Origin of the sequence: Caballeronia sp. LZ019, assembly GCF_031450825.1 — a bacterium.
Taxonomy (GTDB): Bacteria; Pseudomonadota; Gammaproteobacteria; order Burkholderiales; family Burkholderiaceae; genus Caballeronia.
In genome coordinates this window covers 974,062-1,029,964 of record NZ_JARTVZ010000005.1, presented here as the reverse complement: position 1 = coordinate 1,029,964, position 55,903 = coordinate 974,062, and the positions used below count along the sequence as shown (strand labels likewise).

53 protein-coding genes, 6 tRNA genes, 3 rRNA genes and 1 pseudogene (2 of these 63 running past the window's edge) are annotated in these 55,903 nt (G+C 62.7%); 39 read left to right on the top strand and 24 right to left on the bottom strand.

Annotated elements, in window-relative coordinates; all coding sequences use genetic code 11:
- Positions 1-869: the 3' portion of a glucarate dehydratase gene (gudD, locus tag P9255_RS18265; protein ID WP_309790205.1), read on the top strand. The gene continues 481 nt to the left of window position 1, outside the view; only the last 869 of its 1,350 coding nucleotides appear in the window; its start codon lies beyond the left edge, outside the window; its stop codon occupies positions 867-869.
- Positions 870-887: 18 nt separating this feature from the next.
- Here gudD and P9255_RS18260 read toward each other — a convergent pair whose 3' ends face one another.
- Positions 888-1,715, bottom strand: a complete 828-nt coding sequence (locus P9255_RS18260; protein WP_309763840.1) for a DUF72 domain-containing protein — start codon at positions 1,713-1,715, stop codon at positions 888-890.
- 63 nt (positions 1,716-1,778) lie between these two features.
- Positions 1,779-2,135: a hypothetical protein gene (locus tag P9255_RS18255; protein WP_309790204.1), complete on the bottom strand. Its 357-nt coding sequence runs from the start codon at positions 2,133-2,135 to the stop codon at positions 1,779-1,781.
- Between the two features lie 303 nt (positions 2,136-2,438).
- On the opposite strand from P9255_RS18255, the gene arsC reads away from it, so the two are divergent.
- Positions 2,439-2,861: an arsenate reductase (glutaredoxin) gene (gene arsC / locus P9255_RS18250; RefSeq protein WP_309763842.1), complete on the top strand. Its 423-nt coding sequence runs from the start codon at positions 2,439-2,441 to the stop codon at positions 2,859-2,861.
- Positions 2,862-2,976: 115 nt separating this feature from the next.
- Positions 2,977-3,276 carry a hypothetical protein gene (locus P9255_RS18245; RefSeq protein WP_309763843.1) on the top strand — a complete coding sequence of 100 codons (300 nt, stop codon included), beginning with the start codon at positions 2,977-2,979 and terminating at the stop codon, positions 3,274-3,276.
- Positions 3,277-3,428: 152 nt separating this feature from the next.
- Here P9255_RS18245 and P9255_RS18240 read toward each other — a convergent pair whose 3' ends face one another.
- On the bottom strand, positions 3,429-3,926 hold the full coding sequence (locus P9255_RS18240) for an MgtC/SapB family protein (protein ID WP_309763844.1): 498 nt from the start codon (positions 3,924-3,926) through the stop codon (positions 3,429-3,431).
- Positions 3,927-4,102: 176 nt separating this feature from the next.
- Between P9255_RS18240 and P9255_RS18235 the strand changes: the two genes are divergently transcribed.
- Positions 4,103-4,501, top strand: coding sequence for a RidA family protein (locus P9255_RS18235; RefSeq protein ID WP_309790203.1), 399 nt, complete (start codon positions 4,103-4,105; stop codon positions 4,499-4,501).
- Position 4,502: 1 nt separating this feature from the next.
- On the opposite strand, the gene P9255_RS18230 is transcribed toward P9255_RS18235, so the two are convergent.
- Positions 4,503-5,102, bottom strand: a complete 600-nt coding sequence (locus tag P9255_RS18230) for an alpha-ketoglutarate-dependent dioxygenase AlkB (protein ID WP_309765387.1) — start codon at positions 5,100-5,102, stop codon at positions 4,503-4,505.
- A gap of 147 nt (positions 5,103-5,249) precedes the next feature.
- On the opposite strand from P9255_RS18230, the gene P9255_RS18225 reads away from it, so the two are divergent.
- Positions 5,250-5,642 carry a response regulator gene (locus P9255_RS18225; RefSeq protein ID WP_309763846.1) on the top strand — a complete coding sequence of 131 codons (393 nt, stop codon included), beginning with the start codon at positions 5,250-5,252 and terminating at the stop codon, positions 5,640-5,642.
- A gap of 15 nt (positions 5,643-5,657) precedes the next feature.
- Here P9255_RS18225 and P9255_RS18220 read toward each other — a convergent pair whose 3' ends face one another.
- Entirely contained in the window at positions 5,658-6,464 is an 807-nt protein-coding gene (locus P9255_RS18220) for an endonuclease/exonuclease/phosphatase family protein (protein WP_309763847.1), read from the bottom strand.
- 32 nt (positions 6,465-6,496) lie between these two features.
- On the bottom strand, positions 6,497-7,027 hold the full coding sequence (locus P9255_RS18215) for a hypothetical protein (RefSeq protein ID WP_309790202.1): 531 nt from the start codon (positions 7,025-7,027) through the stop codon (positions 6,497-6,499).
- A gap of 270 nt (positions 7,028-7,297) precedes the next feature.
- On the opposite strand from P9255_RS18215, the gene P9255_RS18210 reads away from it, so the two are divergent.
- From P9255_RS18210 to P9255_RS18190, 5 genes are all read left to right on the top strand, one after another.
- Positions 7,298-8,275, top strand: coding sequence for an AAA family ATPase (locus P9255_RS18210; protein WP_309763849.1), 978 nt, complete (start codon positions 7,298-7,300; stop codon positions 8,273-8,275).
- Positions 8,276-8,459: 184 nt separating this feature from the next.
- Positions 8,460-9,560, top strand: coding sequence for an NAD(P)/FAD-dependent oxidoreductase (locus tag P9255_RS18205; RefSeq protein WP_309763850.1), 1,101 nt, complete (start codon positions 8,460-8,462; stop codon positions 9,558-9,560).
- Positions 9,561-9,690: 130 nt separating this feature from the next.
- Positions 9,691-10,005 carry a high-potential iron-sulfur protein gene (locus P9255_RS18200; protein ID WP_309763851.1) on the top strand — a complete coding sequence of 105 codons (315 nt, stop codon included), beginning with the start codon at positions 9,691-9,693 and terminating at the stop codon, positions 10,003-10,005.
- Between the two features lie 253 nt (positions 10,006-10,258).
- Positions 10,259-11,548 (top strand): MFS transporter, encoded by a 1,290-nt coding sequence (locus tag P9255_RS18195; protein ID WP_309790201.1) that lies wholly within the window; start codon positions 10,259-10,261, stop codon positions 11,546-11,548.
- Positions 11,549-11,559: 11 nt separating this feature from the next.
- Entirely contained in the window at positions 11,560-11,871 is a 312-nt protein-coding gene (locus P9255_RS18190; RefSeq protein WP_309763853.1) for a cupin domain-containing protein, read from the top strand.
- 7 nt (positions 11,872-11,878) lie between these two features.
- On the opposite strand, the gene P9255_RS18185 is transcribed toward P9255_RS18190, so the two are convergent.
- Positions 11,879-12,148 carry a hypothetical protein gene (locus P9255_RS18185; protein ID WP_309763854.1) on the bottom strand — a complete coding sequence of 90 codons (270 nt, stop codon included), beginning with the start codon at positions 12,146-12,148 and terminating at the stop codon, positions 11,879-11,881.
- A 64-nt stretch (positions 12,149-12,212) separates the two neighbouring features.
- Positions 12,213-12,971, bottom strand: a complete 759-nt coding sequence (locus P9255_RS18180; RefSeq protein ID WP_309765388.1) for a Mut7-C RNAse domain-containing protein — start codon at positions 12,969-12,971, stop codon at positions 12,213-12,215.
- On the opposite strand from P9255_RS18180, the gene P9255_RS18175 reads away from it, so the two are divergent.
- The 4 genes and pseudogenes from P9255_RS18175 (at position 12,970) to P9255_RS18160 (ending at position 15,683) form a co-directional block, all read left to right on the top strand.
- The gene (locus P9255_RS18175) at positions 12,970-13,935 is read left to right on the top strand and encodes an NAD(P)-dependent oxidoreductase (RefSeq protein WP_309765389.1); all 966 of its coding nucleotides are present in this window, start codon (positions 12,970-12,972) and stop codon (positions 13,933-13,935) included. The genes P9255_RS18180 and P9255_RS18175 overlap by 2 nt on opposite strands.
- Positions 13,936-14,005: 70 nt before the next feature.
- Positions 14,006-14,639 (top strand): annotated as a pseudogene (locus P9255_RS18170) (LysE family translocator).
- A gap of 227 nt (positions 14,640-14,866) precedes the next feature.
- On the top strand, positions 14,867-15,310 hold the full coding sequence (locus tag P9255_RS18165; RefSeq protein WP_404980370.1) for a hypothetical protein: 444 nt from the start codon (positions 14,867-14,869) through the stop codon (positions 15,308-15,310).
- 7 nt (positions 15,311-15,317) lie between these two features.
- Positions 15,318-15,683 (top strand): response regulator, encoded by a 366-nt coding sequence (locus P9255_RS18160; RefSeq protein ID WP_309763856.1) that lies wholly within the window; start codon positions 15,318-15,320, stop codon positions 15,681-15,683.
- A 180-nt stretch (positions 15,684-15,863) separates the two neighbouring features.
- On the opposite strand, the gene argC is transcribed toward P9255_RS18160, so the two are convergent.
- From argC to P9255_RS18145, 3 genes are all read right to left on the bottom strand, one after another.
- Positions 15,864-16,817, bottom strand: coding sequence for an N-acetyl-gamma-glutamyl-phosphate reductase (gene argC / locus P9255_RS18155; protein WP_309790200.1), 954 nt, complete (start codon positions 16,815-16,817; stop codon positions 15,864-15,866).
- Between the two features lie 129 nt (positions 16,818-16,946).
- Positions 16,947-17,513, bottom strand: coding sequence for a flavodoxin family protein (locus P9255_RS18150; RefSeq protein WP_309763858.1), 567 nt, complete (start codon positions 17,511-17,513; stop codon positions 16,947-16,949).
- A 162-nt stretch (positions 17,514-17,675) separates the two neighbouring features.
- Positions 17,676-18,245, bottom strand: a complete 570-nt coding sequence (locus P9255_RS18145; RefSeq protein ID WP_404980369.1) for a YbhB/YbcL family Raf kinase inhibitor-like protein — start codon at positions 18,243-18,245, stop codon at positions 17,676-17,678.
- Between the two features lie 301 nt (positions 18,246-18,546).
- Here P9255_RS18145 and P9255_RS18140 point away from each other — a divergent pair, with 301 nt between their 5' ends.
- Positions 18,547-19,260, top strand: coding sequence for a response regulator (locus P9255_RS18140; protein ID WP_309790198.1), 714 nt, complete (start codon positions 18,547-18,549; stop codon positions 19,258-19,260).
- Between the two features lie 83 nt (positions 19,261-19,343).
- On the opposite strand, the gene P9255_RS18135 is transcribed toward P9255_RS18140, so the two are convergent.
- Positions 19,344-20,030, bottom strand: a complete 687-nt coding sequence (locus P9255_RS18135; RefSeq protein ID WP_309763861.1) for an orotate phosphoribosyltransferase — start codon at positions 20,028-20,030, stop codon at positions 19,344-19,346.
- Between the two features lie 387 nt (positions 20,031-20,417).
- Here P9255_RS18135 and P9255_RS18130 point away from each other — a divergent pair, with 387 nt between their 5' ends.
- From P9255_RS18130 to P9255_RS18120, 3 genes are all read left to right on the top strand, one after another.
- The gene (locus tag P9255_RS18130; protein ID WP_309790197.1) at positions 20,418-23,231 is read left to right on the top strand and encodes an autotransporter outer membrane beta-barrel domain-containing protein; all 2,814 of its coding nucleotides are present in this window, start codon (positions 20,418-20,420) and stop codon (positions 23,229-23,231) included.
- A gap of 259 nt (positions 23,232-23,490) precedes the next feature.
- Positions 23,491-25,770, top strand: coding sequence for an NADP-dependent malic enzyme (locus P9255_RS18125; RefSeq protein ID WP_309763863.1), 2,280 nt, complete (start codon positions 23,491-23,493; stop codon positions 25,768-25,770).
- A gap of 322 nt (positions 25,771-26,092) precedes the next feature.
- Positions 26,093-26,269: a hypothetical protein gene (locus P9255_RS18120; RefSeq protein WP_309763864.1), complete on the top strand. Its 177-nt coding sequence runs from the start codon at positions 26,093-26,095 to the stop codon at positions 26,267-26,269.
- A gap of 62 nt (positions 26,270-26,331) precedes the next feature.
- Here the strand turns inward: P9255_RS18120 and P9255_RS18115 are convergent, their stop codons facing one another.
- A complete protein-coding gene (locus P9255_RS18115) occupies positions 26,332-29,904 on the bottom strand; it encodes an indolepyruvate ferredoxin oxidoreductase family protein (RefSeq protein ID WP_309790196.1) in 3,573 nt (1,190 codons plus the stop codon).
- 272 nt (positions 29,905-30,176) lie between these two features.
- Between P9255_RS18115 and P9255_RS18110 the strand changes: the two genes are divergently transcribed.
- The gene (locus tag P9255_RS18110) at positions 30,177-30,380 is read left to right on the top strand and encodes a hypothetical protein (RefSeq protein WP_309763866.1); all 204 of its coding nucleotides are present in this window, start codon (positions 30,177-30,179) and stop codon (positions 30,378-30,380) included.
- Between the two features lie 92 nt (positions 30,381-30,472).
- Here the strand turns inward: P9255_RS18110 and hppD are convergent, their stop codons facing one another.
- A complete protein-coding gene (gene hppD, locus P9255_RS18105; protein ID WP_309790195.1) occupies positions 30,473-31,576 on the bottom strand; it encodes a 4-hydroxyphenylpyruvate dioxygenase in 1,104 nt (367 codons plus the stop codon).
- Between the two features lie 142 nt (positions 31,577-31,718).
- On the opposite strand from hppD, the gene P9255_RS18100 reads away from it, so the two are divergent.
- Positions 31,719-32,222, top strand: a complete 504-nt coding sequence (locus P9255_RS18100) for an Lrp/AsnC family transcriptional regulator (protein WP_309763868.1) — start codon at positions 31,719-31,721, stop codon at positions 32,220-32,222.
- A 78-nt stretch (positions 32,223-32,300) separates the two neighbouring features.
- Here the strand turns inward: P9255_RS18100 and P9255_RS18095 are convergent, their stop codons facing one another.
- From P9255_RS18095 to P9255_RS18055, 9 genes are all read right to left on the bottom strand, one after another.
- The gene (locus P9255_RS18095) at positions 32,301-32,969 is read right to left on the bottom strand and encodes a GNAT family N-acetyltransferase (RefSeq protein ID WP_309763869.1); all 669 of its coding nucleotides are present in this window, start codon (positions 32,967-32,969) and stop codon (positions 32,301-32,303) included.
- Between the two features lie 200 nt (positions 32,970-33,169).
- Entirely contained in the window at positions 33,170-33,778 is a 609-nt protein-coding gene (locus tag P9255_RS18090; RefSeq protein ID WP_309763870.1) for a TetR/AcrR family transcriptional regulator, read from the bottom strand.
- Positions 33,779-33,816: 38 nt separating this feature from the next.
- Positions 33,817-34,617 carry a DUF1835 domain-containing protein gene (locus P9255_RS18085; RefSeq protein ID WP_309790194.1) on the bottom strand — a complete coding sequence of 267 codons (801 nt, stop codon included), beginning with the start codon at positions 34,615-34,617 and terminating at the stop codon, positions 33,817-33,819.
- A gap of 93 nt (positions 34,618-34,710) precedes the next feature.
- Complete coding sequence (gene paaE / locus P9255_RS18080; protein ID WP_309763872.1) at positions 34,711-35,799, bottom strand: 1,2-phenylacetyl-CoA epoxidase subunit PaaE; 1,089 nt, start codon at positions 35,797-35,799, stop codon at positions 34,711-34,713.
- A 21-nt stretch (positions 35,800-35,820) separates the two neighbouring features.
- A complete protein-coding gene (paaD, locus tag P9255_RS18075; RefSeq protein WP_404980368.1) occupies positions 35,821-36,348 on the bottom strand; it encodes a 1,2-phenylacetyl-CoA epoxidase subunit PaaD in 528 nt (175 codons plus the stop codon).
- Positions 36,345-37,142 (bottom strand): 1,2-phenylacetyl-CoA epoxidase subunit PaaC, encoded by a 798-nt coding sequence (gene paaC / locus P9255_RS18070; RefSeq protein WP_309763873.1) that lies wholly within the window; start codon positions 37,140-37,142, stop codon positions 36,345-36,347. The genes paaD and paaC overlap by 4 nt, the downstream gene beginning before the upstream one ends.
- Before the next feature lie 9 nt (positions 37,143-37,151).
- A complete protein-coding gene (gene paaB / locus P9255_RS18065) occupies positions 37,152-37,436 on the bottom strand; it encodes a 1,2-phenylacetyl-CoA epoxidase subunit PaaB (protein WP_309763874.1) in 285 nt (94 codons plus the stop codon).
- A gap of 16 nt (positions 37,437-37,452) precedes the next feature.
- The gene (gene paaA, locus P9255_RS18060) at positions 37,453-38,454 is read right to left on the bottom strand and encodes a 1,2-phenylacetyl-CoA epoxidase subunit PaaA (RefSeq protein WP_309790193.1); all 1,002 of its coding nucleotides are present in this window, start codon (positions 38,452-38,454) and stop codon (positions 37,453-37,455) included.
- Positions 38,455-38,622: 168 nt separating this feature from the next.
- Positions 38,623-40,101: an MFS transporter gene (locus tag P9255_RS18055; RefSeq protein WP_309763876.1), complete on the bottom strand. Its 1,479-nt coding sequence runs from the start codon at positions 40,099-40,101 to the stop codon at positions 38,623-38,625.
- Positions 40,102-40,282: 181 nt separating this feature from the next.
- On the opposite strand from P9255_RS18055, the gene P9255_RS18050 reads away from it, so the two are divergent.
- On the top strand, positions 40,283-41,566 hold the full coding sequence (locus P9255_RS18050; protein WP_309763877.1) for a TIGR03862 family flavoprotein: 1,284 nt from the start codon (positions 40,283-40,285) through the stop codon (positions 41,564-41,566).
- Positions 41,567-41,616: 50 nt separating this feature from the next.
- Here P9255_RS18050 and P9255_RS18045 read toward each other — a convergent pair whose 3' ends face one another.
- Entirely contained in the window at positions 41,617-42,762 is a 1,146-nt protein-coding gene (locus tag P9255_RS18045) for a class I SAM-dependent methyltransferase (protein ID WP_309790772.1), read from the bottom strand.
- 149 nt (positions 42,763-42,911) lie between these two features.
- Here P9255_RS18045 and P9255_RS18040 point away from each other — a divergent pair, with 149 nt between their 5' ends.
- The 18 genes from P9255_RS18040 to rpoB form a co-directional block, all read left to right on the top strand.
- Positions 42,912-44,198 carry an SGNH/GDSL hydrolase family protein gene (locus tag P9255_RS18040; RefSeq protein WP_309790192.1) on the top strand — a complete coding sequence of 429 codons (1,287 nt, stop codon included), beginning with the start codon at positions 42,912-42,914 and terminating at the stop codon, positions 44,196-44,198.
- Between the two features lie 463 nt (positions 44,199-44,661).
- Positions 44,662-46,193: ribosomal RNA gene (locus tag P9255_RS18035) — 16S ribosomal RNA — on the top strand.
- 61 nt (positions 46,194-46,254) lie between these two features.
- Positions 46,255-46,331: transfer RNA gene (locus tag P9255_RS18030), tRNA-Ile, on the top strand.
- 44 nt (positions 46,332-46,375) lie between these two features.
- Positions 46,376-46,451 (top strand) — tRNA-Ala (locus P9255_RS18025).
- Positions 46,452-46,736: 285 nt separating this feature from the next.
- A 23S ribosomal RNA gene (locus P9255_RS18020) occupies positions 46,737-49,619 on the top strand.
- 166 nt (positions 49,620-49,785) lie between these two features.
- Positions 49,786-49,898, top strand: a 5S ribosomal RNA gene (rrf, locus tag P9255_RS18015).
- The 16S, 23S and 5S rRNA genes sit together here with 5 tRNA genes alongside, the layout of an rRNA operon.
- Before the next feature lie 143 nt (positions 49,899-50,041).
- A tRNA-Tyr gene (locus P9255_RS18010) sits at positions 50,042-50,127 on the top strand.
- A 30-nt stretch (positions 50,128-50,157) separates the two neighbouring features.
- A tRNA-Gly gene (locus P9255_RS18005) sits at positions 50,158-50,231 on the top strand.
- Positions 50,232-50,247: 16 nt separating this feature from the next.
- Positions 50,248-50,322: transfer RNA gene (locus tag P9255_RS18000), tRNA-Thr, on the top strand.
- A 69-nt stretch (positions 50,323-50,391) separates the two neighbouring features.
- Positions 50,392-51,582, top strand: a complete 1,191-nt coding sequence (gene tuf, locus P9255_RS17995; RefSeq protein ID WP_309763880.1) for an elongation factor Tu — start codon at positions 50,392-50,394, stop codon at positions 51,580-51,582.
- A 67-nt stretch (positions 51,583-51,649) separates the two neighbouring features.
- Positions 51,650-51,725, top strand: a tRNA-Trp gene (locus P9255_RS17990).
- 34 nt (positions 51,726-51,759) lie between these two features.
- Complete coding sequence (gene secE / locus P9255_RS17985) at positions 51,760-52,140, top strand: preprotein translocase subunit SecE (protein WP_309790191.1); 381 nt, start codon at positions 51,760-51,762, stop codon at positions 52,138-52,140.
- Position 52,141: 1 nt separating this feature from the next.
- Positions 52,142-52,699, top strand: a complete 558-nt coding sequence (gene nusG / locus P9255_RS17980; protein WP_035970531.1) for a transcription termination/antitermination protein NusG — start codon at positions 52,142-52,144, stop codon at positions 52,697-52,699.
- A gap of 148 nt (positions 52,700-52,847) precedes the next feature.
- The gene (gene rplK, locus P9255_RS17975; RefSeq protein WP_061163555.1) at positions 52,848-53,279 is read left to right on the top strand and encodes a 50S ribosomal protein L11; all 432 of its coding nucleotides are present in this window, start codon (positions 52,848-52,850) and stop codon (positions 53,277-53,279) included.
- Positions 53,280-53,975, top strand: a complete 696-nt coding sequence (rplA, locus tag P9255_RS17970; RefSeq protein ID WP_309763882.1) for a 50S ribosomal protein L1 — start codon at positions 53,280-53,282, stop codon at positions 53,973-53,975. It begins immediately after the preceding gene.
- Positions 53,976-54,278: 303 nt separating this feature from the next.
- On the top strand, positions 54,279-54,773 hold the full coding sequence (rplJ, locus tag P9255_RS17965; RefSeq protein WP_040050478.1) for a 50S ribosomal protein L10: 495 nt from the start codon (positions 54,279-54,281) through the stop codon (positions 54,771-54,773).
- An 83-nt stretch (positions 54,774-54,856) separates the two neighbouring features.
- A complete protein-coding gene (rplL, locus tag P9255_RS17960) occupies positions 54,857-55,231 on the top strand; it encodes a 50S ribosomal protein L7/L12 (RefSeq protein WP_035970538.1) in 375 nt (124 codons plus the stop codon).
- A gap of 367 nt (positions 55,232-55,598) precedes the next feature.
- On the top strand, positions 55,599-55,903 hold the start of the coding sequence (rpoB, locus tag P9255_RS17955) for a DNA-directed RNA polymerase subunit beta (RefSeq protein ID WP_309763883.1). Its footprint extends 3,802 nt past the window's final position; only the first 305 of its 4,107 coding nucleotides appear in the window; its start codon is at positions 55,599-55,601; its stop codon lies beyond the right edge, outside the window.

Below are 55,903 nucleotides of genomic sequence, written 5' to 3'. Positions count from 1 at the left end.
GCAACAAGACGGAACTGCCGTATGCGTCCGGCGCCGATGGCCGCGACGACTGGGAACGCCTGCGCACCGAAGTCGCGCTGACGCCGGAAGCGGTCGTGCGCCTCGCGGAAGCCGCGCAAGCGCGTTACGGCTTCAACGACTTCAAGCTCAAGGGCGGCGTGCTCGCGGGCGATGCCGAGATCGAAGCGGTCACGGCGCTGGCCGAGCGCTTCCCGGAGGCGCGCGTGACGCTCGATCCGAACGGCGCATGGTCGCTTGCGGAAGCGATTCGCCTGTGCCGCGACAAGCACGACGTCCTGGCTTACGCGGAAGATCCGTGCGGTGCGGAGAACGGCTATTCGGGCCGCGAAGTGATGGCCGAATTCCGCCGCGCGACCGGCCTGCCGACCGCAACGAACATGATCGCGACCGACTGGCGTCAGATGGGCCACGCCATCCAGTTGCAATCGGTCGATATTCCGCTCGCCGATCCGCATTTCTGGACGATGCAAGGCTCGGTGCGCGTCGCGCAGATGTGCAACGACTGGGGCCTCACGTGGGGATCGCATTCGAACAATCACTTCGATGTGTCGCTCGCGATGTTCACGCATGTCGCGGCAGCCGCGCCGGGCAAGATCACCGCGATCGATACGCACTGGATCTGGCAGGACGGCCAGCGCCTGACGCGCGATCCGCTGCAGATCGTCGGCGGCAAGGTGAAGGTGCCGGCGACGCCGGGACTCGGCGTGGAACTGGATATGGACGAGATCGAGAAGGCGCACGCGCTTTATCTCGAGCACGGCCTCGGCGCGCGCGACGACGGCATCGCGATGCAGTATCTGATTCCCAACTGGAAGTTCGACAACAAGCGGCCTTGCCTCGTGCGCTGAAGCCGAAGCGCGAGTTGCTTACGACTCGCGCTTCAATCTTTCGATGAGCGCCATCGCGGCGGCGGGATTGGCGGGCTTATGCCCGCTGATCACGTACAGATAAACGTCACGCGCGGATGCCTTCGCAGCCGGTTTGCCTACTGTCTGCAAGTCGTCGGGCGCACCGCCTGCCGCCCATTGCTTTGCGCGCTTCGCCCAGCCGTCGAGCGCGGCCTTCGTATAGCCGTTCGCCGGCTTGTCGGTCGTGCCCATGATGCGCGCGTAGACGAAGGGCGCGGTCACATCCGCGATTTGCGGATACTTCGAATCGCCCGCCACCACCGCCGCCACGCCGTATTTCCGAAGCAGCGCGACGAACGCCGGATCGACGAAACTCGCGTGCCGCGCTTCGACGGCATGACGAATCGCGCGCCCTTGCACTTCTTGCGGCAGCAGCTTCAGGAAGTTCTCGAAGTCTTCGGCATCGAACTGCTTGGTCGGCGCGAATTGCCAGTTGATCGGGCCGAGCTTGTCCTTCAGTTCCAGCACGCCGCTCGCGAAGAAGCGTTCGATGGATTCGCCCGCTTCCGCAAGCACCCGCCGATGCGTCGAATAGCGCGATGCCTTCAGCGAGAACACGAAGTCGTCGGGCGTTTCGTCGTGCCACTTGGCGAACGTCGCGGGTTTTTGCGAGCCGTAGAACGTGCCGTTCACTTCGATGCTCGTGAGGGCGCGGCTCGCGTATTCGAGTTCGCGCTTCTGCGCGAGTCCTTCGGGATAGAACGTGCCCCGCCACGGCTCGAAGTTCCATCCTCCCACGCCGATGCGAATGCTCGACGTGCCGGTCGTTTTCTTTTTGGTCGCCATGAGGCGTCTCCTGTCCGAACCCGTCACGAGTGTAACGAACACGAAGACCGCGCGTGCGCCGCGCTACATCCTCCCGGCGAAGCAAGGGCGCGTCCGGCGCGCCCTCGGGTGCCGAAGCCGAATCAATTGCCGAAGAAAATATCGCACTGCGGACCGCGCACGCAGGGCCTGGACATCGCGCTGCCGCCCATCGTCATCGAGCCGGCGCCGCCGCGCGTTGAACGGTACGCCGCCATACGATGCATCGCCGGTGCTTTCCATGTTCGCGCCCTGCTGCATCGCGCCGGGCTGGGTCCATGTATCCGGCGTGGCCTGCCCTGGCACTTGCGCGGTCCGATAATAGCTTTGCTGCGCCGATGCGACGCCCGCAGCGGCGAGTAACGTGACGGCAAGCGCCGCCCTGACCAGATTCGATTTCATGTCGTCGACTCCTTGATTGGGATGCCCGATGACCGGTGCTGCTTCATCGCGCATCCGTACGTATCCGATGAGCCGCCGGAAGCGCGCAGTGCGGACGTTCGTGCATCGCTTCTTCCCTTCGCGTTGCGCGCGTTTGCGGCATTTCCGTTATAGGCGGCGCGTTTCGCAATGAACAGGAAATACGCTTCACCGTCGGCGATCCGGTCGGCGATATGACACGATACGGTCAACGATGACATGCGCCGCCCGCAATAGAATGCAAGTCATGCACGAACCCACGAATCACGGACTCAGGAGAGCGCGATGACCGTCACCATCTACCACAACCCCCAATGCGGCACGTCGCGCAACACGCTCGCGCTCATCCGCAACGCGGGTATCGAACCGAATGTCGTCGAATATCTGACGCATCCGCCGAGCCGCGAGACGCTCACTGCGCTGATCGCGCGCGCCGGGCTTTCCGTGCGCGACGCGCTGCGCGAAAAGGGCACGCCGTACGCGGAACTCGGTCTCGGCGATCCCGCGCTCACCGACGATCAGCTCATCGACGCGATGCTCGCCCATCCGATCCTCATCAATCGCCCGTTCGTCGATACGCCGATCGGCGCGCGGCTGTGCCGTCCATCGGAACAGGTGATCGATATCCTTCCGTCGCCGCAGAAAGGACCGTTCACGAAGGAAGACGGCGAAGTGGTCATCGACGAGCAGGGCAAGCGCGTGCGCTGACGCACATGGCCGTTACTCGACGTTACCTTTCTCGCATTGCCGTTGCACCTGTGTCCGACCTCGCCTTCTAGACTGCACCTGACTCACACGGCACGCGGTGCAGGAGATAAGCGAGATGAAGAACAAACTTCTTGGTACGGTCGTCGGGCTCGCCGGACTGGCGGCGCTTGCGGTATCGGCATCGGCTTCGGCGCATGTCGATGTGGCGGTCGGCGTCGGCGTGCCGGCTTATTACGGCCCGGCGCAACCGGTGTACGTGCAGCCGGCGCCGGTCGCTTATGGCTATGGCTACAGATACGGCGACGGCTGGCGCGAGCAGCGCTGGCGCGAACATGAATGGCGCGAGCGCCGTGAGCGCCACTGGCGGCATGAAATGCGTCGCGAGGAGCGCTGGCGCGACCGGCACGGCTGGTAACGGAACCGGCTTCATCTACGCGGCGGGCTTTCCCGGCCCGCCGCGTTTTCGTTCGCGCTGCGCCGACGCGTCGCACGCAATCGCCCGCAGTCGCGCGGATGCGATCGCTTGAATGGGCCAGCGGCAAACGCGATGCCCGCGCCGCGCGGCGATCAGTCCTCGTCGACGCTGCCGCCCGCTTCGCGTTCGCCGGGCGGCTTGCGCATCCATCGCCGAAGCAGGCTTTTCTCGACGACGCGGCCCACGATCAGCAGCACGATCAGCATGACGGTAGCGATGATCGCGAGGCTCCAGACGCCGAGCCCGCACAGGATGCCGACCGCCGCCGTGACCCAGATCGAAGCGGCCGTCGTGAGCCCGCGGATGCGATTCTCCGTCTGATTCTGAATGATGACGCCCGCGCCCAGAAAGCCGATCCCCGTCACGATGCCCTGCACGACGCGCGACACGTCAGCGTCGTCGTAAAGCGTGCGCGTGGAGAAGCCCATTGCGCACATCGTTGCGATGCAGGCGCCGAGCGAGACCAGCCCGAGCGTCTTCATGCCGGTCGGCTTGCCGTGCAGATCGCGGTCGATACCGATGATGCAGCCCACGAGCACCGCGCAAAGCATTCGCAGGACGGCATCGATGAGGACGGGGTAGGGCAGCATCGCGGGCTCCGTTGTCGGTTTTCTTGTCGCGCGGAGAGGGGCGCGGATCGGTATTGCAACTGTAAGTCCGTCGATCTTCGCATTGAAGCGATGCAAACGACAGTGGCGCGCACCGCGCGAATTTTGTCGCGCTAACGTGCTGTGCTCCGCACTACGTACAAGCGAGTGAAAACGACATGACTCACCAGGCGAAGTTCTCGATGGTCAACGCGGCCCCGACGCCCGTCGGCCCGTTCTCGCATGCGGCCGAAGCCGACGGCTGGGTGTTCCTGACCGGCCAGATGCCGACGCATCCCGACGACGACAACGCGCCGCTGCCCGATGGCATCGCAGCACAGACGCGACGCGTGATGGACAACCTCATCATCGTGCTGACGGGTTTGGGCCTCACGCTCGACCACGTCGTGAGCGTGCGGATCTTCCTGACCGAATTCAAGCGCGATTACGACGCGATGAATGCCGTGTATCGCTCGTACTTCGCGCCGAAGCCGCTGCCGGCGCGCACGTGCATCGGCGTGACGGCGCTCGCACGCGATGCGCTCGTGGAAATCGACTTCGTTGCAAGGCGCCCGTAGATCAGCGACGCGCCTTCGACGCATCCACCCATCGGAACGTGAGATTGATGCGCTCGCCGCGCGCGCCCGGCTCCTTCGGCACGCGATGCACCCATTCGAGCTGCGTGCGTCCGCGCATGACCAGAAGACTGCCGTGAGTGAGGGAGAGCGTGTGCGTGGTGTGCGTGCGGACATGGCGAAATTCGAACGTCCGCGCCGTGCCGAGGCTCACGGATGCGATCACCGGCTCCGGCCCGAGTTCGCGTTCCTTGTCGGCGTGCCAGCCCATGCTGTCCTGTCCGCTGCGATAGCGATTGATCAGCACGCTGTTGAAGCGCGCCCCGGCGGCTTCTTGCGCCGCATCGCGCAGTTGCGCGACGGCGGGCGTCCACGGCTGCGGCACGTTGCGTATGCCCGAGTAGACATAGACCGCATCCGGCTCGCCTTGCCATGCGGTGAGTCGGGGCAGCGGCACGCGGCCGCCCGGCGTGTTCATGGTGTCCTGCTGCCAGCGCACTTCATCGATCAGCGCGCCCATCAGGTCGCAGCCGGCGTCCGCGGCGATCCAGTCCGGATGCCACGCGATATCGGGCTTGGGGATGTCGTCGAAGAGATCGAACATGGCGATGCGCGCCGATGCGTCCAAAAGGTTCACGATAGCAGAGCCATCGCGCGGCGGCGTTGCGCTTTGATTGCGTTATCGCACGTTTGGGCGCGCGCGGAGCGTGTGCTACAGTCGGCGCGATCATCTTGAAAATAAGGGAGGCGCATGACGACCACCGCCGAAGCACACGGCGGCGCGGAAAGCCGCCGCATCCTGCTTGTCGACGATAGCGCCGACGCCGCATTCGCCATGTCGATGCTGCTCGAAGCTCTCGGTCATGAAGTGCGCACGGAGCACGACGGCCCGTGCGCGCTGAAGTCCATCGACGATTTCCGGCCCGACGTAGTGGTGCTGGACATCGGCCTGCCGGGAATGAGCGGCTTCGACGTCGCGCGCGAGATGCGCAAACGCGATGCGACTCGCGGCGCGCTGCTGCTCGCGCTCACGGGTTACGGCAGTGCCGCTGACCGCAAGGACGCGCTCAACGCCGGTTTCGATCATCACCTCACGAAGCCGGTGTCCATCGGCGATCTTCAGGCGCTGCTCGCGCGCACGTAAGCGCGCGAGCAAGTCTCATTCGATCCGCAGCCTCGCCATGTAGGGCAGGTGATCGGAGAGCCACGCGGTGTCCTGCGTCGGCACGAGCCATTCGAGCGGCCTCAGTCCGCGTACGAACATCTTGTCGAGCGCGAGCGCCGGCGAGAACGCCGGGAACGTGCGGCCCGATTCGCCGAGCATAGTCGCCACTTCGTGCATGCCCAGTTCGCCGAAGAGCGGCACCGAGTCGTTGCGCCAGTCGTTGAAATCGCCCGCCAGCACGAGCGGCCCGTCGGGCGCTTCCTTCGCGATCCAGTGCGCGATCCAGTTCATCTGACGCAGCCGCGCCGCACGCGTCAGTGCGAGATGCGCGCACAGCAGCGTGATGGCGTGACCTGCGAACGTCGCGCGCGCCACGAGCAGCCCGCGCTTTTCGAAGCGATGCGCGGAGATGTCCCATCGTCCGGACAGATCGAGCGGATGCGGTGAAAGGATGGCGTTGCCGTGCCGCCATGACGGCTTGAACACGTTCGGCCCGAGCGCGATCTGCAGTTCGAGCGCGGTGGCGATTTCAGTGGCCTGGCAATGCCAGACATCGTCGAGCGGAGCGGAGAGCGGCTTGCCGAAGCCGCTTGCGAGCACCGGCTGCGGCATGCGCCGCGCCATCGCTTCCTGAAGGAAATAGACGTCGGCGTTGGTGGTCTGAACCCACCGCTGCATCGCGGTCCACGCGCGCAAGCCGAGCGGCGAGCGGCCCTTGTGCAGATTCCAGCTCACCGCCGTGAAATCCGGCGTGATGGCATTCGCGGACGGTGCTGGCGGAAGATGTTCTGGGTTTCGCATGCGTTCGTTGTCTTGTACGCGCCGGCAGCCGGTCACTCGGCCGGCGCGGATGGTGCGAGGCTGGCGCGCACCCGGTACGCCAGCGACGGATTGCTGTCGATGATCTGCCACTGCGCCCATTCTCCCGGCTTCAGCACGAGACCGGGATGCGAGCCGCTCACCTGGCGCGGCGTCGGCGGCAGCTTGCAGCCGGACGCCGATGTGCGCGATGCATCCTCGTCGATCATCTCCTGCGCATCGATGGCGAGCGTGATGTCGTCGGCGCTCGCGTGCGTCGGCGACACGGTGACGGTGCGTTGCAGGTCGATATCGCCGGCCGGCTTGTCGGCGCAACCGACGCGGTTCTGCACGACATTGTGATGCGTGTCCGTGCGGGCCTGACCGACGTTCGTCGTCGCGGAGAACGAGTCGATCTGCTGGCCGTCGCGCACGACTTGCAGTTCCCAGTCGACCGGCTGCGGCGCGTTCTGCGCCAAGACGCCGTGATTCGCGGCAAGGCAGGCGCTCACGACGAGCGCGGATCGGAGCCGATGCAACAGTGCGGTGCGGTTTCTTTTCGTCATTGAAAGCTTCTCCGGCGCGCGGGCTTGATCGGATGGCGGCCCGGCCGCACCCGCGCTGGCGTGCGACGGCCGCCGAATCGGCGTTGCTCGGCCGTGTCGGGAGCACGTTCCGAACCCGCCCGCCGCATCGATCCGACGATGATACTAGCCCACGGCATCATCGGCTGACACGACCGATATTGGCAGCAGACGCCCCCGACTGCTCGCTTGCGCATGGTTGTGTCATCGATACACTGAATCCGTCGATCAATCAAAACGACGGGGTGTGACATGACGACGGCCGTGGTCAAACAAGAACTGGCGGTGGCATCGTTCAGCAAGGTCTACAGTCTCGACGACGTGGAAAGCGCGCTCAACGACCTGTCCGACGGCGCAAGCGAAGCCCTGCGCGCCACCTACGAAAAGATGCTCAAGGTCGGCAATTTGCGCTTCTGCGTGAAGCCGAACCGCATGCCGTCCATCGACGATCTCGCGGCCTCGCTGCCGAACTTCGACGAACCGCTCGACGACATCCGCAAGCAGATCGCGCTGTGCCTCGAAACCGACGACCGCCTCGAACTGTTGCCGATGCTGCTCCTCGGCGAACCGGGCATCGGCAAGACGCACTTCGCGAAACAACTCGCGCGGCTGCTCGGCACGTCCAGCCATTACGTCGCGATGAGTTCCCTCACGGCCGGCTGGATTCTGTCGGGCGCGTCGTCGCAATGGCGCAATGCGAAGCCGGGAAAAGTGTTCGACGCGCTCGTGAACGGCAGTTACGCGAACCCCGTCATCACCGTCGATGAAATCGACAAGGCAACCGGCGACGCGCAATACGATCCGCTCGGCGCGCTCTATGCGCTGCTCGAGCACGACACGGCGCAGTCGTTCATCGACGAATTCGCGGAAGTGCCGATCAACGCGGGCAACGTCGTGTGGATCGCGACCGCCAACGACGCCCGCGCGATCCCCGAGCCGCTTCTCAACCGCATGAACGTGTACGAGATTCCCGCGCCGGACCGCGACGGCGCGCGGCGTATCGCCCAGGCGATCTACGCGGAGATTCGCGAAGCGCACGCGTGGGGCGCGCGCTTTCCCGAAACGCTTGCCGACGCCCCGCTCGATGCGCTCACGCAGGCATCGCCGCGTGGCATGCGGCGCGCGATGCTCAACGCGTTCGGCAACGCGCGTATCGACGGGAGGCATCGCGTCGAGGCGCGCGATATTCAGCTCGATCGGCAGTCGCGCCGGAAGTCGATGGGGTTTTGACGAGGCGAAATTGGCGAAACTGCCGAAAAGCGGCCGAAAACCTGCCATTTTGGACATCTGGCGGGCCGATTCTCGACTTTTTCCGAATTGCACCGGAAAACGACGTCAACCGCGCGGTTTTGTTGTGCGACGCGCAATAGTCGCGCACGTAGAATAGTTAGATCGAGTTGGCGCGGAAAGAGACATGGATCGGATCGAATGCGTGGTCATCGGGGCGGGCGTGGTCGGGCTCGCCATTGCGCGGGCGCTGGCCTTGCGCGGGCGCGAAGTCATCGTGCTGGAAGCGGGCGAGGCCATCGGCGTCGGCACGAGTTCGCGCAACAGCGAAGTGATTCACGCGGGCATCTACTATCCGCGCGGTTCGCAAAAAGCCGAGCTGTGCGTGCGCGGACGCGAGATGCTGTACGAATTCTGCGCCGCGCATGGCGTGCCGCATCGGCAATGCGGGAAGCTGCTCGTCGCGACCGCGCGCAACCAGATTCCGCAGCTCGCGGCCATCGAACAGAAGGGCATCGAGAATCGCGTCGAAGGGCTCGCGCGCATCAGCGGCGCACAGGCGATGGAAATGGAACCGCAACTGCGATGCGTCGAAGCGGTGTATTCGCCGCGCACGGGCATTGTCGACAGCCATCAGTTCATGCTCGCGCTTCAGGGCGATGCGGAGAACCACGGCGCGAGCGTCGTGTTCCATACGCCGGTGGTCGGCATCGATGCGCGCGAAGGCTGCTTTATCGTCGAGACGGGCGGGGAAGCGCCCGCGCGGTTCCGGGCGTCGTATCTCATCAACAGCGCCGGGCTGCACGCGAACGATATCGCGCGGCGCATTCGCGGCCTCGACGACCGTCACGTGCCGCCGCTCTACTTCGCGAAGGGCAATTACTTCAGCGTGAGCGGGCGCGCGCCGTTCGAGCGGCTCATCTATCCGATGCCGAACGAGGCGGGCCTCGGCGTGCACCTGACGATCGATATGGGCGGTCAGGCGAAGTTCGGCCCCGACGTGGAATGGGTGACGTCGCTGAACTACGATGTCGATCCGCGCCGCGCCGATTCCTTCTATGCGGCGATCCGCGCGTACTGGCCCGGCCTGCCCGACGACGCGCTGCAGCCGGCCTATGCCGGCATCCGGCCGAAGCTCTCCGGCCCCGGCCAGGCTGCCGCCGATTTCATGATCCAGGGCAAATCGGCGCATGGCGTGCCGGGGCTCGTGAATCTCTTCGGCATGGAATCGCCAGGGTTGACGGCATCGCTTGCCATCGGCGAGCGCGTCGCGGACATGGCGCGGTAGTTTCGGCAGAGCGGCCGTCACCGCTTATTCCGAGGATTCGTCGTCATGCTGTCGCTCGTGTGTTGATATGCTCGGGTCGTCGCCGTCGTCAGAACGGCGCTTCCCCCAATACAACATGGAGCGAGTCACCATGAAGACATCCCGTCGCACGTTTCTGATCACCAGCGTGGGCGTTGCATCGACGTTCGCGCTCGGCTCACGCGCCGCTTTCGCCGACGCGCCGAAGGTGGAAGAAAGCGATCCTACCGCTCAGGCGCTCGGCTACAAGCTGGACGCGAGCAAGGTCGACAAGGCCAAGTTCCCGAAGTACGCCGCGGGCCAGGACTGCGGCAACTGCCAGTTCTACCAGGGCAAAGCCGCCGATCCGTTCGCGCCGTGCCCGATGTTCGCGAACAAGCTCGTCGCATCGAAGGGCTGGTGCAGCGCCTACGCCAAGAGGGCCTAACGCGGCAAAAGCGTATCCATCGAAGCGCGCCCGGCTGAAAAGCCCGGCGCGCTTTTTCGTTTCGCCGCTTCTTTCGCTTTTCCTCATCGCTTGATAACCCAACGCGCGGTCTTTACACTCGCCAAGGCTAAAAATAACCTCGCGCTTCGCTTTCGATGCCTCGATTCGTCGACTCGCGGATAAGGCGGCGGCGCGGCACACTACATCGTCGGACCCATGAGTCCGGCGCACATCCAACGACAGAGGGGTACGCATGGCAGGCAGACCATTGAACGCGCGCGCCGTAGTGGCCGCCGTGATCGGCAACGCGCTGGAGTGGTACGACTTCACCGTTTTCGGGTTCATGACCGTCGTGATCGCGCGGCTGTTCTTCCCGAGCGAGAGCGACTACTCGTCGATTCTCCTGACCACCGCGACCTTCGGCGTCGCGTTCGTGATGCGGCCGATCGGCGGCATCGTGCTCGGGCTGTATGCGGATCGCGCCGGGCGCAAGGCCGCGCTGATGCTCGTCATCGGGATGATGACGCTCGGCATCCTGCTGCTCGCCATTGCGCCGCCTTATTCGGCGATCGGGATCGGCGGACCGCTCATCATCGTGGCGGCGCGGCTCATTCAGGGCTTTTCCGCAGGCGGCGAGTTCGGCAGTTCGACGGCGCTCCTGATCGAAGCCGCGCCGTTCTCGAAGCGCGGCTTCTACGGCAGCTTCCAGATGGCGAGCCAGGCCGCCGCGCTGCTGCTCGGCGCGGTGGTCGGCGCAGCGGTGTCGCGCGGAATGTCGCCGCAGGCGCTCGAATCGTGGGGCTGGCGCGTGCCGTTCATCCTCGGGCTCGTGATCGGGCCGGTCGGCCTGTACATCCGGCGCAACATGACGGACACGGAAGCCTTCCTGCACGCGCGGAAGACCGCGCAGCCCGCGACGCTCGGCGAAGTGTTTCGCGGGCACAGCCGGGAAATCCTGTGCGGGCTCGGCTCCGTCGTCGCGCTGACGGTCACGGTCTACGTGCTGATCGCCTACCTGCCGACGTTCGCGGTCAAGCAACTGAAGCTGCCGTTCGGGCAGTCGTTCACGGCGTTGATCGTGGGCAATCTGCTGCTGACCGTGCTGTGCCCGGTGGCGGGCGCGTGGTCAGATCGCATCGGCCGCAAGGGACTGACGCTGTGGTCGCTGCTCATCACGCTCATCGTGATCTATCCGCTTTTCGCGTGGCTCGCGGCCGAGCCGAGCGTGATGCGGCTCGTCATCGTGCAGAGCGTGCTGTCGATCACGCTGTCCGGGTACTACGGCCCGTTCGGCGCGCTGCTCGCGGAGCTGTTCCCGGCGCACGTGCGGTTGACCGGCTTGTCGCTCGCGTATAACATCGCGGTGATGATCTTCGGCGGCTTCGGGCAGTTCATCGTGACGTGGCTGATCCGCGTCACGGAATCGCAACTCGCGCCGACCTTCTATGTGATGGCCGGACTCGTGATTTCGCTCGTCGCGGTCGCGTGCATTCCCGCCGCGCGCCACGCCGACGTCGACGAAGCGCGCAGTGTCACTCGTTAGGCGGCATCGCCATGAAAGTAATTGAAAGCGGCAAGTTCACGGCAGAGCGCGCGTGGGGCGCGCTCGATATCTGCGTGATGAACGGCACGTCGTGCCGTCTGCACTGGACGGACGCGCCGTATAAATGGCACGTAAACGACGGCGAGGAAGTGTTCGCGGTCATGGACGGCGTGGTGCGGATGCACGTGCGCGACGCCGACGGCGAGCGCACCGTCACGCTCAATGCCGGCGATATCTTCCACGCCCAGGCCGGCGACGAGCACTACGCCGAACCCGTGGGCGCGGCGCGTATTCTCGTGATCGAGAAACAGGGAAGCGTCTGACCGCGCTTCAGCGTTGCAGGCCGGCTGCGACGAGCAGTTCGGCCAGCGCCTCGGTCATGCCGCCTTCGTTTGCGTCGGCGCGTTCCTTGAGTTGCCTGACGAGCTTTTCGTCCAGCTTGCACGCGAACGGCACGAGTCCCTTCGCCTGATCCAGCTTGCGCTGCTCGCGACGATCCGTCTTCGGCGAAGCCGTGCCGCCGATGGCCGCGCGGCCGCCTTGCTTCAGGTCGTTGGCGAGCTTGAATGCCTTGTTCTGTTCCAGTTGAAATTTGTTCACGCGATGCTCCGATGCGGCGGTTTTGAGTGTGCCGTATTGTACGTGGCCGGCGCTCGCGTCCGGGTCATGCCTGAGCGGCATCGGCGAGCGCGTCGATGCGCGCGCGCATGCGCTTCCAGTGCGACCCTTCCCAGAACACGCGATGACACACATCGCACGTGACGAAGCGTGTGTGGCGCTGGCGCACGCCGTCCGGCACACGATTGTCGATTTCGTCGGGACCGGCGGCACGCAGCGGTGCATTACACATCAGGCATAAGCGAAACGCGCGCAAATGCGGCGCGAGGTCGAGCCGTTCGGCGACTTCACGCCATTGCTCGTCCGGCTGCAGCGCGCGCACGTAGCACCCGCGCAGCACGGTGCGGCGCTTAAGCAGCTCGCGGTCGCGCGTGAGCACGATGCGCGATTCGTTCTGCGCGAGGCGCTCGATCTCGTCGTCGGCGAAGTTGTTGTCGTACCGCGTGTCGAAGCCGCCGAGCCGCAGCAGTTGCGCGAGACCGCCGAGATGGGCGTCGGCGATGAAGCGCAGGTCCGACGCCTTCATCGGTGGACGCAACAGCAGCGCGCCGTCCGCCATGCCGGGCGGCGCGCGGTGCGGCGGATAAACCTCGATGAGGTCGCCCGGCTGTATTTGCACCTCGAAGCCGGCCGGGCGGCCGTTGCGCACGACGAGATCCACTTCCGTATGCGGCACGCCGAGCGCCTCGATCATGTGCTTGGTCGACGACGTCGGCGGACAGGCGCATTCGAACGTGCATCCCCGCTGCGACCGGGCGAGGAAGTCGTTCAGTTCGTGATGAAAATGAAAGCGCGCCGTGACCATGCAGCAGTATGGCATCGGCCGCCGCTGCGTGCTTCGGGGCGTTGTGCTCTACTGGCGTGACTCAGGACAACGGATAGCGGAGCGCATCAGTATGGATATCGGATTCATCGGATTGGGAGAAATGGGCAGCGCGATGGCGAGCAATGCGCTGAAGGCGGGGCATTCGGTGCGCGTGTGGAATCGCTCGCGCGACAAGACGCGCGCGCTCGCGGATCAGGGCGCGTCCGTCGTCGATACACCCGAGCAGGCCTTCGCCGGCGACGCGGCCTTCTCCATGCTCGCCGACGATAACGCGCTGCGCTCGGTGCTCATCGACGGCGGCCTCGTCAAGCATGCGCCGAAGGGGCTCGTGCACGTCAACATGGCGACGATCTCGGCGGCGCTCGCCGTCGAACTGGCGGAACTGCACGCGCAGCATGGCGTCGCGTATGTCGCCGCGCCCGTGCTCGGCCGTCCCGATGTCGCCGCGGCGGGCAAGCTCAACATTCTCGCGGCGGGCGCGGACGCGGATATCGATCGCGTGCAGCCCGTGCTCGATGCGCTCGGGCAGAAGACGTGGCGCGTCGGTCAGGCGCCGCAGCACGCGAACGTGCTCAAGCTCGCGGCGAATTTCATGCTGGCATCGGCGATCGAGACGGTCGGCGAAGCGGCGGCGCTCGTGACCGGCCACGGCATCGAAGCCCAGGCGTTCCTCGACGTCATCACGAATTCGCTGTTTCCGGGGCCGGTCTATGCGGGATACGGCAAGATGATCGCGGAGCGACGCTACGAGCCGGCGTTGTTCAAGGCGCGGCTCGGGCTGAAGGACGTGCGCCTCGCCATCGCCGCCGGCGATGCCGTCAACGTGCCGCTGCCTGTCGCAAGCGTCGTTCGCGACAACCTCGTCGATGCGCTTGCGCACGGCGACGGTGAGAAGGACTTCGCGGTGCTCGGACAGGTCGCAGCGCGGCGCGCGGGTCGATAAACAACACGCGCGTTGGGCCGGGAGGGGCACGCGGCATAATCCTCTCCCTTTCTTTTCTTCCCATGCCGCAATGAAGTTGCAAGTCTGGTGGCCGTTCGTCGCCTCCGCCTTCGTGATATTCGCCATTCCCGGTCCCAGCCTGCTGCTCATGATGACGCACGCCGCGCGCTACGGCATGCGCCGCTGCGTTGACGATGGCCGGATCGCTCTGCGCGCTCGTCATCATGCTGTCCGGATCGGCGGCGGGACTGCACGTGCTGCTCGATGCATGGCCGCGCGTTTTCGATGCGCTGCGTATCGCCGGCGGCGCCTATCTCGTCTGGCTGGGCGTCAGAAGCTGGCGCGCGAAGGCCGGCCCGGTGGAGGCGCGCGATAACAGCGGCGGTGCGCAAACGCCCGTCGTCAAATCCGCGACGCTCTTTCGCAATGGATTCTTCGTCGCGAGCAGCAACCCTAAAGCGATCGTCTTTGCCGCCGCGGTGCTGCCGCAATTCATCGATGCCACGCAGCCGATCCTTCCGCAGTTCTCCGTGCTGTTGCCGACGTTCGCGGTCATCGTGGTCGGCTGGTACGCCGTCTATGCGGGACTCGGCGCGCGCATCGGCGAGAAGCTGAGAAGCGCAGCCGTCGCGCGAACCTTCAACCGCTTGACGGGCGGCGTGTTCGTCGGCTTCGGCGCGGTCATGGCGCTGCTGCGGCACTGATACTCCGGACCGCTAAGGTCTGCATAAACGGGAGCAGGCTTTGCTGCTATTGCAACGCTTCATTCGCTTGCGAACATACGGGCACGGCTCGCCAGGACGATAGTAGCGGTCGGGCAGCACAGCGAGAACGCAACTGTCGCGCGGCAAGGCCTGTGCGACACGTTGCATGGGATGAAGGCCGCCGCAATCACGACACGCGAGCCGCGCTCGATCGACAGGAGACGCCCATGCATACAAGGAGACGAAGCGTCGCGCTCACCGCGTTTTGTTGCGGCGTGATGATCGCGTTGCCGTTCGCGTCAGCCGCCCGCGCCGACGATACCCCAAGCCCCTGCGATGCGTTGAAGCGCATCGTGGCGGCATCGCCGAAGTTTTCATCGCTGACGGCGATCGACGGCCGTCCGGTCGCGCTCTCTTACGGCGACGACGCGCAATGCGCGGCATCGCAGATGAACTATCGATGCACGTGGACGCCGCACGGCGGCTCGAGCGCCGACGCGCTGCAAGGCGTCGCCGCCGATATCGCAGCGTGTCTGCCCGACGCGACGCACGACCAGAACTCGCCCGCGCGGCAGCATTTCGTCATCGGGCCGCGTGGATCGCGTACGGAAATCGCGGCGTCGCAGGCGGGCGCGAACAAACTCAGGCTCGAAATCTACGCAACCCGGTGAGGCGGTCATGAGCAAACGCATCCTGATAGCCGATGACGACGACGACGCGTTGACGGGTCTCGCGCATCTGCTCAACGGCATGGGACACGACGTGGCGCTGGCGGCCAACGGCGCGCAGGCGGTGAAAGTGGCGGCTCAGTTCGCGCCGGAAGTGGTGATTCTCGATCTCGGAATGCCCATCGTTGACGGCCTCGCTGCGGCGCGTGCGTTGCGCGAGACGCCCAACGGCGCGGCAATGCTGCTGGTCGCGCTGACGGGCTGGGGACAGCCGCAGCATCGGGAGATGACGCAGGAGGCAGGTTTCGACATTCATCTCGTCAAGCCGATCTCTGCCGATCAACTGCAGTTCATCCTGTCGATGACGCAGCCATGAAGCGGGAATTGTTGCGACGCATCATTTATTTTGGTATAGTCGTTCCTGTCTCCTCCATGTCTCCACTGATATGGATTCAGCCCGCCAACCCAGGCGGGCTTTTTTTCGTCTGTCGTCCGCACGTTGCGCATGAAAAAAGCCGACGCAAGGTCGGCTTCCTGGTCCGATACAGCGACGTGGTCAGCGCTGCAGGCCGGCGGCTTCGTCCGCGCCGATGGCCAGATTCATGCACTGGATCGCCGCGCCCGATGCGCCCTTTCCGAGATTGTCCAGCCGCGCGACCGTGACGAAGCGCTCGTCGTTGCCGAACACGAAGATATCGACGCGATTGGTGTCATTGCACGCCTGAACGTCGAAGAAGCCGTTATCCAGATTGCTTTCGGCGTCGAACGGCATCACGCGGACGAACGGCTCGTTCGCGTAGTATTCGGCGAGCATCGCGCGCACGTCCTGCGGCTTGGCCGGCCGGGCGAGCTGGTCGGGCGAAAAATACGTCGTGACCGCGAGACCCTTCAGGAACGGCCCGACGATGGGCGTGAAAATCGGCGCGCGCTGCAAGCCGGTGCGCACCGACATCTCCGGCAGATGCTTGTGCGTCAGGCCGAGCGCATAGGCGCGCGGGCTCGTGAGGCGCGCATCGCCGCCCGCTTCGTATTCGGCGATCATCTTCTTGCCGCCGCCGCTGTAGCCGGTGATGGAGTACGCGTGCGCGGCGAAGTCGATCGGCAACAGTCCGCCCGCGACCAGCGGCTGTACCGACAACACGAACGCCGACGCATGGCAGCCCGGCACCGCAATGCGCTTCGACGTGCGCAGCCGCTCGCGCTGGGCGCGCGACAGTTCGGGCAGGCCGTACGCCCAGTCGTCGGCGGTGCGGAAGGCGGTGCTGGCATCGATCACGCAGGTTCTGTCGTTGCCCGGCTCGACCAGGGAAACCGATTCGCGCGACGCCGCATCGGGCAGGCACAGGAACGTCACGTCCGACGCGTTGATGAGCCGGCCGCGCTCGGCGACGTCCTTCCGTTTCGCTTCGTCGATGCGCAACACTTCGATGTCACGGCGCTGCGACAGATATTCAAAAATCTTCAGGCCGGTGGTGCCTTCCTGTCCGTCGACAAATACTTTCGTGGTCATCTCGATCTCACTGGTTCGGGCGACACCGCACGCGCGCCTGCCGCAAAAACGCCATTCTAAGTCGTTTCCGAGGCCGGTTGATGTCGCGCCGCGCAGCGAAGACGAAGCGGCCGCGTCCTGTTGCGCAACTTACCGGCCGGACCAGCGCGCCGTGACGGCGGCGATGCGCGCGCCGAACGCCTTCGCCGTTTCCAGATCGCCGGCGGGCGGCGCTTCTTCCGGCGATGCATCGGCGGGCGATTGCGCCAGCAGTCCCGTGAAACCGCCAACGAAGTTCAGGTCGTTGCGCGTCGCGGCCTTCGTGTTCGACGGCATCATGCCGGTGCCCGCCCAGATCATGCCGTGCTGCATCGCGAGCGTGACCAGATAGGAGATCGTCGAGAACTTGTCGCCGTTCATCGTCGCGGAATTGGTGAAGCCGGCCGCGATCTTGTCCTTCCACTTCTGGGCGAACCACGGTTTCGAGCTGGCGTCGGCAAACTTCTTGAAGTCGGCGGACGGCCCGCCCATGTAGGTCGGCGCGCCGAAGACGATGGCGTCGGCGGCGTCGAGTTCGGCCCAGGCGGCATCGTCGATTTCGCCGACAGCCAGCAATTTCGCGTTCGCGCCGGCGTCGCTTGCGCCGGTCAGCACGGCTTCTGCGACCTTCTTCGTGTGACCGTAGCCGCTGTGATAAACGATGATGATGTTCGACATGTCCCCTCCTGGCTGCCGGTCCGCCGATAGCGGCGCGCGCATCGAAACGCGAATGGCACGATGCGCGCGGCCAGTCTAGCAAGAACAAATTCGTCGATACTGGCGCGAACGCACGCTGGAAGCGAAATAGTCGCGCGGGCGTTCAGCGCTCGGGCCTTTCGGTTATCGCTTGAGGGTGAAGGTGAACTGCGCGCTGGCGATGGCCATCGTGCGGATTTCGTGCTCGAACATGAGCGCGGGCGTGCCCTGGCGCAACCGCAGTTCGTCGCTGCTCAGCGCGTACACGGTCACGACATAGCGGTGCGCCTTGCCGGGCGGCGGACACGGGCCGCCATAGCCTTCTGTGTCCCAGTCGTTGCGCGCTTCGACTGCGCCGAGCTTGCGCAGCGCGCCGGACGCGCTCGCGTTGGCCGGCAGACGGGTGACGTTCGCCGGAATGCCGGCGACGGCCCAGTGCCACCAGCCGCGTCCGGGAGCGTCGACGTCGAAGATGGTTATCGCGAAGCTGCGGGTTTGCGGCGGCGCGCCGCGCCATGCGATCTGCGGGGAGTGATTGCCGCCTTTGCAGTCCGACTCATTGAAAAGCAATTCCCGGCCGACGGATTTGCCCGGCGTGATATCCGTGCTCGAAACAGTGAACGCCGACTCTGCAGCCACGACGCGCGCATGGAACAAAAAAGTGACGAAACTGATGGCACTCGAGGCAAATACAGCAGCGTTTCTCCAACGCATGATCCGACATGCGACGCGCATGGCTGACTCCAGGCAGTCGCTTCCGCGCGTATAGCAGCGTTTCGCCGACTGCAACGATGTTTTTTGTCTCAGTGATGCGCTTCATACGAAGATGCAGTTTAACATTGCAACAAAGCATTAAAAGGTTGATCCTTGGGATTCAACCTATAGCGCAAATTCAGCGGCGTTCTGTATGGCGCTCCTGAAGGCGGTCATGACACCAGACTCTGTTGGTCAAAATATGAGCTATTTGACATCGATTCGCGTGGCAGTCAATCAACCGGATATGGGGGAAGAATAAATGAGCCAGCGAATACAGGTCATCATCGCAGACGACCATCCGGTCATTTTGTTCGGCGCCACGCAGGCACTGAGCAAGTTTCCGGAAGTCGATGTGGTCGGGCAGGCCCGGCAGTTGACGGAACTCGTCCAGCTTCTCCAGAAAACGCATTGCGACGTTCTGGTGACGGACCTTGCCATGCCCGGCGGATCATACGGCGACGGCATGCCGCTGCTCGGCTATATCGGCCGCCAGTTCCCGAAGGTGCGGCTCGTCGTGCTGACGATGCTCGAAAATCCGGCCTTGCTCAAACGTTTGCGTGAAGTCGGCGTCATGTCGATCATCAACAAGGCCGACGACATGAACCACATCGGCTGGGCCATCCAGCACGTGATGCGCGGGCAGGAGTATCTGGGGCCATCGGTGAAGGCGGCGCTCGACAGCATGGGCATCGGCGTGACGGGGCAACAGCGCGGCGTCATCCTGTCTAAGCGTGAGCTCGAAGTGGTGCGCCTCTTCGTGTCCGGCATGACGATTACTGAAATTGCGGCTCAGTTGCGTCGCAGTATCAAGACCATCAGCACGCAAAAGAACACGGCGATGCGCAAGCTCGGCATCGAACGCGATTCCGAGCTTTTTCAGTATGCGCAGAGTAACGGGTTAATGAATCTGTCCGCATATTCAGGCGATGGCTCGCTTGAAGATTCTCCGATGCCCAATCCCAACGCGCTTTAACGGCTAATAAGCGCTCGAATGAAAAAAGCCGCTGATTTTAGTCAGCGGCTTTTCTTTTTTATGTATTAAAAACAGCGAGCGCCTTATTGCGGTGCTGCGGTGGCGCCGCCGTGCGCGGCCGACCATTCAGCCGGCGCGTGCAGGAATTTCTCGACTTCATCGAGCGTTCTGGTTTCGAAATAGCCCTGTTCCTTGGCGACGCGCAATACGTCCCACCAGGTGGCGAGCGCGTGCAGATCGACATCGATGTCCTTCAGCACCGACACGCTTTCCTTGAAGATGTTGTAGTGAAACAAGACGAAGCAGTGGTTCACCGTTGCGCCGGCCGTGCGCAGCGCGTTGATGAAGTTGATCTTGCTGCGGCTGTCGGTGGTCAGGTCTTCGACGAGCAGCACGCGCTGGCCTTCGGTGAGCAGGCCTTCGATCTGCGCATTGCGGCCGAAGCCCTTCGGCTTCTTGCGCACGTACTGCATCGGCACCATCAGGCGATCGGCGATCCACGCGGCGAACGGAATACCGGCGGTCTCGCCACCCGCGACGGCATCGATCTGTTCGTAGCCGACATCGCGCAGGATGGTGGCTTCCGCCATTTCCATCAGGCCGCGGCGCACGCGCGGATACGAGATCAGCTTGCGGCAGTCGATATAAACCGGGCTCGCCCAGCCGGACGTGAAGATGAACGGTTTTTCCGCGTTGAAATGCACCGCCTGCACTTCGAGCAGCATCTTGGCGGTGGTGTCGGAGATCGTCTGGCGATCGAAGCCTGTCATGGGCGAATCCTTGAACTGGTGTGGCGCTTCGAGAAGCGAGAAGGCGGCGCGAGGGCCCGGGCGTTTTGGGCGGGACGCGAAACGAGCCGTCTTTCGAAGGGCTGTTCCACCTGTCCCTGCGCGCGTGTCGACGGGACTTTCGACGCCTCCAGCGCCCACTGTCCCACGCACGGCTAACCCGCGATTTTACCCGAGGCGGCGCGCCGGAGCGAGCCGCGGCCGGTGTTTCGCGCTTTCTGGCCGGTATTTGCCAAAGTCGCAGCGGCGGGGCGGCGCGCTGGCTCCTAGACTGATCTGACACCGCTGCAGACGACGTTTAAGGCAAGCGGTGATTCATCCTTGGGGTGCGCGTCGCTGTACGGCATGCCTTTGTTCAAGGGAATTCGCATGGTGCGTGACAAGGCGGACAACGTCGGCGCGCTGATCGTCGTGCTGTGGCTTGCAGTGACTCATGCGTCCGGCGGGCAAGCCGCGACGTGTGCGCCCCCATCACCTTCGGCAACGTCCTATACGGCGAGCGGCTGCGACGCAATCGTCCCCGGCGGCACATTCGATACGGGCGCGGCGGCCTACGCGGCCGTCCTGCATGCCGCGAATAGCGGATCGATCACCGTCACCGCGCCCGTCACGCTTCGCTCATCCGGCGACGAATCGACCGGCGGCTATGTCGAAAGCGGCGGCCGCATCGACTTCGGCGATAGCGGCTCCTCCGTGACGACACGCGGCGCGCATTCCAACGGCGCGCACGTGTTCGGCGACGGGAGCATCGCCGGACGCGTCAGCCTGACGACCTACGGCGAGCGCTCCCATGCCGCGTTCGTCGATTTCGGCGGAACGATGACGCTCCGCGATTCGACCATCGTCACGTACGGGCCGCAGGCGGGCGGGCTGATCGTCGCGACCGGATCGATCAGCCTGCTGGGCACGAGTTCGGTAACGACAGCGGGCGACGACGCCCCGGGGCTCGGGCAGTCTTCGGACGGGTCGAGCATCGTCGTCGATGCGGGCGGCGGCCGCACATCGGTGCGTACGACGGGGACCGGCTCGCCCGGCGCGCTCGTCGAATCGCCCGGTTCGATGGTGCTGCGCAACGTCGATGTGCGCACCGAAGGCGGCGCGTCGCCGGGGCTCGCCGCGACGGTCGCGGGCGCGTCGATCGATGCAGCCGGCACCACCGTGACCACGCTCGGCGATGCCGCAATCGGCGCAGACGCGACCGGCTCGGGCACGCTCACGTTGAACGCCGGTGCGATAACGACATCCGGCGCTGGGGCGCATGCGCTCGTGGCGAGCGGCGCGGATTCGCGGATCACCGCCGAGCGCGCGCAAGTGACGACGCAAGGCGCGTCCGCGCATGGGATCGTGTTGCGCGACGGCGGCGGCATCGTCATGCGCAACGCGGCGGTGCGGGCGCTCGGCGCGGCGGCGGACGCGTTGAGGGTGACGGGCGGTACGCCATCCGCTCCGATGCGCGCGGAGTTCGCCGGCACGACGCTCGCGAGCAGCCAGGGCGCGGCAATCGCCGTGCAGGACGGATCGGCGCGCGTGCTGGTTGCGGGCGGTGGCGCATCGGGTCCGGCGTTGCTGGCGGTGGACAGCATCGCGCGGTCGAGCGATCTCGAGCTTACTGCGAGCGGCGCGACGCTCTACGGCGCGTCGGCGATGCGCGGGCCGGCGTCGGCTGGCGCGACCGTCCGCGTGACGCTCGTCGACGGCGCGACGTGGTGGATCACCGGCGATTCCACGCTCACGAGCCTGAACAGCGCGGGCAGCGTCGCAGGCTTCGCACGGGTCCCGGATGGCGCGTTCCACAGCCTGACGGCGCGCCAATTTCACGGCGACGCAGCGACGCTCGTGCTGAACACTGCGCTCGGCGGCGATCGTTCGGCGTCGGATCGGCTCGTCATCGACGGCGGCGCGGCAACGGGCACCACCGGCGTGCGCATCGCGAACGCGGGGGGACGCGGCGCGCTCACGTTCGACGGCATTCGCGTCATCGAAGCGATTAACGGCGGCATCGCGCCCGAGACCGCGTTCAGATTGAGCGGGCGGGCGGTGGCGGGGCCGTATGAATATCGCCTGTATCGGGGAAGCCTCACCGCTCCCGGCGATGGCAACTGGTACTTGCGCTCGCAGCGACCGCCCAAGCCGCCGCTGCCGCCGGCGCCTTCGCCCGGTCCGACGCCATCGCCATCGCCGTCGCCGTCGCCGTCGCCTGAACCTGCGCCCGGTCCGACGCCGACGCCCACGCCGCAATATCGCCCGGAAGTAGCGGCCTACCTCGCGAACGCCACTGCCGCGAGAATGATGTTCCTTCACAGCCTCCACGATCGCCTGAATTCGCTTCCCGCCGATCCCGCAGCGGCCTCCGACGAAGCCGGTCGCGACGCATGGCTGCGCCTCGTCGGGCGTTCGACCAACAGTGCTGCATCCGGCGACGAATACAGCGCGCGAATACGCAGCGTGCTGCTTCAGGGCGGCAGCGACCTCGTGCACCGCCGCCTTATGAGCGATGACGATCGCCTGCTGTTCGGCGCGATGGCCGGCTACGGCTACGTCCACAGCGATGGATCCGCTGCCGACAGCGACGAGCACGCGGCGGGCACCGTCAACGGCTACAGCGTCGGCATGTATGCGACGTGGTTCGCAAACGCACGATCGCGTCTCGGACCGTACGTCGATAGCTGGCTGCAATTCGGATGGATGGACAAGCACGTGCGCGGCGACGACCTGCCGGACGTCGGGTATCACACGAAGGCGTGGGCGGCATCGGTCGAGACGGGCTGGGCGTTTCCGCTCGGCGTGTCGTGGCGGATCGAGCCGCAGGTGCAGGCGGTCTGGCTGCGGCAACTCGGTATCGACGTGACGGAGCCGAACGGCACCGAGCTCACGAAGGGCGCGTCGAGCAACATCATCACGCGCGTGGGCGTGCGGCTATCGCGTGAAATCGACGCGGGCGGCGGCCGGCGCTTCGCTCCTTACGCCGCGTTCAACTGGTGGCACGACCAGTCGAACCTCGTCATCGCATTCAGCGATGTCTCCTTGCCGCAGATGTTTCCGACCAACCGCTACGAAGTGCGGCTTGGGCTGAACGCCGCATTCGCCAGGCGCTGGTCGGCCTGGGGCGACATTTCCGGCCAGTGGGGCGCACAGGCCTATTCGCAATACGGCGTGCGGTTCAACGCGCGCTACATCTGGTGATCCGTCACGCCGACGAACGCAGCCTGCAATGCTGCTTCGCGTCATTTCAAAGGCGCGGTGTACACTGAACGTCCAAAAAATATCGAGCCTTCGTCCGCCCGCATCACCCCTGCGGGCGCGACGCCGTGTCTATCCGACATGCCGGGCGACTGAAAACATGGGTCCATCGATTCACACCCCCACTCATTGTTCGAGCGGTCGCAGGCTGTGAACCCTGTCCAAATAAATTCCCAAACGTCTCAGGATAATCAGGTCAATCATGGACGAACAACTGAAGCAAAGCGCTCTCGCGTATCACCAGAATCCCCGCCCCGGCAAGATTTCGGTCACGCCGACCAAACCGCTGTCGAATCAACTCGACTTGTCGCTGGCGTATTCGCCGGGCGTGGCAGCCGCCTGCATGGCCATCTTCGATGAACCGCTCGACGCGCAGAAGTACACGTCGCGCGCGAACCTCGTCGGTGTCGTGACGAACGGCACGGCCGTGCTGGGCCTCGGCAACATCGGTCCGCTCGCGGCCAAGCCGGTAATGGAAGGCAAGGGGTGTCTGTTCAAGAAGTTCGCGGGCATCGACGTGTTCGATATCGAGTTGGACGAAACGGACCCGGACAAGCTCGTCGATGCGATCGCAATGCTCGAGCCGACGCTCGGCGGCATCAACCTCGAGGACATCAAGGCGCCGGAATGCTTCTATATCGAAAAGAAGCTGCGCGAACGCATGAAGATTCCGGTCTTCCATGACGATCAGCACGGTACGGCGATCATCGCATCGGCCGCGATTCTCAACGGCCTGAAGGTGGTCGGCAAGAAGCTCGATGAAGTGAAGCTCGTTTGCTCCGGCGCGGGTGCGGCAGCGATCGCATGTCTGGACCTGCTCGTGCATCTGGGCCTGAAGAAGTCGAACACGCTCGTCGCCGATTCGAAGGGCGTGATCTATGAAGGCCGCGGCAATCTCGATGCTTCGAAGGAGCGCTATCAGGCGAGCACCGACGCACGGACGCTCGGCGATGCGATGCACGGCTGCGACGTGTTCCTCGGCTGTTCGAGCGCCGGCGTGCTCAAGCCGGAGATGGTCGCGACGATGGCCGACAAGCCGCTGATTCTCGCGCTGGCGAATCCGGAGCCGGAAATTCGTCCGGAAGAAGCGAAGAAGGTGCGGCCCGACTGCATCATCGCGACGGGCCGTTCGGACTATCCGAACCAGGTCAACAACGTGCTGTGCTTCCCGTTCATCTTCCGCGGCGCGCTGGATGTCGGCGCGACGACCATCACGGAAGAAATGAAGCTCGCATGCGTGCGCGCGATCGCGGAACTCGCCGAAGAAACCGATCAGGGCGATGAAGTCGCCAAAGCGTACGAAGGCCATTCGCTGGAATTCGGTCCGGAGTATCTGATTCCGAAGCCGTTCGATCCGCGTCTCATCATCAAGATTGCGCCGGCTGTCGCGCAGGCCGCGATGGATTCCGGTGTCGCGACGCGTCCGATTCAGGACATGGATGCGTATCGCGAGACGCTCGGCGCGACGGTGTATCGCACGGGCATGGTGATGCGTCCGGTGTTCGCGGCGGCGAAGGCGGCGCCTGCGCGCATCGCGTTCGCGGAAGGCGAAGATGAGCGCGTGCTGCGCGCCGCGCAATTCGTGCTGCTGGAGAAGATTGCGAAGCCGATCATCATCGGCCGTCCGGCGGTGGTCGAGATGCGTCTGCAAAAGATGGGTTCGAAGCTGAAGCCGGGCGTCGACTTCGAGATCGTGAACCCGGAAGACGATCCGCGCTATCAGAAGAGCTGGCAGGCGTATCACGAGATCGCCGCGCGCGAGGGCGTGACGCCGGAAAGCGCGAAGGCCGCGCTGCGCAAGTTCAACACGCTGATCGGCGCGATCCTGATTCATACCGGCGATGCCGACGGCATGATCTGCGGGCTGATCGATACGTATCAGGATCACCTGAAATTCGTCGAGCAGGTGCTCGGCAAGGCGGAAGGCGCAAATAACTTCGCGGCGATGAATCTGCTGATGCTGCAGGGGCGCAATCTGTTCATCAGCGATACGTACGTCAACGAGACGCCGACACCCGAGCAACTCGCCGACATGACGATTCTCGCTGCGCGTGAGATCGAGCGGTTCGGGATTCAGCCGAAGGTGGCGCTGGTGTCGAATTCGAACTTCGGCAGCGTGCCGAGCGCGTCGAGCAAGCGGATGGCGGAAGCGCGCAAGCTGCTTGCGGAGCGTGCGCCCGATCTCGAAGTGGATGGCGAGATGCACGGCGATGCGGCTTTGTCGGAGACCGTGCGTAAGTCCGCGTTCCCGGGGACGACGCTGCACGGTGAGGCGAATTTGCTGATCATGCCGAACGTCGAGGCGGCGAATATCACGTACAACCTGCTCAAGATGGTGAGCGGGGAAGGCGTCACCGTCGGACCCTTCTTGCTGGGTGCTTCCAAACCGGTGCATATTCTGACGCCTGCGGCTACCGTGCGGCGGATCATCAATATGACGGCGGTGGCGAGCGCTAATGCGAGCGTGAATAAGGCTAAGTAAGCGGTAGTTTCGCTGCGTTGATGACGGCGATCCGGGGGACCGGGTCGCCGTTTTCGTTATTGGCCTAGCAAGGACGCAATCTTGAGAACCGTGTCGAATAGCGGCCCGGTTGCGAAAATCTGCTGTCGCTTTAGCCTGTCCGGTGAAAGTCGGGCGGCCTGGCCGTGATGTAATACGGTCTGCTTAGCTTCTCGTCGGCAGCATGGAGATCATCGTAGAAACGTTTCGAGCAACCGGCGAAGCATCGGCGGCGGCGATTCGCGTGCGTCCGCTGGCGGGGCAAGGACTCAGTACCGCATTGCGCGTCGAATGCAGTCGGAGCATGCGACAGCAATATCCTGTCGGCACGCTCTTTCGACTGGTGGTGAAGCTGATTCATCGCGAAGGCACGCCCTTGCTTTATGCACACTTCGCCGCGCTGTTCGAGTCCGTCACGCCAGAAGAAGCAGAGCGCTTTATCGCCGCGAGGTATCGCAGGACCGGAGGGTCAATGCTTTGACGTGAACTGCAAGAAGAAGGCGGTTCGCACGCGAACCGCCTCTCGGGGGAAGTGAAGAGCGCTCACGCCACCTGCCGCTTCGCCCCGCCTTCCCGATCCCGCCACTGCGCCAGCAGCTTCTCCCACTTGACCTTCGCCGCCTTGACGTTGTTCTCCTTGATGTGCCCGTACCCGCGCATCGAATCGGGAAGACTGGCGAGTTCGATCGCCAGTGGCAGCTTCTGCATCGACAATCCGGTGATCAGTTCGCGAACGAGCGCCTCGTATTCCGCAATCAACGCCCGCTCCATCTTCCGTTCTTCCGTGCGCCCGAACGGGTCCAGCCCCGTCCCGCGCAAGAACTTGAGGCGAGCGAGAAAACGCATCGCGGGCATCATCCACGGGCCGTACTGCTTTTTGACCAGCCGCCCGTGCGCGTCCTTCCTGGAAAACGAAGGCGGCGCGAGATGAAACTTGATCTTCCAGTCGCCTTCGAAGCTCCCGCGAACCTTCTCGATAAAAGCCGGATCGGCATATAACCGCGCGACTTCGTACTCGTCCTTGTAAGCCATCAGCTTGTGCAGATTCCTCGCGACAGCTTCGGTGAGCAGGAAATCGCCGACGCCCAGCGCCGCCTCGGCCGCACGCACGTCCGCAACGAGCCTTCCATAACGCGCGGCGTACGCGGCGTTCTGATACTTCGCCAGGTAATCGAGCCGCTTGTCGATCAGCGAATCGAGCGCCTTCGGCGTGTGCAGCGCGATGATCTTCGCCGGCGACGCATCGGGCGATCCATGAGCCAGCCGCGTCACGGCCGCCAGATCATGGGCCGCGCGCCGTCCCCACTCGAACGCGGCCAGATTCTTCTCGACCTGCACCGCGTTCAACTCGATCGCCCGCACCAGCGATTCATGCAGCAGCGGCAACCATCCCTTCTGCCACGCGTACCCGAGCACGAACGGATTCGTGTAGATCGCGTCGCCCATGAGCGCAACGGCGAAACGGTTCGCATCGACGAGCGCGACATGCTCGCCAGCCGCCGCGCGGATATCGGCTTCCGCACTCGCGCCCGGAAAACGCCAGTTCGGGTCCTTGATGAACGCGGCAGTCGGCGTCTGCGCACTATTGACGACGACGCGCGTATGCCCCGGCTGCATCCGCGAGCCGCATTCGTCGCTCGCGGTCACGAGGGCGTCGCAGCCGATGACGAGATCCGCCTCGCCCATCGCGATGCGCGTCGCGTGGATATCGGCGGGGCTGTTCGCAATCTGCACGTGGCTCATCACGGCGCCGCCCTTTTGCGCGAGGCCGGTGACATCGAGCACCGTCACGCCCTTCTGTTCCAGATGCGCCGCCATGCCGAGCAGCGCGCCGATGGTCACGACGCCCGTGCCGCCGACGCCCGTCACAAGCACGCCGTACGGCCGGCCGATGGAAGGCAGGTCAGGCGTGGGAACAGGCGGCATCGCTTCGCCGGCGACGCTCGTCGCCTTCGGCTTCTTCAGCTGGCCGCCTTCGACCGTCACGAAGCTCGGGCAGAAGCCGTTGAGGCACGAGTAGTCCTTATTGCACGTCAACTGATTGATCTGGCGCTTCGTACCGTACTCGGTATCCAGCGGCTCGACGGAAAGGCAATTCGACTTCACGGAGCAATCGCCGCAGCCTTCGCACACCGCCTCGTTGATCACGACACGTTTCGCCGGATCGGGAAACGCACCGCGCTTGCGGCGGCGACGCTTCTCCGTAGCGCACGTCTGGTCGTAGATCAGAATCGACGTGCCGGCGATCTCGCGCAACTGGCGCTGAATGTCGTCGAGCTTGTCGCGATGATGCACCTCGATGCCCGGCGCAATGCCGACGTCCGGCGTGTACTTTTCGGGCTGATCGGTCACGATCACGATCTTCGCCGCGCCTTCCGCAGCCAGTTGATGCGTGATCTGCGGCACGGTCAGCACGCCGTTGACGGGTTGGCCGCCCGTCATCGCGACGGCATCGTTATAAAGAATCTTGTAGGTGATGTTCACCTTCGCCGCGATCGCCGCGCGAATGGCGAGCAGCCCGGAGTGGAAGTACGTACCGTCGCCGAGATTGGCGAACACGTGCTTGTCGCCGGAAAACGGCGCCTGCCCGACCCACGCAACGCCTTCGCCGCCCATCTGGCTGAACGTGCTCGTGTTACGGTCCATCCAGACCGTCATGTAGTGACAGCCGATGCCCGCCATCGCACGCGATCCCTCGGGCACGTTCGTCGACGTGTTGTGCGGGCAACCCGAGCAGAACCACGGCTTGCGCTCGGCCTCGACACGCGGCCGGGCGAGCGCCTTCTCCTTCGCTTCGATCACCGCGATGCGCGCCGCGATACGCGCGCGGACATCGGCGGGGAGATCGAATTTGTCGAGCCTCGTTGCGATCGCCTTCGCGATGATCGCCGGCGACAGTTCGTAATGCGCGGGCAACAGCCAGTTGCCCATCGGCACCGACCATTCGCCGCCCGCGCCGTCCTTTTCGTCGAACTTGCCGAAAACGCGCGGACGCTGCGCATCGGGCCAGTTGTACAACTCTTCCTTGATCGCGTATTCGAGAATCTGGCGCTTCTCTTCGACGACGAGAATTTCGTCGAGACCGCGCGCGAATTGCTGCGCGCCTTGCGCTTCGAGCGGCCACACGCAGCCGACCTTGTACAGGCGAATGCCGATCTGCGCGCAGGTTTCATCGTCGAGGCCCAGGTCGGTGAGCGCCTGACGCACGTCGAGGTACGCCTTGCCCGCCGTCATGATGCCGAAGCGGGCCCGCGGCGAATCGATCTCGATGCGGTCCAGCTTGTTCGCCCGCACATAGGCGAGCGCGGCATACCACTTGTAATCGAGCAGACGCGCTTCCTGCACGAGCGGCGGATCGGGCCAGCGGATGTTCAGGCCGCCGTCGGGCATCGCGAAATCGGTCGGAATCACGATCTGCGTGCGATGCGGGTCGATATCCACCGACGCCGACGATTCCACCACGTCCGTCACGCACTTCATCGCGACCCAGAGGCCGGAATAGCGGCTCATCGCCCAGCCGTGGAGACCGAAGTCGAGATACTCCTGCACGTTCGACGGAAACAGCACCGGCAACCCGCACGCCTTGAAAAGATGCTCGGACTGGTGCGCGAGCGTCGATGACTTCGCGGCGTGGTCATCGCCGGCGAGCACGAGAACGCCGCCATGTTGCGACGATCCGGCGGAATTGCCGTGCTTGAAGACATCGCCGGAGCGGTCGACGCCGGGGCCTTTGCCGTACCACATCGAAAAGACGCCGTCGTACTGTGCGCTCGGATACAGGTTGACTTGCTGCGAGCCCCAGACGGCCGTCGCCGCCAGGTCTTCGTTCACGCCCGGCTGAAATACGACCTGATGCGCGGCCAAATGCTTCTTCGCCTTCCACAGCGACTGATCGAGACCACCGAGGGGAGAACCGCGATAACCGGAGATGAAGCCGGCGGTATTGAGACCGGCGGCCTTGTCGCGCTCTTGCTGGAGCATCGGCAGGCGCACCAGCGCCTGGATGCCGCTCATATAAGCGCGGCCGCGTTCGAGCGTGTATTTGTCGTCGAGTGTGACGGATTTCAGCGCGGCTTCTAGCGAAGCTCTTTGTTCTGCGTCTAGCGGGGCGTTCATTATGTGTCTTCCTCCACCCGAGTTTGGGATCACCAAAGCATGTTTCGGGCCGCCGCCTCTTGTGGACGCGTTGGCCGGGACTTCAAGTGTGCCGATGCACGCCTCGGGCAGACAGTGGGACAAACCCGTTCGTTATCCCGCCGCGCGCAGGCTGCGCTTTGTTACAGGTGTAAAAGCGACGCGAATGCGGAACCCTCGTTTCGAACTCTGTCTAAACGGGCGCCTGGCGCGGTTTGCCAGGAGTCGTACACGCAGTCATAAGGAGAAATTAAATGAAGCAACGCCACATCCAGAGTTTCCTGATGGTCTCGGCGGCCTTTTTCGCGATCAGCGCCCCGATGGGCGGCGCCCGCGCAAACTCGCCGTTCGGAGCGACGTCCGCGCCGCAAGTCGTGCAGGCGCGCGCGCAAATTTCGCAGACGCGCACCGGCGAGCGTCGCGAATCCGAACGCAGCAACGACGATACGGCGAACTGACCGCATCGCAGCGGCGGGTTCGGCTGAAATCCGCCGCGAAAAGCAAAAGGGACATGAGCGCTTCATGTCCCTTTTTTGCGTCCGCTCCCTTGTTAGCTCGCGCTGGTGTCTTTCAGGACACCGCGCCGCATCTGGTCCAGTTCGATCGATTCGAACAGCGCCTTGAAGTTGCCCGCGCCGAAGCCCTGATTCCCCTTGCGCTGAATGATCTCGAAGAAGATCGGCCCGATCTGGTTCTCCGTGAAAATCTGCAGCAGGATTTCGTCGCGCACGCCGTCGATCAGAATCTTGCGCTTGCGCAACTCCGCGACGTTTTCGCCGTGGTTCGGCACGCGGCGATCGACGAGTTCGTAATACGTGTCGATGGTATCGAGCAGCGCGATTTCGGCCGTGCGGAGGCCATCGACGGTGGCGTAGATATTGTTCGTGCCCAGCGCGATGTGCTGAATGCCTTCGCCGCGATAGGCGTCGAGATATTCCTGAATCTGGCCGGCGTTCTCGGAGCCTTCTTCGTTGATCGGAATGCGGATCTTGCCGCACGGTGAGGTCATCGCCTTGGACTTCACCGCGGTCACCTTGCCTTCGATGTCGAAATAGCGCGCTTCGCGGAAGTTGAAGAGACGCTCGTAGAACTCGGCCCATTCGATCATCCGGCCGCGATGCACGTTATGCGTCAGATGGTCGATATACGTCAGCCCGTGACCGACCGGATTCGGGTCCGCGCCGGGAATCGGCTCGAAATCGACATCGTAAATGCTGATGTCGCCAATGCTGCCCGGCTGCGCGCCGTTCTTGCCGCGCCAGCGGTCGACGAAGTAGATCAGCGAATCGCCGATGCCCTTGATCGCCGGAATGTTCAGTTCCATCGGGCCGGTCTTGTTGTCGAAGCCCCACGCGCCCAGTTCGAGCGCGCGTTGATAAGCCTTGCCGGCATCCGCGACGCGAAACGCAATCGCGCAAATTGACGGACCGTGCAGGCGCGCGAAGCGCTGCGCGAAGGAATCGGCTTCCGCGTTGATGATGAAGTTGATATCGCCTTGCCGATACAGCGTCACGTTCTTGTGCCGATGCTTTGCAATGGCGGTAAAGCCCATCTGCTCGAACAATCGCCCGAGGGCGACGGGATCGGGCGCGGTGTACTCGATGAATTCGAAGCCGTCGGTGCCGACGGGATTCTCCCAGTTCGATGCGGTCATTGCGTGTCTCCTGATCTGCGCGGCGTTGCGCGACGTGGAGACAAGTTTAGCGAGCGTCGCGCGCCAAAAGTTTGCGAAACAAATCGCCGCTTTCTAGTATTGCGCAACAAGCTGCCAACAGAACGCGAACGGGAGACAGATCATGGCCGAACCTGAAATCGACGCAATCGACCGCAAGATTCTCGCGATTCTGCAGGAGAACGGGCGGCTATCGAACCAGGAAATCGCGGATCGCGTGAGCCTGTCACCCAGTCCGTGCTTGCGGCGCATTCGGCGGCTGGAGGAAACGGGCGTGATTCGTGGCTATGTTGCGCTGCTCGACGCCAAAAAGCTCGGGCTAGGGCTTCTGGCATATGTCAACGTGCGGCTGGAAAAGCGCGGCGGAATGCCGGTCGCCGCCGGCACGCCGAAACCGCCGACGCACGGCGATCTGTTTCGTGAAGCGGTGCGCTCATGGCCCGAAGTGGTCGCCTGCGACGCGATGACCGGCGAAATGGACTTCCTGCTGCGCGTGCAGGTGCGCGACATGGAGCACTTTTCGCGCTTCGTGGAGGATCAGTTGCTGCACCATCCGTCGGTAATCGACGTTCGTTCGAGCTTTTCGCTCGAGCGCATCAAGGAAACGACGGTGCTGCCGCTGCGTTAGCCTGAACAAAAAGAAAGGGCGGTCTCGGCCGCCCTGGTGTGGTCCCGCTCGCAGCGCGCCCCGCCCTGTCCTAAAGAATCAGGCCGCGTCGGCCGTCGGCATGAACGCCTTGAAAACTTGCGATGCGCGATGCGCCTGGCGCTTGATCGCGTAGTCGAACACGGCGGCTTGCTCCTGAAGCATTTCGGCCATGATGCTCGTCTGATCGGCCGGTTGAAGCGAGAGATACGCGTCCGCTTCGCCGTATGCGTACTCGATCTTCATGCCCGACTTGCGCGCGATATGCATCATCGTCTTGTTGCGCGAAAGACAATGCATGTACAACTCCGACACGTGCGTATTGCGGCTGCGCATGGCGGCGCGTTCGAACAGCTTCGTGCCGATGCCGCGCCCGCGCGCGCTTTCGAGCACCGATACGCCGAATTCGGCGGTGCGCTTGTCGCCGTCGGCAGGCAGATAGGCCAGGTGGCCGACGCCGACCAGTTCCAGCGAGGCGCCGAACACGCCGAAAACCGTGTCGTTCGTGAAGTTCAGATTGCGAACGTAATTCTCGATGACGTGATCCGGCACGATCTGGCCGAACCGCAGCAGACGGTCGTCTTCGTCGAGCGCAAGAAAGTGCGTGAGGAGACGCTCGCGGTCTGCCGAAGACAGTTCGCGCACGAGAACTGGCATACGCGCGGCGTCCGGCAGCGGACGGTCGCTAGCGACGATCTGCTCGGCGTTGCGGTTGTAGGTCAGTTCCACGATGTTCTCCTGTCGTTCGTACGAATGCTGCATAGCAAAACGCATTCTATCCGGTTCGGGAGAATTCGATACGGGAAAACCCTTAAAAACCGTGGAGCGGGAGTTCTAAATAGTTGTGTGATCGCGACAATATCGAGCGAATTCAGTCGGTTACGTGATTGGCTGCGTACCGCAGGCCGCGTTGTCGCACCGCAGCAAGCTCAACGGTCCGCGTCGGCAAGCCCGTGCTCGATCATCCCGACGACCTCCTCCGCGAACTCGCCGTAGCCCAGCTTGCCGCCCGGCTTGAGCCACGTGAACGTCCAGTTGATCATGCCGAAGACCATCATCGTGAGCGCGGTCTGATTGTCCTTCGTCACGCGGTGCGGGTACGCGCGCGCGAGTTGGCGCGCGAACGCCGCGACGATATCGCGCTGACGGCCGAGCACGATCTCGCGCTGCGCCTCTTCAAGATATTTGACGTCGTTTAGAAGCGCGACGTGCCGGCTGTGCGACGTCTCATACTCCGCGAGGAACGCGCGCAGCAGTTCGGCGAAGGCCTGGCGCTCGTCGAGGCCGCGTCGCTCGCTCGCGCCTTCCACCTCCGCGATGATCAGCATCAGCCGCTTCGTGTAGCGGTCGAGAAGATCGAAGAGGATCGCTTCCTTGCTCTCGTAATAGTGATAAAGCCGCGCTTTCGACGTGCCGCTCGCGGCGGCCAGATCCGCCATCGACGTGCTCGGGTAGCTCGTCTGCGCGAATTTGGCGGCGGCCAGTTCGAGAATCTGCTCGCGTTGTGTTTCGTGGTCAGGCGCTTTCGTACGGGCCATTGATCGGACGTTCTTTTCGGCTTATTGGCTTGTCTGCATTACCGCCGCAGTTCGGCGTCAACGATTTCCGACGGGGTGCCGCGTATTTTAAGCCGCCCCGCCGCGACGAGTTCGCGGCATCGCCAGAAGGCGACCGAATCGCTCAGCAGGAAGTCGAACTGCTGCGTCATCGCCTCGCCGGCGATGCGCCTCGCGGGGCACCACTCGGACGTCGCGATGTCGAGCATCGCTTCGTCGACGTCGGTCCACGTGCCTGAGACCAGCATGTTGTCGCGCAGGCGGCGGTTTTCGGCGTTGGAGTGCTTCGCTTCCTGCCATTCGAGCGCGAGCCGGCTGATGCGCAGCACGGAGATGGGCGCGGCGCTCGGCAGCTTCGCCACCAGTTGATGCGGCGAGAACATGCCGACAGCGGTCGCGCGGTCGGGCCGGCTCGCCTCCTCGGGATGCGCGTCAGGAGCGGCGACGGACAGATCGTCGAAGGCCAGCTTCGCTTCGTTCAGCCGCTGCGGCACATTGCGCAAGTGATAGGCGACGCGCCGCAGCGTGAGCTGATCCGCCGCGCTCTGGCCGTGCCACACGACCACCTGCGCATCGCCGCGCGCGAGACGGCCGAAGAGCGCCTGTTGCGCCTTGAGCTCCGCTTCGAAATCGACCGCGCTGTTCCAGACGTGACGCCAGAACGTCGCGCGCGCGACCGGCGATTCGTCCACATCGCGGATGGGACCGACGGCGAGATCGTCGCGCAGGGCGATCACCTGGTCGTCGCGCCCGGCGAGCAGAAGCGCTTCTGTCAGCGACCGGGCGGCGCTGTCGCCATTCGTGACGTGAATCAAGTTCATGGTGTCGGCATGCCGGAAGACGAAGGGACCGCGATGTGCGGTCCCAGTTTAAGCCAATCGCCGCGCGCGCCGGTGTGGCCTTTCGCGCTCAGATCAACGCTCGTCGAAGCTCACGACGACGCGCTCGCTCACCGGATGACACTGGCACGTCAGCACGAATCCGTCGTCGATTTCGTGTTGCTCGAGCGTGTAGTTCTTGTCCATCTTCACCGTCCCCTCGACGACCTTCGCGCGGCACGTGCAGCAGACGCCGCCCTTGCATGCATAGGGCAGCGCGAGCCCCGCCTTCAGGCCGACATCCAGCACGCTCACGCCTTCGTACGGCAGGCGCAGCTTGCGCTTCTTTCCGTCGATGATCAGTTCGAGGTCCGCCGCCGGCGTGCTTTCCGTGATCTCGATTTGCGGCACGCCCGCTTGCGGCAGCGGCGTACCGAACCGCTCGACGTGGATGCGATCCGCCGCCACGCCCGATTCCTTCAGCGCGGATTCGGCGGCATCCATCATCGGCGCGGGACCGCAGATGAACGCTTCGTCGATTTCGTCCGGCGGCAACAGCGTCTCGAGGAATGCCTTGCACTTCGCCTTGTCGAGCACGCCGTTGAACAGCTCGACGTCCTGCAGGTCGTCCGACAGCACGTGATACAGCACGAGCCGGCTCATGTAGCGGTTTTTCAGGTCTTCCAGTTCTTCGGCGAACATGATCGCGTCCACGCTGCGGTTGCCGTACACGAGCGTGAAGCGGCTCGTCGGCTCGAGATCGAGCGTCGTCTTGATGATTGCCAGCACTGGCGTAATGCCCGAGCCGCCCGAAAACGCGACATAGTGCTTCGCGTGATCGGCGTTCAGGTGCGTGAAGAAGCGCCCGTCGGGCGTCATGACCTCGATTTCATGACCCGGCTTAAGGGTGTCGAACGCGAAGTTCGAGAAGCGTCCGCCCCGCACGCGCTTGATGCCGATGCGCAATTCGCCGTCGCGATCGTAATCGGTCACGCCGACGCAAATCGAATACGAGCGGCGCGTTTCCTCGCCGTCGATATGCGTCTTCAGCGTCACGAACTGGCCCTGCGTGAAGCGAAAAGCGTCGCGCAGTTCGGGCGGCACGTCGAACGAGACGGTGACGGCATCGGCGGTTTCGGGACGAACGTCGCGGATGCGCAGCGGATGAAATTGCGGAGTCGCCATGATGATCGTGTCTCGGAGCAGTCAATACGGCTTGAAGTAATCGAACGGCTCGCGGCAATCGATGCAGCGATACAGCGCCTTGCACGCCGTCGAGCCGAATTGCGCGAGCCTTTCCGTGTGCGCGGAGCCGCAGCGCGGACAGGGGATGACTTCCTTCTTGTACGGCACGAAGCGCAGCGGTTGTTCGGTGCTGCTGCAAGCGCCCGTGGGCGGCGCGATGCCGTAGCGGCGCAGCTTTTCGCGCGCGTCGCCGGTAATCCAGTCGGTCGTCCAGGCGGGCGCGAGCACGGTCTTGACGCGATGCGCGCCGAGTTCCGCGTTCTCGAGCGCATGGGCGATGTCCTCCGCGATCTGCGACATCGCCGGGCAACCGGAGTACGTCGGCGTGATGACGACTTCGAGCACGCCGTCGTCGCCGTGGCGGACGTCGCGCAGGATGCCGAGCTCACGGATCGACACGACCGGGATTTCCGGATCGGGCACCGATTCGAGGACGGACCACGCGCGTTGCAGCGCGGCGTCGCTCTGGGCGTTCGGGCTCGTCGTCACCAGGTCGCACCCGGATGCTGCCGCGCGAGACTTTGCATTTCCGCGAGCAGATAACCCATGTGCTCCGAATGCTCGCCGAGCTTGCCCGTGCTGACGTGCTTCACTTCTGCGGGCGCGCGCAGGGTGGCTTCGTCGATCGCCGATGCAACCGCATCGCGCCACACGGCTTCGAAATCGCTCGCCAGCGGCGCGATGCCCGCTTCGGCCACCGCGCGCTCGACGGCGTCGGGATGAAAGAATTCGCGCGTGTAGGGCATCAGATAATCGAGCGCCGCCTGCGCCCGCCGGTGCGATTCGTCCGTGCCGTCGCCGAAGCGCACGAACCAGTCGCGGGCGTGGTGCAAGTGGTATCGCGTTTCCTTGATCGATTTCGCCGCGATCGCCGCGAGCTGCGCATCCGACGATGCCTGCAACGCCGTCCACAGCTCGGCCATCAGCGCCGAATACAGAAAGTTGCGCACGATGGTCACCGCGTAGTCGCGTTCGGTGCGCGCCGTGCCCGCGAGCGGGCCGAAGTGCGGCAGCTCGACGAGCGTGTAATTCGCGAAATCGCGCTCGCCGCGGAAATAGGCGTAATCGTCTTCCGTCTTCTGCTGGCCGGTGAGCGCGGCTTCGAGCGTCGCCGCATGGGAGTACAGCAGCCGCGCCTGCCCGATCAGATCGAGACTCATGTTCGCAAGCGCGATGTCTTCTTCCAGCGCCGGGCCGTGACTGCACCATTCGGCGTTGCGCTGGCCGAGGATCAGCGCGTTATCGGCGAGACGCAGCACATAGGCGAGATGTTCGGTGCTCATGTCGCGCCCTTACATGTGGTTGATTTCGTCGGGCAGCACGAAGAACGTCGGATGCCGGTAGATCTTGTCCCCGGCGGGCTCGAACAGCTCGCCCTTGTCGGCCGGATCGGACGCCGTAATGGCCGACGACGGCACCACCCAGATGCTCACGCCCTCCTGACGTCGCGTGTAGACATCGCGCGCCATGCGCAGCGCGGCGCTGGCATCGGCGGCGTGGAGGCTGCCGCAATGCTTGTGATCGAGTCCCTGCTTGCTGCGCACGAAGACTTCCCAGATCGGCCATTCCTTGTTCATCTCTCTCGTCTCCTGATTACGCTGCTTCGCGATGCGCGCGCGCCGCTTGTTTTTGCGCGTACGCAAGCGCGGCCTCACGCACCCATGCACCGTCGTCGTGTGCCTTGACGCGGGTGGCGAGGCGCTCCTTGTTGCAGGGGCCGTCGCCGTTGACGACGCGCCAGAATTCTTCCCAGTCGATCTCGCCGTAGTCGTGCGCGCCGCGCACCGCGTTCCATTTCAGATCGGGATCGGGCAACGTGACGCCGAGAATCTTCGCCTGCTCGACGGTCGCATCGACGAACTTCTGCCGCAGGTCGTCGTTCGAGATGCGCTTGATGCCCCAGGCGAACGACTGGCCGCTGTGGATCGAATCCTTGTCGCTCGGGCCGAACATCATCAGCACCGGGCACCACCAGCGGTTCACCGCCTGCTGCACGAGATCCTTTTGCGCCTGCGTGCCTTTCATCATCGCGAGAAGGGCGTCGAAACCTTGCCGCTGATGGAACGACTCTTCCTTGCAGATGCGGATCATCGCCCGCGCATAAGGGCCGTAGGTGCAGCGGCACAGCGGGATCTGGTTCATGATCGCCGCGCCGTCGACCAGCCAGCCGATCACGCCGACATCGGCCCACGTGGGCGTCGGATAGTTGAAGATGCTCGAATATTTCGCTCGGCCCGCGTGCAGCGCATCGACCAGTTGATCGCGCGATACGCCCAGCGTTTCTGCTGCGCTATATAGATAGAGACCGTGGCCGCCTTCGTCCTGAACCTTGGCGAGCAGGATCGCCTTGCGCTTGAGGCTCGGCGCGCGGCTGATCCAGTTGCCCTCCGGCTGCATGCCGATGATCTCGGAATGCGCGTGCTGCGAAATCTGCCGAACCAGCGTCTTGCGGTAAGCCTCCGGCATCCAGTCTTGCGGTTCGATCTTGCCGTCGGCCTGCATCACGGCGTCGAAGCGTTGCTGATCGGAAGAGGCGTCGGCGGGGGCCTCCGAAGCGGGCTGCTGACCGGGAAGATCGAGAGATTGGGTGTACATGGCGGACACTCGCTCATGGGAAGTCGCTGTCGGCCGATTATAAACCGACCGGACGGTCGGGCAATTGCTTTTTTCGGGATGGCCGGGAATTCACCTAGGCGGGCCGCAATGAAAAACGGCGCCGCTCCTTTTGGGAGCCGGCGCCGCGTCGCGGATGGAGGGAATTGCTTAGCGAACAGTTTGTCCGGCGAAATCCTCAGCGTCGACGTCATAGCCCGACGGCTCCCAGCGCACCGCGAACAGTGCGACGAGCCCGGCGAGCGGCGCGACCGCGATGATCCAGAACACCTTCGTCCCGAGCGCGGCGGACAGCACAGGGAACAGGAACAGCGAAACGGTCGAGCTTGCGCGCATGAGCGTCTGGTTGAAGCCGACGCCCACGCCGCGCAGCGATGTCGGATAGCTCAGCGACGCGAACGTCATGCTGTGCGAGCCCGGCCCGATGCCCTGGCCCAGCAGGAACGCGGCGAGCAGCGCGATCGCAATGACGACCTGCGCGCCCGTCGCCGGCTTGCCGACGACCGCGAGCCCGACGAGCGCCGCCAATTGAAACGCGTAGCCGACGACGGTGAGGTTCCACGCGCCGAACTTCGGCACGGTCCGCACCGCGAACAGCCCGCCGGCGAACGCAAAGCACAGGTTCAGCGCGAGCGACGCGAGAATCGTGGTGAGCATCGACTGCGCGAGGAAGCTGGAGATGATGACCGGCAGCCCGAACGCGACGGCGTTATACGCGAACGAAGACGCAATCGCGATGACCGTCGCCAGCACGGTGCGGCGCAGATACACCCCGCGCAGCAACGCGCCATAGTTCGCGAACGACGCGCGGCGCGCTTTCGGTGCTTTCGATGCTGCCAGTGCGCTCGCGTCTACGCGGGCATCGATGCCATATGAGCGTTTCAGGATCGCGGCGGCGCCGGCGAGATCGCCCTGATTGGCCGCCCACACGGGCGATTCGCTCATGTAGCGGCTGCGGATCGCGATGATCGCGATCGCCGGGACCGCCCCGAAGCCGAGAATCAGCCGCCACAGCCAGCCCGCGTTGTGCTCGGGCAGCACGGCGTACAGGCCGAGCACGAGCAGATAGGAAACGCTGATCGCGGCGTACCACGTCGGGCACCACATCGCGACGCGCGCGGCCTTGTTGCCACGACCTTGCAACCGCGAGAACTCGGCGAGAAACGCCATCGCGACCGGTAGATCGATGCCGACGCCCAGCCCCATCACGAAGCGCGCTCCGCCGAGCACCCACGCGTTCGGCGCGAGCGCGCAGGCAATCGCCGCGACGACGAAGAAGAACATGTCGGCCATGAAGACGCGATAGCGGCCGACCTTGTCGGTCAGATAGCCGCCAAGAAATGCGCCGATGATCGCGCCGAAGGTGATCGCGGATGCGACGAAACCGGTTCCGGTCGGCGTCAACGAAAACTCGCGGGCGATGTCCTTCATGCCGAACGCGAGCGCGCCGAGGTCGTAGGCATCGAGGAAAATTCCGCCGAGCGCGATGGCGACGACAATGCGCGCGTCGCTCCCGACGGCCGCGCCGCGATTGACCAGACTGGAAACATCCGCGGCGCTGCGGATAACGGGGCGCGCGTCGGGGGCGGCTTGAGGTGAAGCGCGATCGGGCGCGGTGGAGACTGACATGACTGGACCAAAAAGGTAGAAAGTTGTCGATTCAACGAATCGCGCGATCGTACTGGCCGGACTCCGTGCGACCAAATTCTTTTTTGTTATTTAATGACTTACGAGGACGCGCGGGCTCTGCGCGAGTCGCGCCGACCGTGCGATGCGACAATGGCGCTCTCGTTTCTTAGCGGCTTTGAGGATGGCGTCTGTCAAAAACAACGAATCGGTCGAGCAGGTGGTCGAAGTTGCGATCGTCGGCGGCGGGCCGGCCGGCCTGATGGCCGCCGAAGCGCTCGCGGCAGGCGGCGCGCGCGTTGACGTCTTCGATGCGATGCCGTCCGTCGGTCGGAAGTTTCTGATGGCCGGCAAGGGCGGCATGAATCTCACCCACTCCGAGCCCGCCGATGCGTTTCTCGGCCGGTATGGCGCGCGCCGCGCGAACATCGCCCCGCTGCTCGCGCGGTTCGACGCCGCCGCGCTGCGGGAGTGGGTGCACAACCTGGGCGTCGAGACGTTCGTCGGCAGTTCGGGCCGCGTCTTCCCTACCGACATGAAAGCTGCGCCGATGCTGCGCGCGTGGCTGCATCGGCTGCGCGCGTCGGGGGTGACGCTGCACATGAGGCATCGATGGCTCGGCTGGGCCGGCGAAGGCGTCTCGGTTTCGCGTTTCGCCACGCCGCAGGGCGAGAAGCGCGTTCGTCACGACGCGCTCGTGCTCGCGCCGGGCGGGGCAAGCTGGCCGCAACTGGGCTCGGATGGCGGTGCGGTCGCCCATCTGGCGGCGCGTGGCGTCGACGTGCGGCCGTTTCTGCCGTCGAACTGCGGTTTCGATGTCGGCTGGACGCGGCACTTCAGCAGCCGGTTCGCGGGCGAGCCGCTCAAGTCGGTGGCGATCGGCGTGCCGCGCGCGGATGGCGAGGTGGACTGGCGCATCGGCGAATGCCTGATTACGGAGCAGGGCATCGAGGGGAGTCTGATCTACGCGCTTTCCGCACCGATTCGGGATCGTCTGATCGCAAGCGGCGATGCGGGGACGACGCTTCTCCTCGATCTCACGCCGCAGCTTTCCGCCGAGCGTGTCCGCGATGAAGTGCTGCATCCGCGCGGGGCGCGTTCGCTGTCGAGTCATCTGCAGAGCCGCCTGCATCTGGCGGGTGTCAAGGCGGGATTGCTGCGCGAATGTCTCGCGAAAGAGGAGTACGCCGATCTCGAGACGCTCGCGGCACGCATCAAGGCGCTGCCCTTGCGCGTGCTGCGCCCCCGTCCGATTGCCGAAGTCATCAGTAGCGCGGGCGGCGTCGCGTTCGAATCGCTCGATGAGCGGTCGATGATCGCCGCGCTGCCCGGCGTGTTCTGCGCGGGCGAGATGCTCGACTGGGAAGCGCCGACGGGCGGTTATCTGCTGACGGCGTGTTTTGCGAGCGGACTTGTCGCGGGGGAAGGGGCGCTCGCGTGGCTTCGGGAGCGGGCTCGCGATCTATAGTCAAACGCCCGGCGACCGCGCGCAGCGACCGCCGGACACCCCACTTCAAATCATCGCGCGACGAGCCGCCAAAGCGACGTCACTTCCGCCGATCGCGCCGCATAAAGCGGGTCGGCCTTGTCCGCCGCGCGCGGATGATGCGGCTTCACGTCGATCCGGCCGTTGACCTTGAGACCCGCTGCATCGATCCATTCCTGCAGCTGCGCACGCGTGCGCAGCCCGAGATGTTCCGCAAAGTCGGAGAGGATCAACCAGCCTTCGCCGCCCGGCGTCAGATGCGCGGCGAGCCCGTCGAGGAAGCCGCGCAGCATGCGGCTGTCGGGATCGTAGATCGCGTGCTCGATGGCGGCGCTCGGTCGCGCCGGCAGCCACGGCGGATTGCAGACGACCAGCGGCGCGCGTCCTTCGGGAAAGAGATTCGCCTCGACGACATCGACCTGCTTGCCCAGGCCCAGTTGCGCGATGTTCTCGCGCGCACACGCGAGCGCGCGCGGATCGATGTCCGTTGCAACAACGCGCTCGACGCCGCGGCGCGCCAGCACCGCCCCCAGTACGCCGGTTCCGGCGCCGATATCGAAGGCAAGCGAATGAGACGGCAGCGGCTGATTGGCGACCAGATCGACATACTCGCCGCGCACGGGCGAAAACACGCCGTAATACGGATGAATCCGGCCGCCGGTCGCCTTGATCTCGACGCCCTTCTTGCGCCACTCGTGCGCGCCGATCAAACCGAGCACTTCGCGCAACGAAACGACCGAGGCTTCGTCGGCCGGTCCATAGGCCTCTTCGCAAGCCTGACGCACGTCCGGCGCGCGGCGCAGCGGAATGGCGTACTGTTCGTCGAGCGGAAGGATCAGCATTGCGAGGGTGCGCGCACGCTGCGATTGCGCGAGACGATGCAAATTGAAGGCATCGACGGGCGAAGCGGGTTTTTCCGCCGCCGCTTTCTTCGCCTTGCGCGGCTTGTTGTCGATACGGCGGGCCATCGCCTGCAGCAACTGGCGCGCGTTCTGGAAGTCTCCACGCCAAAGAATCGCGGTGCCCTCGCAGGCGAGGCGGTACGCGTGGTCGGCGGTCATCTGATCGTGTCCGATCACGACGCGCTTCGGCGGCTGATTGCCGCTTTCGGATCGCCAGCGGGCAGAGCGGGCTTCGCCGTCTTCTTCCCAGTGAAGCTGCGGCGGAACATCGGTTATGCTGCTTTTCGATTGCATAGTGTCTTTGCGTCAAAGGATCTGGCTGCATTGTGAGGCCATTTCGGGCGCGCGGGCCGACGGACCACACATTCGACGCCGTACATGTGACGATCAGGCACAATTCTGCCTTTCTTCGAACCCATCGCCGAATGAAACTCCAAGTTCTCGCCGCGACTTGCGCGGCTGCGCTTGTGCTCCCGTTCGCTTGCGCATCGAGCGCGATCGCCGCCGATACGGCCGAGGCGCCCGTCAACGACCACTGGGTCAGCGCGTGGGCGACCGCGTTGCAGGCGATCCCGCAACTCGCCAAGCTGCCGCCGCTTTATCGCGCGCCGGAGGTCGGCGGCCGGACCGTGCGTCAGGTGATCTATCCGCAACTCGCCGGCCGGGAAATGCGGTTGCGCATCAGCAATTTGTATGGCAGTGAGCCGCTTGTCGTCCAATCGATGACGGCAGCGCGCGCAGTCAGCGGCAACGGTGCGGCGATACAGCCGGCGACGAGCCGGCCGGTGCTGTTCGCCGGCAACAAAAGCGTGACGGTCCCGCCCGGCGGACAGGTCGCGAGCGATCCCGTCGCTTTCGATGTCGTGGCGAATCAGCCGCTCGCCATCAGTATGTACATGGGCAAGGATCAGAAGCTCGTGGCGTGGCATCGGATCGCCAGTCAGGTGAATTATGTGTTGACGCCGGGCGACCGGACGGAGGACGCGGCCGCGACAGCCTTCCGCACGCGGTTCACCCAGTATGCGTGGCTCACGAACGTGTCGGTGCAAAGTCCGTCGGCGCGTGCCGTCGTTGCCATCGGCGACTCGATCACGGACGGCATGCGTTCGACGCTGAACGCGAATCGTCGCTGGCCCGACGCCTTTGCGCGGCAAATCGCGCAGAAAGGCGACGGGCAGGTGGCGGTCGTCAATGCGGGAATCAGCGGAAACCGGCTGCTCAGCAATTCCCCGTGCTATGGCGAGGCGATGGTGAGCCGCTTCGACCGGGACGCACTGCGCCAGCCAGGCGTGCGCGCGATCATCGTGCTGATCGGTATCAATGACATCAACTTTGCCGCAATGCCCCCGCGGGAGGGGCTCGATTGCGACGCGCCCCATACGCAGGTCAACGCAGAAGCGCTCTTGCGCGGGTATCAACGGTTGATCGCTCAGGCGCATCAGCGTGGCATCAAGATTTATGGCGCGACGCTGACGCCCGCTTCGCTGCCGGCCGAGCGCGAGGCTATCCGCACGGCAGTGAACGCGTCGCTGCGCTCGAGCCGGTCTTTTGACGGCGTCATCGATTTCGACGAGGCGTTGCGTGACCCCGCGCGTCCGAGCGAGCTGCAGCGGCGGTATGACAGTGGCGATCACATTCATCCGAGCGACGCTGGGTATGCGGCGATGGCGGCAGCGGTGCCGGTGGAAATCGTGGCGGGCGCGTCAAGATAGGAGTCGTTCGGGCACTTGTTCGGCGACGGGAAATAAATCTGCGTCATCCCCTTGTAATCGCAGTCTGGTTGGCCTATTATTCCGCTCCTCGTCGCAAGACGAGGAGACGCCAGAGAAACAGGCGTCCTCGAAGTTGACAGATTTTGGAAGCGAAAGCAAAAAAAGCTGTTGACAGAGAGAAAAAGATTCTTCATAATCTCGTTCTCTGCTGCTGACGCAGCGACGCAAGACGAAGCAGGAAGGTCTCGCGAATGTTCTTTAAAAACTAACAGCCGATAAGTGTGGGCGCTTGATGGTGAGTGCGGTTCTGGTGCTTAGGTGCTGGAGCGACAAGCAAAAGTAATCAAGAGTCTCACACGAAGTATTAAGAGGAAGGTTTGTCTGTCTTCGGACGGATTAATCATCGTCAGTACGTTGAGTGAGCGACCGGTTTCTAACGGAACCGAAAAACAGTAACAGGTTTGAACTGAAGAGTTTGATCCTGGCTCAGATTGAACGCTGGCGGCATGCCTTACACATGCAAGTCGGACGGCAGCGCGGGCTTCGGCCTGGCGGCGAGTGGCGAACGGGTGAGTAATACATCGGAACGTGTCCTGTAGTGGGGGATAGCCCGGCGAAAGCCGGATTAATACCGCATACGATCTACGGAGGAAAGCGGGGGATCTTCGGACCTCGCGCTGCAGGGGCGGCCGATGGCAGATTAGCTAGTTGGTGGGGTAAAGGCCTACCAAGGCGACGATCTGTAGCTGGTCTGAGAGGACGACCAGCCACACTGGGACTGAGACACGGCCCAGACTCCTACGGGAGGCAGCAGTGGGGAATTTTGGACAATGGGGGCAACCCTGATCCAGCAATGCCGCGTGTGTGAAGAAGGCCTTCGGGTTGTAAAGCACTTTTGTCCGGAAAGAAAACTTCGTCCCTAATATGGATGGAGGATGACGGTACCGGAAGAATAAGCACCGGCTAACTACGTGCCAGCAGCCGCGGTAATACGTAGGGTGCGAGCGTTAATCGGAATTACTGGGCGTAAAGCGTGCGCAGGCGGTCTGTTAAGACCGATGTGAAATCCCCGGGCTTAACCTGGGAACTGCATTGGTGACTGGCAGGCTTTGAGTGTGGCAGAGGGAGGTAGAATTCCACGTGTAGCAGTGAAATGCGTAGAGATGTGGAGGAATACCGATGGCGAAGGCAGCCTCCTGGGCCAACACTGACGCTCATGCACGAAAGCGTGGGGAGCAAACAGGATTAGATACCCTGGTAGTCCACGCCCTAAACGATGTCAACTAGTTGTTGGGGATTCATTTCCTTAGTAACGTAGCTAACGCGTGAAGTTGACCGCCTGGGGAGTACGGTCGCAAGATTAAAACTCAAAGGAATTGACGGGGACCCGCACAAGCGGTGGATGATGTGGATTAATTCGATGCAACGCGAAAAACCTTACCTACCCTTGACATGGTCGGAACCCTGCTGAAAGGTGGGGGTGCTCGAAAGAGAACCGGCGCACAGGTGCTGCATGGCTGTCGTCAGCTCGTGTCGTGAGATGTTGGGTTAAGTCCCGCAACGAGCGCAACCCTTGTCCTTAGTTGCTACGCAAGAGCACTCTAAGGAGACTGCCGGTGACAAACCGGAGGAAGGTGGGGATGACGTCAAGTCCTCATGGCCCTTATGGGTAGGGCTTCACACGTCATACAATGGTCGGAACAGAGGGTTGCCAAGCCGCGAGGTGGAGCCAATCCCAGAAAACCGATCGTAGTCCGGATCGCAGTCTGCAACTCGACTGCGTGAAGCTGGAATCGCTAGTAATCGCGGATCAGCATGCCGCGGTGAATACGTTCCCGGGTCTTGTACACACCGCCCGTCACACCATGGGAGTGGGTTTCACCAGAAGTAGGTAGCCTAACCGCAAGGAGGGCGCTTACCACGGTGGGATTCATGACTGGGGTGAAGTCGTAACAAGGTAGCCGTATCGGAAGGTGCGGCTGGATCACCTCCTTTCTCGAGCTTCGCGCTTAAAGTTAAGCGCTCACGCTTATCGGCTGTCAGAAAGACAGGCTAAGGGTCTGTAGCTCAGTCGGTTAGAGCACCGTCTTGATAAGGCGGGGGTCGTTGGTTCGAATCCAACCAGACCCACCATCCGAATCAGGCGTGGCTGGGCAACACCTTAGTCAGGCCTCATCGGGGGATTAGCTCAGCTGGGAGAGCACCTGCTTTGCAAGCAGGGGGTCGTCGGTTCGATCCCGTCATCCTCCACCAATCCTCAATGCCTAGCGCTTCGGGTAAGCGTTAAGCATTGGCGATTGCTAGCCAGTTGATGTCGCAAGTATTGAAACACGCTTGTCGGCTAAACGTTCTTTAACAATCTGGAAGAAGTAGTAAAGAGAATCTGGGAAAGCGCTTAGAGATGGGCGCGAGTAGCAGGTTCAGGGTAGTGATTGTATCGAGTATGAAAAGTGATCTTAATGATGACTTGGAATACGGCACAACGCGAAAACTCAGCCTATGGCGGATGTGGCTCGATGAGAGACGCACTCGTTATAGGGTCAAGCGAACAAGTGCATGTGGTGGATGCCTTGGCGATCACAGGCGATGAAGGACGCGGTAGCCTGCGAAAAGCTTCGGGGAGCTGGCAAACGAGCATTGATCCGAAGATGTCCGAATGGGGAAACCCGGCCCGTATGGGTCACCCATGACTGAATACATAGGTCATGTGGAGCGAACGCGGTGAACTGAAACATCTAAGTAACCGCAGGAAAAGAAATCAACCGAGATTCCCAAAGTAGTGGCGAGCGAAATGGGAAGAGCCTGTACTCTTTATCTGCATTGTTAGCTGAACGCTCTGGAAAGTGCGGCCATAGCAGGTGATAGCCCTGTAAGCGAAAGCAGCGTGGAAGAACTAGGGGTACGACAAGTAGGGCGGGACACGTGAAATCCTGTCTGAAGATGGGGGGACCATCCTCCAAGGCTAAATACTCGTGATCGACCGATAGTGAACCAGTACCGTGAGGGAAAGGCGAAAAGAACCCCGGGAGGGGAGTGAAATAGATCCTGAAACCGCATGCATACAAACAGTCGGAGCCTCGCAAGGGGTGACGGCGTACCTTTTGTATAATGGGTCAGCGACTTACGTTCAGTAGCGAGCTTAACTGATTAAGGCAGGCGTAGCGAAAGCGAGTCCGAATAGGGCGATCAGTTGCTGGGCGTAGACCCGAAACCAAGTGATCTATCCATGGCCAGGTTGAAGGTGCGGTAACACGTACTGGAGGACCGAACCCACTAACGTTGAAAAGTTAGGGGATGAGCTGTGGATAGGGGTGAAAGGCTAAACAAACTTGGAAATAGCTGGTTCTCTCCGAAAACTATTTAGGTAGTGCCTCGTGTATCACCTTCGGGGGTAGAGCACTGTCATGGTTGTGGGGTCCATTGCGGATTACTACGCCATAGCAAACTCCGAATACCGAAGAGTGCAATCACGGGAGACAGACATCGGGTGCTAACGTCCGGTGTCAAGAGGGAAACAACCCAGACCGCCAGCTAAGGTCCCCAAGATTGGCTAAGTGGGAAACGAAGTGGGAAGGCTAAAACAGTCAGGAGGTTGGCTTAGAAGCAGCCACCCTTTAAAGAAAGCGTAATAGCTCACTGATCGAGTCGTCCTGCGCGGAAGATGTAACGGGGCTCAAGCCAGTCACCGAAGCTGCGGATGCGTACGCAAGTACGTGTGGTAGGAGAGCGTTCCGTAAGCCTGCGAAGGTGTGTCGAAAGGCATGCTGGAGGTATCGGAAGTGCGAATGCTGACATGAGTAGCGATAAAGGGGGTGAAAAGCCCCCTCGCCGTAAGCCCAAGGTTTCCTACGCAACGTTCATCGGCGTAGGGTGAGTCGGCCCCTAAGGCGAGGCAGAAATGCGTAGCTGATGGGAAGCAGGTCAATATTCCTGCACCATTGTTAGATGCGATGGGGGGACGGATCGCGGAAGGTTGTCCGGGTGTTGGACGTCCCGGTCGCTGCATTGGAGAAGGTGCTCAGGCAAATCCGGGCACAGGATTCAAGGGTGTGGCGCGAGCTTCTTCGGAAGCGAAGCAATTGGAAGTGGTTCCAAGAAAAGCCTCTAAGCTTCAGTCTAACGATGACCGTACCGCAAACCGACACAGGTGGGCGAGATGAGTATTCTAAGGCGCTTGAGAGAACTCGGGAGAAGGAACTCGGCAAATTGGTACCGTAACTTCGGGATAAGGTACGCCTCTGTAGCTTGACTGGCCTGCGCCAGAAGGGTGAAGAGGTTGCAATAAACTGGTGGCTGCGACTGTTTAATAAAAACACAGCACTCTGCAAACACGAAAGTGGACGTATAGGGTGTGACGCCTGCCCGGTGCCGGAAGATTAAATGATGGGGTGCAAGCTCTTGATTGAAGTCCCGGTAAACGGCGGCCGTAACTATAACGGTCCTAAGGTAGCGAAATTCCTTGTCGGGTAAGTTCCGACCTGCACGAATGGCGTAACGATGGCCACACTGTCTCCTCCCGAGACTCAGCGAAGTTGAAGTGTTTGTGATGATGCAATCTCCCCGCGGCTAGACGGAAAGACCCCATGAACCTTTACTGTAGCTTTGCATTGGACTTTGAACCGATCTGTGTAGGATAGGTGGGAGGCTATGAAACCGGAACGCCAGTTTCGGTGGAGCCGTCCTTGAAATACCACCCTGGTTTGTTTGAGGTTCTAACCTTGGTCCGTGATCCGGATCGGGGACAGTGCATGGTAGGCAGTTTGACTGGGGCGGTCTCCTCCCAAAGCGTAACGGAGGAGTACGAAGGTACGCTAGGTACGGTCGGAAATCGTGCTGATAGTGCAATGGCATAAGCGTGCTTAACTGCGAGACCGACAAGTCGAGCAGGTGCGAAAGCAGGTCATAGTGATCCGGTGGTTCTGTATGGAAGGGCCATCGCTCAACGGATAAAAGGTACTCTGGGGATAACAGGCTGATACCGCCCAAGAGTTCATATCGACGGCGGTGTTTGGCACCTCGATGTCGGCTCATCTCATCCTGGGGCTGTAGCCGGTCCCAAGGGTATGGCTGTTCGCCATTTAAAGAGGTACGTGAGCTGGGTTTAAAACGTCGTGAGACAGTTTGGTCCCTATCTGCCGTGGGCGTTGGATATTTGAAGGGGGCTGCTCCTAGTACGAGAGGACCGGAGTGGACGAACCTCTGGTGTACCGGTTGTCACGCCAGTGGCATCGCCGGGTAGCTATGTTCGGAAGAGATAACCGCTGAAAGCATCTAAGCGGGAAACTCGCCTTAAGATGAGATATCCCCGGGGCTTCGAGCCCCTTGAAGGGTCGTTCCAGACCAGGACGTTGATAGGTCAGGTGTGTAAGTGCAGTAATGCATTGAGCTAACTGATACTAATTGCCCGTAAGGCTTGATCCTATAACCAGTGTGTTTCGCAGTGAGTTAGCGCTTTAGCGCTTACTCAATGCAACCCCCGAAGGGGGCACGCCGGTTGAGTGACGCGACTGTGCCCAACAGTCACTACCGAATCTACTTCTTCCCAGATTGGTTGTGCCGTCCCCAACGCGCACAACAACAAGTCATGCCTGATGACCATAGCGAGTCGGTCCCACCCCTTCCCATCCCGAACAGGACCGTGAAACGACTCCACGCCGATGATAGTGCGGATCCCCGTGTGAAAGTAGGTAATCGTCAGGCTCCTCATGCCTTAAACAAAAACCCCACCCCTTAAAGGTGGGGTTTTTGCGTTTCGTCTTACTATAAGTGAGAGCCTCGTGTTCAGGGTCGCAAATATTGCTTGACAAGAGCGTGTTGCTACCCCATAATCGATAGTTCTCTGCGGAGGGGTGCCCGAGTGGCTAAAGGGGGCAGACTGTAAATCTGTTGGCTTACGCCTACGTTGGTTCGAATCCAACCTCCTCCACCAGAATTCAAGCGGTAAGGAAATCCAACCCTCGCGGGTGTAGCTCAATGGTAGAGCAGAAGCCTTCCAAGCTTACGACGAGGGTTCGATTCCCTTCACCCGCTCCAGTGTCGGTTAGTTAGTGCCCATGTGGCTCAGTGGTAGAGCACTCCCTTGGTAAGGGAGAGGTCGGCAGTTCGATCCTGCCCATGGGCACCAGTCGTATCAGTCTAGTAAGTAGTAAGTTGCGCGCGGCGCAAGGTGCGAAAATCCTGTTAGGAGTCGAAAATGGCCAAAGGTAAATTCGAGCGGACCAAGCCGCACGTGAACGTGGGCACGATCGGTCACGTTGACCACGGCAAGACCACGCTGACGGCAGCGATCACGACGGTGCTGACCAAGAAGTTCGGCGGCGAAGCGAAGGCATACGACCAGATCGATGCAGCGCCGGAAGAAAAGGCGCGTGGTATCACGATTAACACCGCGCACGTCGAGTACGAAACGGCTAACCGCCACTACGCACACGTCGATTGCCCGGGCCACGCCGACTACGTGAAGAACATGATCACGGGCGCAGCGCAGATGGACGGCGCGATCCTGGTGTGCTCGGCCGCTGACGGCCCGATGCCGCAAACGCGTGAGCACATCCTGCTGGCGCGTCAGGTCGGCGTGCCGTACATCATCGTGTTCCTGAACAAGTGCGACATGGTCGACGACGCCGAGCTGCTCGAGCTGGTCGAAATGGAAGTGCGCGAGCTGCTGTCGAAGTACGACTTCCCGGGCGACGACACCCCGATCGTCAAGGGTTCGGCGAAGCTGGCGCTGGAAGGCGACACGGGCGAGCTGGGCGAAGTGGCGATCATGAGCCTGGCCGACGCGCTGGACACCTACATCCCGACGCCGGAGCGCGCAGTTGACGGCTCGTTCCTGATGCCGGTGGAAGACGTGTTCTCGATCTCGGGTCGCGGCACGGTGGTGACGGGTCGCGTCGAGCGCGGCGTGGTGAAGGTCGGCGAGGAAATCGAAATCGTCGGTATCAAGCCGACGGTGAAGACCACCTGCACGGGCGTGGAAATGTTCCGCAAGCTGCTCGACCAGGGTCAGGCAGGCGACAACGTCGGTATTCTGCTGCGCGGCACGAAGCGTGAAGACGTCGAGCGTGGCCAGGTGCTGGCCAAGCCGGGTTCGATCACCCCGCACACGCACTTCACCGCTGAAGTTTACGTGCTGAGCAAGGACGAAGGCGGCCGTCACACGCCGTTCTTCAACAACTACCGTCCGCAGTTCTACTTCCGTACGACGGACGTGACGGGCTCGATCGAGCTGCCGAAGGACAAGGAAATGGTGATGCCGGGCGACAACGTGTCGATCACGGTCAAGCTGATCGCCCCGATCGCCATGGAAGAAGGTCTGCGCTTCGCTATCCGTGAAGGCGGCCGTACCGTCGGCGCAGGTGTCGTTGCGAAGATTATCGAGTAAGAGCCAGAGATCTTTTCGGTAGTCTGTAGTTTTCGGGGTCGGCGAAACCGTCGGCCCCAAATGGTTTAGGGGTATAGCTCAACTGGCAGAGCGTCGGTCTCCAAAACCGAAGGTTGGGGGTTCGATTCCCTCTGCCCCTGCCAAATTCTCGCGCCACGTGGCGCTGTTTAAGGTGTTATGGCGAATCCTTCCGTCGAAACTGTTAATACTTCCAGCGACAAGCTGATGTTGGCGGCTGGTGTATTGTTGGTCTTGGCCGGGTTCGTGGGTTTCTTTCTGCTCGACCGCCAAGAGTGGTATGTTCGCGGTGCGGCGCTTGCCGTCGGCCTCATCGCTGGCGTGGCCGTCGGTCTGGTCTCTGCGCCTGGTAAGGGCTTCATCGCGTTCGCGAAGGACTCTTACAAGGAAGTTCGCAAGGTCGTCTGGCCGACTCGGAGAGAGGCGACGCAGACCACTCTCGTGGTGTTTGCATTTGTCCTCGTCATGGCCATTCTGCTTTGGCTTAGCGATAAGTCGATCGAATGGGTGATTTTCTCGGCGATTCTGGGTTGGAAATGATATGAGCGATACTCCGACATCCCCGAGTGGAAAGCGTTGGTATGTGGTGCACGCCTACTCCGGCATGGAGAAGAGCGTGCAACGTGCGCTTCAGGAGCGCATCGAGCGCGCCGGGATGCAAGACCAGTTCGGTCAGATTCTCGTCCCGACCGAAGAAGTAGTCGAAGTAAAGGGTGGCCACAAGTCGGTCACTGAGCGTCGTTTCTTCCCGGGATACGTCCTGGTCGAAATGGAAATGACGGACGAAACGTGGCACTTGGTCAAGAACACGGCCAAGGTCACTGGTTTCATCGGCGGCACACGCAATCGGCCAAGCCCGATTTCCCCGCGTGAAGTCGAAAAGATCATGTCGCAGATGCAGGAAGGTGTCGAGAAGCCACGGCCGAAGACTCTTTTCGAGGTGGGCGAGATGGTTCGGGTGAAGGAAGGTCCTTTCACCGACTTCAACGGCAACGTCGAGGAAGTGAACTACGAGAAGTCCAAAGTTCGTGTTTCCGTCACGATCTTCGGACGATCGACTCCGGTCGAACTGGAATTCGGTCAGGTCGAAAAGACTTAATCCGAACACATCGCGCGTAGCCTCGTGGCTATCGCGCGATTCGCGCTTACGGTCCGCGTAATGGCCGTTGAGGAGCGTCAGTAGCCGTCATGGTCGAACGCGCGCTATCACTCACCGAACGCTTTCGCGTTCAGCAGAGGTTTTCAACATGGCAAAGAAAATCATCGGCTTTATCAAGCTGCAGATTCCTGCAGGTAAAGCCAACCCGTCGCCGCCGGTCGGTCCGGCACTGGGCCAGCGCGGCCTGAACATCATGGAGTTCTGCAAGGCGTTCAACGCGCAGACTCAAGGCATGGAGCCGGGTCTGCCGGTGCCGGTCGTCATTACGGCATTCGCGGACAAGAGCTTCACCTTCATCATGAAGACGCCGCCGGCTACCGTTTTGATCAAGAAGGCAGCCGCTGTGCAGAAGGGTTCGGCCAAGCCGCACACCGACAAGGTCGGCAACATCACCCGCGCTCAAGCGGAAGAAATCGCGAAGACCAAGATGCCGGACCTTACGGCAGCTGATCTGGACGCCGCCGTGCGCACCATCGCTGGCAGCGCGCGTTCGATGGGTATCACTGTGGAGGGCGTGTAAATGGCTAAGCTTTCTAAGCGCCTTCAGGCATTCGCAAACAAGGTTGATCGCCAGAAGCTGTACGCGATCGACGATGCACTGGCTCTCGTCAAGGAATGCGCAAGCGCAAAGTTCGACGAGTCGATCGACGTAGCAGTGCAACTCGGCATCGATGCGAAGAAGTCGGACCAAGTGGTTCGCGGCTCCGTCGTTCTGCCGGCCGGCACCGGTAAGTCGGTTCGCGTCGCAGTGTTCGCGCAGGGCGAGAAGGCGGAGCAAGCGCGTGCCGCTGGCGCGGAAGTCGTCGGTATGGAAGACCTGGCTGAGCAAGTGAAGGCCGGTAACCTGGACTTCGACGTCGTGATCGCTTCGCCGGACACGATGCGTGTTGTCGGTACGTTGGGCCAGATCCTCGGTCCGCGTGGCCTGATGCCGAACCCCAAGGTCGGCACCGTTACGCCGGACGTCGCGCAAGCAGTCCGCAACGCGAAGGCTGGTCAGGTGCAGTTCCGCGTCGACAAGGCCGGTATCATCCACGGCACGATTGGTCGCGCATCGTTCGAACCTGCTTCGTTGCGTCAGAACCTGGCTGCGCTGATCGACGCGCTGCAAAAGGCCAAGCCGGCGACGAGCAAGGGCGTGTACCTGCGTAAGGTGGCACTGTCGAGCACGATGGGTGTCGGCGTTCGCGTGGATCAGTCCTCGCTGGCGCAATAGTAAGGAATTCCGGCGCGGTCGCGAGACCGCGTCAAACAGGGCTTTGGGCGGTTGTGCAGCGGCGTCATCGCTTCGCAGCCGGTTGTCAAAGACCGTTGGTGGCGGTGCAGAAGTCAGGCAGCGCCTTAATTCAAGCCAACGCAGATGGCGAACCCGAAACAGTTTTGCAGTGGTTGAAGTCGTTTGTCGTGCGTCGCTAGACGGACACCAATCGATCGAAATACTCCTAACAGTCGGACGCCGTTGTCGAACGTGGTGCATGAGGGTTGGACGCCCAAGTGCATCGAATCTGGAGGTTTAACCGTGCCACTGAACAAAGAAGATAAGCAGGCAGTCGTCGCTGAAGTCGCCGCGCAAGTCGCGAAGGCTCAGACGATGGTGCTCGCTGAGTATCGTGGGATCACGGTTGGCGATCTGACCAAGCTGCGCGCGAAAGCGCGTGAGCAACAGGTGTATCTGCGCGTGTTGAAGAACACGCTGGCGCGTCGCGCTGTCGAAGGTACCCCGTTCGCTCCGCTGGCTGAGCAGATGACCGGTCCTCTGATCTACGGCATCTCGGAAGATGCCATTGCCGCTGCCAAGGTCGTCAATGACTTCGGCAAGAGCAATGACAAGTTGATCATCAAGGCTGGTTCCTACGAAGGCAAGGTGATGGACAAGGCAGGCGTGCAAGCGCTGGCCAGCATCCCGAGCCGCGAAGAGCTGCTCTCCAAGCTGTTGTTCGTTATGCAAGCGCCTGTTTCCGGCTTTGCGCGCGCTCTGGCCGCGCTGGCGGAGAAGCAAGGCGAAGCCGCATAACGGAGCCGCTTGGGCGCCCGTCGCTCAGTTAGGTATTAGCTAGATCGCTAGCTCGATCCGAATTCAATTTAGGAGTATTTCAAATGGCAATCGCAAAAGAAGACATCCTGGAAGCCGTTGGCGCGATGTCGGTTCTGGAACTGAACGAGCTGGTCAAGGCGTTCGAAGAGAAGTTTGGCGTGTCGGCAGCTGCTGTTGCTGTCGCTGGCCCGGCTGGTGGCGGCGCTGCTGCTGCTGCCGAAGAGCAAACCGAGTTCACCGTGAACCTGCTCGAAGCAGGCGCGAACAAGGTTTCCGTGATTAAGGCTGTTCGCGAACTGACGGGTCTCGGCCTGAAGGAAGCGAAGGACCTGGTCGACGGCGCACCGAAGCCCATCAAGGAAGCGGTGCCGAAGGCTGCTGCTGAAGAAGCGAAGAAGAAGCTGGAAGACGCAGGCGCGAAGGCTGAAATCAAGTAAGTTTCATTGCGCTGTGCGAAGGCTGGCGGTTTTTCACCGCCGGCCTTTTTGTGCTTTGTGGGGACTCAGTTTTTATGCTTGCGAGCAAGCAAAACGTCCCTGCAGAAGCCAAAGATAACGGTCGGATCGGCAGGATATTCCGGCATTTCTCTTTGTCTTCTGAAGCGACTGCAGAAGGCAAGTTTGGTCGGGTAGCGGGAAACACAGGCATCCGCTGCCGTCAGCCAGCGGTTGGTAGCGGCCAACCACCAAGCTTCTAGACTCGCGCGTCCTCCCCGGACACGTGCGCGGGTCTCAGTCGGTGAACACCGGGCCGTGTCGTCGAGGTATCCCGCCTCGGTAACGCCCGCCGTGATTCGGAGATCGTATGCAATATTCCTTCACCGAGAAGAAGCGTATTCGCAAGAGTTTCGCGAAGCGCCCCATCGTTCACCAAGTTCCCTTTTTGCTGGCGACCCAGCTTGAATCATTCCAGACGTTTCTGCAAGCAGATACGTCTTCCTCGCAGCGCAAAGCGGAAGGCTTGCAGGCCGCATTTACGTCTGTTTTCCCGATCGTTTCGCACAATGGCTTCGCGCGTCTCGAGTTCGTCAGCTACATGCTGTCGCCGCCCGCATTCAACATCAAGGAATGCCAGCAGCGCGGCCTGACGTACTGCTCCGCCCTGCGCGC

Coding starts and splice junctions, on each gene's coding strand:
- P9255_RS18180 (WP_309765388.1), bottom strand. CDS start 12,971: ATGGTCACGGCGCGCTTTCATTTTCATCACGAACTGAACGACTTCCTC.
- P9255_RS18145 (WP_404980369.1), bottom strand. CDS start 18,245: ATGCGTTGGAGAAACGCTGCTGTATTTGCCTCGAGTGCCATCAGTTTC.
- P9255_RS18235 (WP_309790203.1), top strand. CDS start 4,103: ATGACTCACCAGGCGAAGTTCTCGATGGTCAACGCGGCCCCGACGCCC.
- arsC (WP_309763842.1), top strand. CDS start 2,439: ATGACCGTCACCATCTACCACAACCCCCAATGCGGCACGTCGCGCAAC.
- P9255_RS18190 (WP_309763853.1), top strand. CDS start 11,560: ATGAAAGTAATTGAAAGCGGCAAGTTCACGGCAGAGCGCGCGTGGGGC.
- hppD (WP_309790195.1), bottom strand. CDS start 31,576: ATGACCGCATCGAACTGGGAGAATCCCGTCGGCACCGACGGCTTCGAA.
- paaB (WP_309763874.1), bottom strand. CDS start 37,436: ATGAACAAGGAATGGCCGATCTGGGAAGTCTTCGTGCGCAGCAAGCAG.
- P9255_RS18040 (WP_309790192.1), top strand. CDS start 42,912: ATGAAACTCCAAGTTCTCGCCGCGACTTGCGCGGCTGCGCTTGTGCTC.
- P9255_RS18090 (WP_309763870.1), bottom strand. CDS start 33,778: ATGGCCCGTACGAAAGCGCCTGACCACGAAACACAACGCGAGCAGATT.
- P9255_RS18150 (WP_309763858.1), bottom strand. CDS start 17,513: ATGTCGAACATCATCATCGTTTATCACAGCGGCTACGGTCACACGAAG.
- P9255_RS18125 (WP_309763863.1), top strand. CDS start 23,491: ATGGACGAACAACTGAAGCAAAGCGCTCTCGCGTATCACCAGAATCCC.
- P9255_RS18210 (WP_309763849.1), top strand. CDS start 7,298: ATGACGACGGCCGTGGTCAAACAAGAACTGGCGGTGGCATCGTTCAGC.
- P9255_RS18225 (WP_309763846.1), top strand. CDS start 5,250: ATGACGACCACCGCCGAAGCACACGGCGGCGCGGAAAGCCGCCGCATC.
- P9255_RS18175 (WP_309765389.1), top strand. CDS start 12,970: ATGCAGCAGTATGGCATCGGCCGCCGCTGCGTGCTTCGGGGCGTTGTG.
- P9255_RS18205 (WP_309763850.1), top strand. CDS start 8,460: ATGGATCGGATCGAATGCGTGGTCATCGGGGCGGGCGTGGTCGGGCTC.
- P9255_RS18200 (WP_309763851.1), top strand. CDS start 9,691: ATGAAGACATCCCGTCGCACGTTTCTGATCACCAGCGTGGGCGTTGCA.
- P9255_RS18160 (WP_309763856.1), top strand. CDS start 15,318: ATGAGCAAACGCATCCTGATAGCCGATGACGACGACGACGCGTTGACG.
- P9255_RS18135 (WP_309763861.1), bottom strand. CDS start 20,030: ATGACAGGCTTCGATCGCCAGACGATCTCCGACACCACCGCCAAGATG.
- paaA (WP_309790193.1), bottom strand. CDS start 38,454: ATGTACACCCAATCTCTCGATCTTCCCGGTCAGCAGCCCGCTTCGGAG.
- P9255_RS18230 (WP_309765387.1), bottom strand. CDS start 5,102: ATGTTCGATCTCTTCGACGACATCCCCAAGCCCGATATCGCGTGGCAT.
- P9255_RS18220 (WP_309763847.1), bottom strand. CDS start 6,464: ATGCGAAACCCAGAACATCTTCCGCCAGCACCGTCCGCGAATGCCATC.
- P9255_RS18165 (WP_404980370.1), top strand. CDS start 14,867: ATGCATACAAGGAGACGAAGCGTCGCGCTCACCGCGTTTTGTTGCGGC.
- P9255_RS18255 (WP_309790204.1), bottom strand. CDS start 2,135: ATGAAATCGAATCTGGTCAGGGCGGCGCTTGCCGTCACGTTACTCGCC.
- P9255_RS18050 (WP_309763877.1), top strand. CDS start 40,283: ATGGCGTCTGTCAAAAACAACGAATCGGTCGAGCAGGTGGTCGAAGTT.
- rplA (WP_309763882.1), top strand. CDS start 53,280: ATGGCTAAGCTTTCTAAGCGCCTTCAGGCATTCGCAAACAAGGTTGAT.
- P9255_RS18130 (WP_309790197.1), top strand. CDS start 20,418: ATGGTGCGTGACAAGGCGGACAACGTCGGCGCGCTGATCGTCGTGCTG.
- P9255_RS18260 (WP_309763840.1), bottom strand. CDS start 1,715: ATGGCGACCAAAAAGAAAACGACCGGCACGTCGAGCATTCGCATCGGC.
- P9255_RS18245 (WP_309763843.1), top strand. CDS start 2,977: ATGAAGAACAAACTTCTTGGTACGGTCGTCGGGCTCGCCGGACTGGCG.
- P9255_RS18115 (WP_309790196.1), bottom strand. CDS start 29,904: ATGAACGCCCCGCTAGACGCAGAACAAAGAGCTTCGCTAGAAGCCGCG.
- P9255_RS18195 (WP_309790201.1), top strand. CDS start 10,259: ATGGCAGGCAGACCATTGAACGCGCGCGCCGTAGTGGCCGCCGTGATC.
- P9255_RS18055 (WP_309763876.1), bottom strand. CDS start 40,101: ATGTCAGTCTCCACCGCGCCCGATCGCGCTTCACCTCAAGCCGCCCCC.
- P9255_RS18100 (WP_309763868.1), top strand. CDS start 31,719: ATGGCCGAACCTGAAATCGACGCAATCGACCGCAAGATTCTCGCGATT.
- rplL (WP_035970538.1), top strand. CDS start 54,857: ATGGCAATCGCAAAAGAAGACATCCTGGAAGCCGTTGGCGCGATGTCG.
- P9255_RS18240 (WP_309763844.1), bottom strand. CDS start 3,926: ATGCTGCCCTACCCCGTCCTCATCGATGCCGTCCTGCGAATGCTTTGC.
- secE (WP_309790191.1), top strand. CDS start 51,760: ATGGCGAATCCTTCCGTCGAAACTGTTAATACTTCCAGCGACAAGCTG.
- paaE (WP_309763872.1), bottom strand. CDS start 35,799: ATGGCGACTCCGCAATTTCATCCGCTGCGCATCCGCGACGTTCGTCCC.
- paaC (WP_309763873.1), bottom strand. CDS start 37,142: ATGAGCACCGAACATCTCGCCTATGTGCTGCGTCTCGCCGATAACGCG.
- P9255_RS18085 (WP_309790194.1), bottom strand. CDS start 34,617: ATGAACTTGATTCACGTCACGAATGGCGACAGCGCCGCCCGGTCGCTG.
- nusG (WP_035970531.1), top strand. CDS start 52,142: ATGAGCGATACTCCGACATCCCCGAGTGGAAAGCGTTGGTATGTGGTG.
- P9255_RS18110 (WP_309763866.1), top strand. CDS start 30,177: ATGAAGCAACGCCACATCCAGAGTTTCCTGATGGTCTCGGCGGCCTTT.
- rplK (WP_061163555.1), top strand. CDS start 52,848: ATGGCAAAGAAAATCATCGGCTTTATCAAGCTGCAGATTCCTGCAGGT.
- argC (WP_309790200.1), bottom strand. CDS start 16,817: ATGACCACGAAAGTATTTGTCGACGGACAGGAAGGCACCACCGGCCTG.
- P9255_RS18140 (WP_309790198.1), top strand. CDS start 18,547: ATGAGCCAGCGAATACAGGTCATCATCGCAGACGACCATCCGGTCATT.
- tuf (WP_309763880.1), top strand. CDS start 50,392: ATGGCCAAAGGTAAATTCGAGCGGACCAAGCCGCACGTGAACGTGGGC.
- P9255_RS18215 (WP_309790202.1), bottom strand. CDS start 7,027: ATGACGAAAAGAAACCGCACCGCACTGTTGCATCGGCTCCGATCCGCG.
- P9255_RS18120 (WP_309763864.1), top strand. CDS start 26,093: ATGCGACAGCAATATCCTGTCGGCACGCTCTTTCGACTGGTGGTGAAG.